Origin of the sequence: Microcoleus sp. B7-D4 (assembly GCF_036705125.1) — a bacterium.
GTDB lineage: Bacteria > Cyanobacteriota > Cyanobacteriia > Cyanobacteriales > Microcoleaceae > Microcoleus.
The window spans coordinates 1-54,995 of record NZ_JAUBTT010000056.1; the positions used below are offsets into that span (position 1 = coordinate 1).

The following is a 54,995-nucleotide window of genomic DNA, read 5'->3' on the forward strand; positions in this document are numbered from 1 at the left end:
GTCAGCTTGAACACCTTAGTTTGTTCGCGCCGCTTGCTGACACCTTGAGCGAGGCTATTTTGTAACTCGAATTCGCCGCGATCGAGCGCAGTGCCGAGTTCGATAAATCGAGGAGTTTCGGGCGTCTGAGCTTGGACATTTTGCTCAGCGATGGAACCCGATCGCATCGTCCGCATCGACAAACCACCGGGAGTTACATAGCGCTCGTAGGGCACTGTATCTTCCCCGAAAGCTTCGTTGTACTCCATGCTGTCCATGATGCTATCGACCAGCGCGTAGAAACCCTTCTTGGCGCAAATGTCAAAGTAAGCGTTCATTTCCTGACGGCCATAGGTAGGGCGTCCCAGGAGTCGGCGGTGAATGTACTCGATCGCCTTACAAACGTAGAGCTTGCTCCAGTACATATTGCGGAACACGTCAGACTTCGCCAACATCCGAATAAACTCGCGCATCGGAATCTCGCCGTTTTCCAGCTTAATTTCCGCTACCTTTTGGCGCTGGCCGTCGAACACATCGCGACCGAACACTTGCAGGTAAGCTGCCCGAATCACCGCTTGTGTGGAACTTTCGGTAAATTTGACACTGGAAGCATTGCTGTAGCTGCTGGAGGCACCGCGGGCAGTTTTCTTGGAAGCAACATAGTTGCTCGGTAACTGGTCTAATTTAAAGACCTTGGGGCCCAGAGAACCAGGAGCAGCACCGCGAGCCGCCGGATTGCTCAACTGATTGTCAATCCCCGCACCTTGACGGATCAGGATACGGCGAGTGTCTTTGCCGAAGGGAGCCGGACGGCTCTTGGGGTTGCGAGTTTCTTTCGGGAAAATCGCGCCGAACTGAATTTCTAAGGGGTCATTGCCAACACCGTAAACGTGCTGGTCTGGCAGAGGCTGGGTGTAGCCGGCAAACAAGGTGATGAACTGAGGAACCTTGCGGAACGGAGCGCTGAAATTGAACAAATCAATTTGCGGGCCCCAGTTGCGACACTCCTGAGCTTCTTGGCCCAAACCGCGCAGGTAAGGCACTGTTTCTTCGCCGAAGTAGTCGGAATATTCTTGCGAATAAACCATCGCGTCTACGAGGGCTGGCAGGCCGCCTTTGCTGACGATCGCAAAATACTTGCTAAATTCCTCCCGCGAGCTCAAACCGCGGCCGAGGAAGTGGCGGGCGGCAAGTTCTACAGCACGGCTGTTGACAAACGGCTCGTAGAATTGCTGACGGTACAGAGGAGATTTACCAAGGCGGCGAATAAACTCTTTCATCGAGATTTCGCCATTTTTGACCTTGGATTCCAAGTCAGAAATGCTTTGGCTGTATGCGCGGGTAATATCGCGCTCAAAAACTTGGCGGTAAGCTGCTTTGATTACTTCTAGCTTTTCGGCCGAAGACAGACCGGTTTTCATGACGAATTTCGATCGGCGCTCGGCTGCGTTGAAGTAGATTTGAGGCAGTTGCAAGCCTTGCTGGTCGTTGCTTTCGCGCTGACGCACCTTGTCTGAAGGTGTGGGAGCTTTGAATTCGGTAATTGCTACGTCGAAATACTGTCCGACGATCGCCGCGGCCTCTGCATTGTTTCGGAAATAGCCCAAAGATGCTGCCTTCATTTCCTGCATTGCCACAATTGTGGCCGCCGAAGAGCAAGCATTTTCGATGATTTCCCGCAATCCGCGCACGTTCACCGAAATAATGTTCGGGTCGCCAGCTACGATCGCGTAGGTGATGTAGCGCAAAAACCAGCTCAAATCCCGCAGAGATTTGGTCATGTTGCCCGGGCCGTAGCGCGAGACATTGATCGGCTGAAATCCTGCTGGGATTGGGCCGCTGTAGCCGCCACCGTTGCCAGAAAATAGATTTCCTAGCCCCAAGAAACCACCGCCACCGCCACCGCCGTTGCCGCCGCCTGCGCGACCTTCAACGTAGGTAACAGTTCCCAGTTTCATGCCTTCAGAGACATTGCCCGATCCGCCGCGAGCCGCGCCTGCTACAGCCATCGCAGGTTCTTGTGGTCTTTCCAAAAATGCCAGCGGGGAACCGCCGGTAAAAATCCGGTTGGCTGCGCGGGATACTATCAGTTCCGAGTTTTGGGTCAGCGTCGCAGAGATATCGATCCGAAGAGCCCCTGAACTGAAATAACTTGCCAGTTCGCTGAGTTCGCCCCGCTGTAGAAAGCGGTCTTGCTGTTCTGCTTGCGAAATTGTTGCGACCGGTACAGTTTGATATAGTTGCGGACGCGCAACCGAGCTTCCACCACTTGCTTTTACAGTCATTAGACTCTTTCGCTCCCTATCTAAATCGTTGCAGCATTTAACCAGACTAACCTTGCCTTCTCATGCAGGTCAAAGTAGGTATTTTTGCTTTGTTTACTTTTTGCCTTTACCTGTCACGAGGTTCGGGCGCGCTTACTTTCTTAGATTAAAATGTTTTGGTTTCATCTTTCTGCCTGCGGGGAAATGTCCGATCCGAAGGCAGGCACGGGGTACTCCCTCCGCTGCACTCCGCCGGCATACCCGTGGAAAAAAAGACTCGGCAGGAGAGTTGCCTTTGGGCGATCGCAGCCAGTGCCGTCAATTAAAGGAAAAGAAAATCAAAAATTTTCTTCTGCCTGTTTCGGGGCTTTTGACTTTCTGCGGAAAGACGCCTCCGCTTTACCCGACAGTTCAGCGGTGGGCTATTGACAGTCCTTGTTTGTTAAAAAGCCTGTCGAGATTTATTGTATAGATTTAAGAGAGCTTATATGAGAAAAAATGATAAGTTTTATTACGCAGAAGCTGTCAACCGATTTTAGATTTTAGATTTTAGATTTTAGATTGAAGAATCGACCCCACCGATAAATCCGGGGGGCGCGGATCAAATTGCTGTCGGTCAGTGGTCAGCGGTCAGTTGTCAGTCCAATCCCGAATCCCCAAGCGCAACAAATGTCACCTATGGATACTACACCAGATATCAGTGCTGCCGTGCGGCGGCTTTACGATACTTTCCCTTTCCCGCCCGATCCTTTGTCAGATGAACCGCCCCCAGGATACAACTGGCGCTGGAGTTGGCCTGATGCTTACAATTTTTGCACTGGCCAAAAGCCGCCAAAACTCGATATTCGGATTTTAGACGCTGGCTGCGGCACTGGTTCGAGTACGGATTATCTGATTCACCTCAATCCAGAAGCTTCGGTGACGGCGATCGACCTGAGTGAAGGTGCTTTGAAGGTAGCACAAGAACGCTGTCGGCGATCCTCTTCGAGGGCTTCGCTAACGGGAGCGCGCGAAGCAGATTTTCGCCACCTCAGCTTGTACGATGCCGCCGAGTTAGAGGGCGAGTTTGATTTGATCAACTGCGTGGGCGTGCTGCACCACTTACCCGATCCGATCCGGGGCATTCAAGCCCTGGCGGCGAAGTTGGCAGAGGGCGGTTTGATGCACATTTTTGTGTATGCTGAGCTCGGACGCTGGGAAATTCAACTCATGCAAAGGGCGATCGCACTTCTCCAAGGCCCGCAAAAAGGTGACTATCCCGATGGTGTGAAAGTCGGTCGTCAAATCTTTGCTTCTTTACCAGAAAACAACCGTCTTGTCAAGTACGAAAAACAGCGTTGGGCCGGAGAAAATCAGCGGGACGAATGTTTTGCTGATATGTACGTTCACCCGCAGGAAATTGACTACAATATTGAGACTTTGTTTGAGTTAATTGACGCTTCGGGATTGGAATTTATCGGTTTCTCAAATCCGGGATATTGGCAGTTAGAAAGACTTTTGGGGAAAGCGCCGGAATTGATAGAAAGAGCTCAGGGTTTGACGGAACGGGAGCTTTATCGATTAATTGAATTGTTGGATACGGAAATCACTCATTACGAGTTTTTCTTGGGCAAAAAGCCTGTTAATAAAATTGATTGGTCGGACGATCAGGCACTTTTGGCTGCAATTCCAGAGTTGAGTGGTTGTATGCACGGTTGGCCTAGTCAACAAGTGTTTGATTGCAACTACCAATTGCTCAATTTGTCAAGTGCGGAATTTGAGTTTTTGCAAGGTTGTGTACCCCCCCCAGACAGGGCGGGCACGGGGGCACCGCCCCTACAAGGTGGTGGGAAGACTGTTGGGGAGATTTTGGCGGATGTGGAGATGGGATTGGATGAAGTGCGATCGATCTTATCAAAACAGCTAATTTTGCTAACACCGAAATTATAGGGCTTTTTGATTATGTGAACGAACCGCGAAGACGCGAAGTGCGCGAAGGAAGAACTGTATCTCTTTCTTCGCGTCCTTCGTGCCTCGCGGTTCATTTAATCTTAAATCTGGCACCATTCTCAATTAGCCTTTTATGAACAGGCAAGATGCCTGTTCCACAAGAAAATTTATCTTTTGTGGAACGGGCATCTTGCCCGTTCTTGAGAATGGTGCAACATCTCAGTTCACTCTTACTCGTTTACTCGCTTTCGGTAAAATCCGAAATGGATTGACACAGGCCCCCGTCTGCGGCTACGCTTTGAAGTTAGAGGTTGCTTTGCTTGTAGAGGAAGTAGCCCGCGTCGCCCAAAAATCTAGTTGCACTGCCCAAAGCTGCTGGTAACAGCAATGGACAGCTAACCGCCAAACTGTACAAGGCAGTCTGGAGGCTAACGGAGTATCTTAACATCCTCTGTAGCCGCCCTGCTATGTGTTGAAATGCGGGGCGGCTGGGTTTTTGGGTTTTTCTAGAAAACCCAAAACCAGGAGAACATATTATGTCACAGGAATTCTTGCCTGACGACAACAAATTTGCACGGCCAAATGACGACTCAGCAGCAGAATCGGAACAGGATGTGGTGTGTGTAACGGTTACAGGTTCGCCCAAGGGTGTCAGGGAAACCATACTCACCTTGTACCGCCTGGGATTTGCACAAGTCGGCGATTGGAGTCAGCTACAACGTGCAGCCAATCCGAAGCAGGTGATGAGTGTGCTGATTCGCCGTCGGAAGCGCAAAGCATAGGTGTTTGCTCGTTCCCAGGCTTGAGCCTGGGAACCAGTTAATTAAGAAGACCAACAAATATCAGGCACGTTACTTTACTAAATCAGGATAAGAGCATATCTTAATTTAGAGGCTGAAACCCCTTTAAAAAAGCTAGGCGGGGAAAGGCACATTTCCCCGCCTAAGCCTTGTAACCATTGGAAAACTGATGTTGTGTTACATGAACACTTTATGTGTTATGTTAACTTTTTTGAATATTTGAGAGGCATTATGGGAGAAGCAAAACGAAGAAAAAAAGCGCGTGGTTTAGGAAAAACGTCTACTACACAACAAATCTCAACATCCTCAAACATTTTTTATAGGACTCTTCACCAAATTTCAGAAATTGAAGATGTTGAGTTTCAACAAGCTCGTGAAAATTTACCATATTTAGCGTTACTGTGGTCTGCTCTGGTTACTTTTCACGATCATATTGACAATTACACATTATTAGGAATTGTAGATTTTTGGCAAAACTACTGGGAAAAAGCAGCATATTTATTAGGTGCAATAGAACTTAGCGAGCATCGACATCTATTATGGGTAAGTAATATAAAAACCATGAGATTAATGATTTTAAAAAAGTTAGAAAAATATTTAAAAAACGATAACCAATATTTTTTAGAACATGGAACCACACCTTTTTCATCTATGGCTGAAACGACAATAGAAGTAGCACTGGCTATGTATCGTCCCACCGATTGTATTATTTACTATGGGAAAAAGTTAGCAGTTTATAAAGGGTACGATAGTATAGACTTACAAGGAGAATTAATGATAGCTGTTAAACACGTTATCGGATGCTGGAGTCTTTATCCTTTCCCACAGACATTGAGTGTTCCTTTTTCTGATTACAAACAAGCTAAATTAGCATTGAAAAATTTTCCTACATCATTGAAAGGTGAGTTAGTGCATTATCATTCTAGTAAACTTGCGAAATTATTGGGATTAACAATTAATGGTAATTACGCCTATTTAATTAAATAACGTCGATCGGACTGCCGCCAATTTTGGAGTCTTATTGGTGGAAAACCCTACTAAATTCGGCAGACATCAAAGCCTGTCTTGCTTTTGCCGCAGATCATGAGAAAACTGATCCGCCTTGGCTACTTTCAACGTCAAGGCTCTTTTTTTATCCCTACTTGCTCAAACCTGAAATCCTAACCTCAACAAACCAGGATTATTTGCAACTATAATTACACTTATCAGTACAAAATATTGCTTTATGGACTACCACGACATCATCACAATTGAACCGGGAAAACGCAGTGGCAAACCATGTATTCGGGGAATGCGAATCACCGTCTACGACATCTTAGAATATCTCGCCGGTGGCATGACGGAAGCAGAAATTCTGGAAGATTTTTCAGAATTAACTTCGGCAGACATCAAAGCCTGCCTTGCTTTTGCCGCAGATCGTGAAAAAAAGTTATTTGTGGCATCCCTGTGAAACTACTGTTGGACGAAAACCTCTCAGACCGAATTCTTCAGAGAATTATCGGTTTGTATCCCGATTCTGCTCATGTCAAGACCCTAGGACTGACAAATACTGATGATGCAGAAATTTGGGAATATGCAAAGGCAAATGATTTTGTGATTGTTTCCAAAGATTCTGACTTTCATCAACGGAGTTTACTTTACGGTCATCCTCCCAAATTTATTTATCTCCGTGTTGGCAATTGCTCAACATCTAAAATTGTTCAAATTATGCGAGATGAAATCGACATCATTAGTCACTTTGGAGATAGAGAAGCAGAGAGTATACTGGTATTGTCCTACCATGAAACCAAAAAAGCAAAGACTGAGGACATATCAACTTAAGGAGTTTACAGGAGTGAATAAAATATCCAGCAAGTTAAGCTAATATAAAATTGTTTATCTCTGCTCAATAATCCACTGAAAATGATGAAAGAAGACACCCTCAAAATCGTTGGTTTTCATGGACATATTTACTTCGACGCTGATAATCGCGATGCCGCAGCGCGTGTACGAGAAGGATTGACTCAGTTTGAGGTGCAGCTTGGGCGTTGGCATGACAAACCCATTGGCCCCCACCCCCAAGCAATGTATCAAGTTGCCTTTTTACCAGACCAATTTGGCAAAGTCGTTCCCTGGTTAATGCTGAATCGTGAGGGACTCAATATTCTCGTTCACCCTGAAACAGGCGACGATGTGGCAGACCACACGAAACATTCTTTGTGGCTAGGAGAGAAACTAGAGTTGAATGTCGAATTCCTGCGACCTAGGACAGGCAATGCCAGCTTATGATCGATCCGCGCGCAAGGCGAGGGCGTTACTCCAGACTGACTTATCGCTGATAATAGATAATTAGCCGCCGATTTGAGACATGGTGCGGCTGTAATTTCCTGTATTTACTAATAATAGTTATAATATCCTTAACAAATGACTGAATAAATGTATGAAAATTAGAGCAATCATCCATCCCGCCGAAGAAGGTGGCTATTGGGCTGAAGTTCCCGCACTTCCTGGGTGCATTACCGAAGGAGATACTATGGAAGAAGTGGTGGCTAATTTAAAAGATGCGATTGAAGGTTGGCTCGATGTTGCTAATAGTCGCGTAGCCTCGATCTTTACCCCACTCTATCCAAGCTGATGCAATCTGTTTTACCCTTCCCCTTTGTTCCGGTTTAATGGGATTTTCACCTGTAATTTCATTCAATGCAGCTAACCAGTAAAGGGAATTTTTTTTCAGTTCCGATAGCAACAGCGGCACGACTTGAGAACCCATATTAATAATTTCCTGATATGCAGGATGCTGAGACATTTGAGCTGTCGAAGACATTCCCCCAACTTCACTCTGCCATTCCGTAGCAAGAGTATAAAATTTGTCAATTACCTCGATCGCAATTTCAGCATTTTGACTGCAAATATCTCGATCGGTATTTGCTGCAGGATTTTCTCGTTGCGCGATCGAGCTTTCAATGTTCATCAAGACTAATTCTTCGATGGATACATTCATCTGGGCAGCAACTTTTTGTAGCTTCAGCATCAGCCGGTCTGAAATGGCGATCGAGATGGTGTTCATCTGACTTACAAAATTGGATGATGTCTTAAGTGTACCAAATAAATTATCGATACAGAGTTGACAAAGATTGATCGCCCATTTTTTCCCAAGTATAGCAGTCGCTAAGGCGCTTTGGTCGTTGGGATCAGGAGCCGGGTAGTTGTAGGTTGGGTTGAGGAACGAAACCCAACTTGTTACCTCCAGAGAGAGTTGGGTTTCGCTTCGCTCTACCCAACCTACGAATAATTAGATTACCCGCCGATTTGAGACATGGTTCGGCTGTAATTTCCTTGAGTAGTTCCCGAATCTCGCTGCTTGAAATTAATCTCCGGTTTAATCTCTAATATCTGCTGCACTCGATCGCGCAATTCAACCGTAGACACCCCATTCCGCAAAGCAGTTTTTAAGTCAATTTGCCCCGTTTCGTTCAGCAGACAAGGCCGCAGCCACCCGTCAGCAGACAAACGCATCCGGTTGCAGCGATCGCAAAAACACTCGGACATTTGGCTGATAAAGCCTAAAGTGCCCTTCGCCCCCGGAATTTGAAACACATCCGCCGGCCCATTTCCGCGCACTCCCGACTCGGCTAACCCGTATTTGTCGCTAATTTGTTGCCGCAATTCTGCCGAAGCTACCCAACCTTTATCGCCAAATAAATCCCCATTGCCGATCGGCATAAACTCAATAAATCGAACGTGCCAATTCCGGTTAATAGTTAATGCAGCCAAATCCAATATTTCGCTGTCATTCACACCGGGAATTACCACAACATTCAGTTTCAGCGGGTCGAATCCTGCTTGATAAGCCGCTTGAATTCCCTCCCAAACCTGCGTCCATCGCGATCGTCCCCGACTGCCTATTATTTTATCAAAAGTCTCCGGTTCCAAGGAATCCAAACTAATATTAATCCGGCGCAAACCAGCATTGTAGAGATTTTCCGCCATTCCCGCCAGCAAAAAGCCATTAGTTGTCATTGACAAATCTCGCGTTTCCGGCATTGAGGCGATCGACCTCACCAATTCCACCACCCCAGGCCGCAGCAGCGGTTCCCCACCCGTCAAGCGAAACTTAGTAAATCCCACGGGTATAAAAACTTCCCGCAGCAGAGTTAGCAATTCCGAGTGAGTTAACAACTGCTGCTGCAATACATAGTCCAACTCGCTACCTTCCGGCATACAGTAGAGACAGCGGAAGTTGCAGCGGTCTATCAAGCTAATCCGAAGGTAGTCTACGGTATCCATGTCAATAGTTTGTAATATTATTTAATTATAAATGCTGACTCGATTTTCTGCAATTATTGATAGAGAGCAATAAACCTGCATCAATTTCTTTTCACCCTATCCCTCCTCTCTTACTCTGCGCCCTCTGCGCCCTCTGCGGTTAATAAAAAAAATCTCATTCACAACTAAAATAAACTTGCTAACTATATGTTTTTTGAATTTGAAGCTGATTTTGTGGAAGCTTTGCGCTGCATCCCCATGCAAGTACGTCTCAAGTTAGATACTTGCGGCATTAAATTAAAGTTGCAGGATTGGAATCATTTCAACCAAGCAGAACGTCAAATGCTTGTAGAGAAACCTTGCTTGACAGAAGCAGAAATTATCGATTACCGAGAAAAGCTAAACCAAGTATTAATTAAACAGACAGGCAAACCGGGAACAGATTTGGCGATTGATGAAAATCCTCCGTGGATGGATGCTGCAACTGTACCGGAGTCGGTTTCGGCAAAAGCGCAAGAGCTCGGCGTGACAATTACTTTGGGACAGTGGGCGAGTTTGCAGCCACTACAGCGATTTGCTTTGATTAAGCTTAGTCGATCGAGCCACGAGAATAAAAACTTTCTCCCCGCTGTTCGAGAGTTTAAGGTTATTGAATGAGATCGAATTTGAATTAACTCTTGTAGCGCGCAGAGGCAGACAAGGGAGAATTACCTCATCGATTCGGGCGATCGGCCTTTCTCACTTCTCACTAAGTGAGATTTGCTTAGTGAGAGAAACGAGAACAATGTGTAATATAGTGCGATCGGGCGGTTGGAGAGGTAGGGTGAGGTCGATCGGACATTTAACGGGTTGAGGTTTCCGAAGCGCCAGACACCAAATTCCGAAAATATGATTAATTTTATTTTAAGTATTGTTACCGCAGCGTGGTATGATTTTTCTGAGTTTGCAAAGCACTCGCCTGCTACCTGCATTAGTTTCTGAGCTTCGTGAACACGCAAAACACACCCACCGAACCCACACCAGCAACCGAGGATATTCCTCAAGCTGGCACTGTCTCGACAGTCTCGACAGTCTCGTCCGAGACTAGCAATCCCATGCAAGACTTTTATCGCCTCCAACAAGAGTTGTTGGCGTACACCCTTGCTTTTACGGCGATTATTTTTATCTCCGTTTGGATTTTTTACTCGCTCAATATTGCCCTGAATTATTTGCTTGGGGCGAGCACAGGTGTGGTTTACTTAAAGATGTTGGCTAGAGACGTTGAACGAATCGGCAGCCAAAATCAACGCATCAGCAAGACAAGGCTCGGTTTGTTTTTCGCGGTGATGATAGTAGGAACACAGTGGAATCAGCTACAGATTTTACCGATATTTTTGGGATTTCTGACTTACAAAGCTGCGCTGATGGTTTACGTGATCCGAAGTGCATTAGCACTAGATTACAGGTAAGTCAGGTAAGAAGAGCAAAACTCAACTCATCGATTTGTATGGGGAAGCCCGTTGAATGGCAATGCTTGACGTTCTAAACACCTTTAATCGTTTCCCCCTCGCCAAATTGGAAGTTGGCCAGCAGTTGTACTGGCAACTCGGCAATCTGAAAGTTCATGGACAGGTTTTTCTAACCTCGTGGTTTGTAATTGCTGTTTTAGTCGTAGTTTCGATTTTAGGAACCAGCAAAATCCAGCGAATTCCCAGCGGAATGCAAAATTTTATGGAGTATGCGCTGGAATTTATTCGGGACTTGGCTAAAAACCAAATTGGGGAAAAAGAATATCGCCCTTGGGTACCGTTTATTGGTACATTATTTCTGTTCATCTTTGTGTCAAACTGGTCTGGTGCTCTAATTCCTTGGAAGCTGATTAAGCTGCCATCAGGCGAATTGGGAGCTCCTACCGCTGACATCAACACGACGGTAGCATTTGCACTGCTGACTTCTCTAGCATATTTTTATGCAGGTCTCAGCAAAAGCGGCTTGGGGTATTTCGCCCACTATGTTGAACCGGTGCCTTTCATGTTGCCGTTCAAAATCATAGAAGATTTCACTAAGCCTCTGTCCCTAAGTTTCCGTTTGTTTGGCAACATTCTTGCGGACGAATTGGTGGTCGGAGTGCTAGTCTTGCTAGTGCCTTTATTTGTTCCTCTGCCAGTGATGGTTCTGGGACTATTTACGAGTGCAATTCAAGCTTTGATTTTTGCTACCTTAGCCGCCGCCTACATAGGTGAAGCTCTAGAAGGCGGTCACGGCGAAGAACACCACGATTAACTAACGATAAACGGCGAAGAATGAAGGAGGAAAAATAAAATTTCTGAACTCAAACTTACTCCCGTTAAATCGGACAATTCTCTAGACTTTCTGTTCTCAATTTTGTACTTTAGATAAGGAAAATCATCATGGACTCAACAGTTGCTGCCGCTTCCGTAATTGCCGCCGCTTTGGCAGTAGGTTTAGCCGCAATCGGCCCTGGCATCGGTCAAGGTAATGCAGCAGGTCAGGCTGTAGAAGGGATTGCCCGTCAGCCGGAAGCAGAAGGTAAAATTCGCGGCACCTTGCTGTTGAGTTTGGCGTTCATGGAAGCGCTCACAATTTACGGTTTGGTCGTAGCCCTAGTGCTGCTGTTTGCCAACCCCTTCGCATAATAATTGGAAATTTTAGATTTGAGGTTTTGGCGATTCTAATCCAAAATCTCAAATCTAAAATCGATTAAGCGAATTAGATGGAAGCCGTCAAAAAATCATGATGCACTGGACAGTATTACTAGCAGTTGAAGAAGCGGCTAAGGAAGGGGGACTGTTTGATATAGATGCTACGCTGCCTCTGATGGCGGTGCAGTTTTTAATTCTAGTCGCAGTCTTGAATGTAATTTTTTACAAGCCGCTCAGCAAGTCAATTGACGATCGCGCCGATTACATTCGCAACACTCAAGTCTCCGCCAAAGAACGCTTGGCAAAAGCTCAGCAACTAGCGCAGCAGTACGAGCAAAAACTGGGAGAAACTCGCAAACAGTCTCAATCAGTAATTGCTGCTGCTCAAGCTGATGCCCAAAAAATTGGGGCAGCAAAAGTAGCTGAGGCTCAACAAGAAGCTCAAGTCGCGCGAGAAAAGGCTGGGCAAGAAATAGAGCAGCAAAAGCAAGAAGCAATGCGCTCACTAGAACAACAAGTAGACGCGCTCAGCGGCCAAATTCTCGAAAAGCTATTAGGGCAGTCGCTGGCCAAATAGCGAGACCGAAGAGTTTTAGATTTTTGATAGAATCTCAAATCTAAAATCGCTTCACCCAATCTGCACGCGCAATTATGGAAGAGTATCATGGGGACTGTTTTATTGCTAGCCACAGAAGCTAGCGGCGAAGGTGGTTTCGGTTTAAATTTCGATATTTTAGAAACCAACCTGATTAACCTGGTCATTATTATTGCAGTGCTGTTTTATTTCGGGCGCGGATTTGTAGGTAAAATCCTGACAGAGAGGCGTTCGGCCATCCAAGAGGCGATTCAAGAAGCAGAAAAACGCCAAAAAGATGCAGCAGCAGCTCTAGCAGAGCAACAGCAAAAACTGACTCAAGCGCAAGCAGAAGCCGAACGAATTCGTGCCGCTGCTGAAGAAACTGCCAAGAAAGCAAAAGAAACAATTCTAGCTCAGGCAGCGCAAGACGTTGAACGCATGAGAGCAACAGCAGGTCAAGAGTTGGAAGCGGAGCGGGAAAGAGCGATCGCCCAACTGCGATCGGCGGTTGTATCTCTGGCATTAGCAAAGGTGGAAAGCCAGCTAAAAACTAGCTTGGACGACGGCGCTCAACACCAATTAATCGATCGCAGCATTGCGTTACTGGGAGGCTAAAACGTGAGTACAGTCAGCACAGAAGTCTTACAGCCTTACGCATCTGCCTTGATGTCACTGGCTCAGTCCAACAATCTCTCAGAGAAGTTCGGCGAAGATATTCGTTCCTTGCTGAGCCTGCTAGAAGGTTCGGAAGATTTGCGTCAATTTTTAGCCAATCCGCTGGTAAAACCGGATGCTAAAAAAGCCGTGATTCAGCAAATAGCGGGTGAAGAAATGAGCCCCTTGATGCACAGCTTTCTGAAGCTATTAGTAGACAAAGGAAGAATTCTTTTTTTAGAAGGGATTGGCAAACAATACTTGGCAAGGCTCCGAGAACTAAACCAAACAGTATTGGCTGAAGTTACATCGGCAGTCCCGCTTTCAGACGCTCAACAGCAGACTGTTCGCGAGAAAGTGCAGGCGATGACCAGCGCTAGAAGCGTAGAAATTGAAACCAAAATAGACGCAGATTTAATCGGCGGTGTGGTAATCAAAGTAGGCTCTCAAGTAATTGATGCCAGCCTGCGGGGACAATTGCGCCGTCTAGGAATTCGCTTGAATTCCTGAGAGTTAATAGCTGATGACTATTAGCTAATTTAATTAGCAGTTAACGGTTGGTAGTTTTGAACAACTGATAACTGACAACTGACAACAAACAACTGACAAAAAACAACTGACATGGCAGCAATCAGACCTGACGAAATTAGCAGCATTATTCGCCAGCAAATTGAGCAGTACGACCAAGACGTAAAAGTCTCTAACGTCGGTACTGTTCTGCAAGTAGGCGACGGCATTGCTCGGATTTATGGCTTGGATAAAGCTATGTCTGGGGAATTGCTAGAATTTGCCGACGGCACCGTGGGCATTGCACTGAACCTCGAACAAGATAACGTGGGTGCAGTGTTGATGGGCCAAGGCCTCGGCATTCAAGAAGGTTCGGCAGTTACTGCTACTGGCAGAATTGCTGAAGTCCCCGTGGGTGAAGCAATGTTGGGACGGGTAGTTGATGCTTTGGCCCGTCCGATTGACGGCAAAGGAGAAATTAAAACTACTGAATCTCGCTTGATTGAATCTCCGGCACCGGGGATTGTTTCTCGCCGTTCAGTTTACGAACCCATGCAAACAGGAATTACCGCTATTGATGCGATGATTCCGGTGGGAAGAGGACAGCGGGAACTGATTATCGGTGACAGACAAACCGGTAAAACTGCGATCGCGATCGACACGATTATTAACCAAAAATCGGAAAACGTGATCTGCGTTTACGTAGCGATCGGTCAAAAAGCTTCTACAGTAGCTAACATCGTCAACGTCCTGCAAGAAAAGGGCGCGATGGACTACACGATCGTAGTAGCAGCCAACGCTAGCGACCCCGCAACACTGCAATACTTGGCTCCCTACACAGGTGCTAGCTTAGCCGAGTATTTCATGTACAAAGGCAAGCACACTTTGGTCATTTACGATGACCTTTCCAAACAAGCACAAGCTTACCGCCAAATGTCTCTGTTGCTGCGCCGTCCTCCCGGTCGCGAAGCTTATCCCGGAGACGTGTTTTACCTGCACTCTCGCTTGCTAGAACGCGCTGCTAAATTGAGCGACGATTTGGGCGAAGGCAGCATGACTGCTTTGCCAATTATCGAAACCCAAGCTGGTGACGTTTCTGCTTACATTCCGACGAACGTAATTTCGATTACCGACGGTCAAATCTTCCTTTCTTCTGACTTGTTTAACGCTGGTTTGCGTCCGGCAGTAAACCCCGGTATTTCGGTATCGCGGGTAGGTTCGGCGGCTCAAACTAAGGCGATGAAAAAAGTAGCCGGTAAGGTGAAATTGGAATTGGCGCAGTTTGAAGAACTGGCAGCATTTTCTCAGTTTGCTTCTGACTTGGATAAAGCTACTCAAAATCAATTGTCGCGCGGTCAGCGCTTGCGGGAACTGTTGAAACAGCCGCAAAGTTCGCCTCTGCCGATGAACGAACAAGTGGCTGTAATCTATGCCGGTATTAACGGCTATATGGATGACATTCCAGTGGAAAAAGTCAGCAAGTTTACTGTTGGTTTGCGCGACTATTTGCGGACTAGCAAGCCGAAGTACGGCGAAATTGTTCAAGGCGGAAAGGCTTTGACTGATGAAGCTGAGAAGCTGCTGAAAGAAGGCATCACTGAATACAAGCAAAGTTTCTTGGTTTCTGCGTAATTAGTCATTAGTCATTAGTGATTAGCGGGTGAAATTGTTAGGGACACGGCTCTTGGAGTGTCCCTAGATTAAGGACACGGCATTGCCCATTGGTGTCAAAAAACACGTTAAGCCCGCAGTCCGACAGGGGTTAAAACCCCTGTCTCAAAGCAAAAGTCCTCTGAAGAGGACTGAAGAAATTATTAGTCCTCTTCAGAGGACTTTCGCTATTAGACAGGGACTTCAGTCCCTGGCGGGATTTCGGCTTAAGTTGACACGAATGGGCAGTGCCGTGTCCCTACGGTGGGTTAAAAAATGCCGTTTCTCGATCGCGCACAAGCTTAAAAATTGATGACTAGGAACTAAGAACTCAGAATAAAAGCTAAGAAAAAAGGAGAAAGTTATGGCAAATCTGAAAACTATTCGCGATCGCATTAAGTCGGTCAAGAACACTAAAAAGATTACAGAAGCAATGCGCTTGGTGGCCGCTGCAAAGGTGCGCCGCGCTCAAGAACAGGTGACTGCTACTCGGCCTTTTGCCGATCGACTGGCAGAGGTATTGTACGGTTTGGCGGAACGCTTGCAGTTTGAAAACCTGGATTTGCCGCTGCTGAAAAAACGCGAAGTGCGATCTGTGGGACTGTTGGTAGTTTCGGGCGATCGGGGTTTGTGCGGCGGCTACAACAGCAACATCATCAGATACGCCGAAAATCGCGCTAAGGAAATCAAAGCTGAAGGCTTAGACTACAAATACGTGTTGGTAGGACGCAAAGCTACTCAGTATTTCCAGCGCCGCGAACAGCCGATTGATGCTACTTACGCTAACTTAGAACAAATTCCCACAGCACCGGAAGCGGCACAAATTGCTGACGAATTGCTTTCGTTGTTCCTGTCGGGAACTGTGGACAGAGTTGAGCTAATTTACACCAAGTTTGTGTCGCTAATTAGTTCGCGTCCGGTAATTCAAACTTTGCTGCCCCTCGACCCCCAAGGTTTGGAAACTCCCGATGATGAAATCTTCCGCTTGACATCGCAAGGCGGACAGTTTCAAGTATCGCGCGAGAAGGTTGCTTCACCTACGAAGAGCTTGCCCAGAGACATGATTTTCGAGCAAGATCCGGCGCAAATTCTGGAGGCTCTTTTGCCCTTGTATTTGAACAACCAATTGCTGCGGGCTTTGCAAGAGTCTGCTGCTAGCGAGTTGGCAGCGCGGATGACGGCGATGAATAATGCTAGTGAGAATGCTAGCGATTTGATCGGTAGTTTGACGCTGACTTATAACAAGGCGCGGCAAGCGGCAATTACTCAGGAAATCCTGGAAGTTTGCGGCGGTGCTGAGGCTTTGAACGGTTAGGTTAGGGTTGACAATTTGTTAATTTTATGGTATGCGTCTGGGGGAACTCAGGCGCTTTTTTTTAGTAAAAATACAAAAAAATTCGACGATCTAAACTTACCTTGAGATATCCCACATTCCGCACGGAGACTGTCACAATCGGTTTTTTCGGGAGTTGGATCGAAAATTAAGTTTTTTTTTTATACAAAGATACCGATCACTCGTGGCAACGATCGGCAGTTTCAGGCGATCGAATAACCAAAATTCGTAGTGTGCCAGTTGGGGGTGCGGAATGTGGGATGTATGGTGGCAATAATTTACCTGTTCATTAGTTGAGAAATATGGATGGTAAGATCGGGAAAAGCAAGGGGTTCAATGGTGCCCGTTCGGAAAGTATTTCGCTGCTGGTAAAAATCGCCTTCCGGGAAGCGAAACACAATTAATTGTCGATCGCGCAGGTTAACAACCCAATATTCTTGAATTTCGGCTGCTGCATAAATCTTGCTTTTTTCCTCTAAGTCTTTAGTCAAACTGGAATCAGCATATTCAATCAGCCAAAAAATGTTTTCTGGATATGGGTGATGTTCCAGATAGATATCGTTGAGAGGTTGAACGACGGCAATATCGGGTTCTGGTTCTGAGTTATTTGGCAGAGTAATCGGTCTGGCTTCGCGAATTTGGGCTCTCGTAGATAATGCGACTCGCAATCGGTTGGCAAATCGATCGCTAAAATAAGTATGCGCCGTTCCTTCGGGTACCATTTCGACTATTACTCCATTTAGTAATTCGACTTTGCGATCGTTTAAAATGCCGGCTTCGATCATTTTATGGTAGTGATCTATTGTCCATTTTGCTGTAGTTAATGTCATCGCGATCGCTCCTTGCTTATATCTCACTATGACTTTTTGCTGAATTAACTTATTTTAGGCGATATACTCAGGTTCTATCGGATTTTTTACGTTCTTCTAACCACCGCTGAAATGACTTCTTACTTTCTCCAGATGGTTTACCGAGAATAATATTTTTGATGCTAATGTCTTCGTCAATATCAGGCCAGTGGATTCCATCATTTCCACCAATAAATCGCCAATTATTGCGTTCCTTTGGTGTGCTATGCAATAGCCTAGGATACCAAGCTAAAGGAACAGAAATAGTACGACCATCGGATAGATCGACTGTTAGCGCGTCGTCTGTAACAACTACGTTTTGTGCTTGGGGGATTTCTAGCAACTCAACCATTAAAAAAGTTATTATTTCAGGATATGTGGCAAGATTACCAAGATTAAAGGAAAGGGAGGAAAAATGGCCAAAAAAATCTGGATTGTCTACAAAACCGAAAGCATGAGTGCTCCCGGCTGGGAACAACGTCAGCTTATGCCGAGGGGCGGTCTCACTAATATACTTTGGGAAAATTGGACTTGGGAAGAAAACCCAGAAATTCCTCAAGTAGGGGACAAAACCCGCGATTATGAAAATTTATCTGACCCCGGTAATGGAGTCACCCACGGGAAAGATGGAGATTGGGTAGTTACTCGCGTTCAGCAGTTTTCTGCTTCTGATACTGAGGAGCGAATTGTGGTGTGTTACTGTTCTTACCAACCTGTTACATCGGATTGGGAAGCGCTACAACAAAGCGTGTCTGTCAATCAGATGCTAGCAACTGTCGAGTAATATTGACTGGATAATTAGTTCGTAAAAGCGATCGCTCACTCCTGCACAATTTCCACCAAGTCTTCAATCATCACATCAAAGGTTCGGGCCAATTTGTGTATGGAAATGAAGTCAATGGTGGACACTCCCGGACAGCGGGCGTAGTGTCTGACGGTGCTGTAAATTACTCCCGATCGCTCTGAAACTTCTTTCAGCGTCCAACCTTTCTCAGCAGCGAATTCTCTGACTTTTAGCCTGACTAAACCCATACTTGACAAATGATGGTGTACCATCATAGGATAGTTTTATCCCAAAAAGCGATCGCCCCAAGGTCTGCACAACTGACGGTCGATCGCCGATTCAAATCCCTTGAAAAAGGATTTATCTATGATATTAGCCTGGTTTCAGCCAAAAGCTACTCTTTGACGACCTCAACCAAATCTTCCACCATCACGTCCAAAGTACGTGCCAACTTCAGCAGACAAGTAAAATCAACCATTGCCATTCCCGGAGAACGTGAATAGGTGGTGAGTCTGCTGTAAATGACTCCCGATCGCTCAGACACCTCTTTGATCGTCCAGCCCTTCTCAGCAGCAAATTCTTTAACCCGCAATCTAATTAAACCCATTGACAAAAAACTAGATTTACTCTGGGATAAAATTTTATCGTAAAGAGTGATCGCTCACTCCTGCACAATCTCATACAAATCTTCGATCAACACATCAAAAGTCCTCGCCAACTTGTGCAAGGCTGTCACGTCAACTGTTGCTAATCCGGGCGATCGGGCATAGGTTCTCAGCGTGCTGTAGACTACGCCCGATCGCTCTGAAACCTCTTTGATCGTCCAGCCTTTCTCAGCAGCAAACTCTCGAACCCGCAATCTAATTAAACCCATAACCTCTTGACAGATGATTGATATAAGTCATACAATTATACTGTAAAAAGCGATCGCCCCTAGGCCTGGAAAACTAAAAGACGATCGCTTATCAAAGTTCAAATCCCATATAAGGGACTGCTCTATCTATCAAATTCCCAAATCAGGAATCTATCTATCCAAATCAGGAATCGATCTATTCAAATCAGGAAACTTATCAACTATGTTAGCAAGCTTTCGACCAAAATCAACCCCCAGACACAGATTGAGCCGGTTTGTGACAAAAGAGGCGATCGCGCGGCTGCTGAAAATCAAGGTAGAACAAATATATCGCTTCGAGTGCTGGGCGCATATCCTGTACGTGCACGCTAAAGGGATGAGTCGGTTTGTGAGTTATGCCGACTTTCCGCCAGTTTTGGGAGTGGAATCGCCCTCTGGTTTAGATTTTGGTTATTGGAAGCGCCGGATAGCGAGTCAGAAAGAGAGACACGCGCCGGATTTTTGGGTGGATTTCTATGCGGATAGATTTCAGAAAGCTGTTTGTGTTTCTGAATTGTTGGAGTGGGGAAATTTGGTGGGGGTGATTAAATTGATGTTGGGGGCGATCGCCCTGGAGTCGCTGCGAAAGGTTTATGCACAGGAAAAATATGTGCTGGAACATTTCTAAATGCTGTCTGAACTCTTGTCCCCCCCTTGTTAAGGGGGGCTAGGGGGGATCTGAGCTCTGTTAAGTCGAATAGCCGTGGAGTCGCTGCGAAAGGTTTACGCACAAGAGAAATCTCTGCTGGAACATTTCTAAATTACTCCTAAACGCAGGGGTGGTTAGAAACCGAGTTTTTTGGCCAGAATGTTGCACGCCCAGCCTTTAGCTAAAGTAAAAAACCCGGTTTCTTTGGTATGCGTAACTCCCATAAACTCCTGTCCCCCCCTGTAGGGGCGGTGCCCCCGTGCCCGCCCGAAAGATGGGGGCTACCACGGGGGGATTGCCCCTACAGGAATTACTCGCGGCAAACATTCAAAAAATTGGTACAAGCTCGGCCGCAACAGTTATAATTTCTCCATGCGCTTCCCCCTCTATCTGAGTTAAGCCCATGAGTAACCTTTCAAATATCCCAGGCGGAGGCGATTTACCCGATCGCTACCGGAATGTAGGAGAACAAATCCAGACATTCTTTGATTTTGCCGAAAACAATCCCGATCGCGCTGTTCCTTTTTTCGTCAATATCTGGGAAACTCAAGCATCACTAACCACGCGGGCTCTAGCGCTACAAGGCTTAGGCGTGGCTGCAAAACACTATCACGTTAAAGAGGCTTTAGCAGACTGGGATGTGCTTAGAGATATCGCGAAGGAAGTCAAGGGGAAGGGGGAAGTTAGCAACGATTTGACTCGGTGGGCGGCGGCTTCGGCGTTGGAGGCGATCGGATATTCTCGACAGAGTTTACAACATCGAGAAGGGGGCGGTTTTACTGAGCCTTTAGATCGCATTCGCCGGGAAATTCGCGATCGCAAATTAGCAGAAATTAAGAGAATTGAGCGCCTAAACACCAGAGGGGAAAAAACCGCAGACTATGAAAGGCATCTTGAATTTTGGCTGTACGGGCCGGCTGATGAATTATTAAATGATAATGATAGCTCTCGGAATTATCAGGACATAGTAGGGGATGTCATTTGCCAGTTACATGGCCGAGGGGTGTATTTGGGATTGATGTCACCCAATAGCATTGTACAGGGGGCGGCGCTGCGGCAAGCTGGGTTAATTTTTAAAGAATCTGCTGAGATTGAAGACGATCTTTATGGGCTTTTGGAAGAGTTTTTGCATGACTCCAACCATAAAATATCATTGAGAATTAATGCAGCGGAGATTATCAATACAGCAAGGGATTTAACCAGAAGGCTTAAAACTTTAAGTAAATTGTTGTTGGAAGAAACAGAATTACGCAAAACAGCAGTTAGGCTTTTAAATCCTGATAAACAAGAGTTAGCGAGAGTTGAATCAGACGCTTATACGGTATTAGAGACGCTTAATTTTGAGTATAGAGTAGAGAAACTTGATCCAAAAGATTTAACAATTGCTCAAATGGAGGCTATAATTTCATCCGCTAATCAGTTAAATAGTGAGATTACACAAAAATTTATAAGTTCTATAGCAGCAGCAGAATCCTTAGCGCGTCAATATAGACAATCAGCATTAGTAGTGAAAAATTTCCTACAAAGCAAGCAGGATGAATACAAGGCTGATATAGAAAATTGGATTAAAAAATTAAGAACTCAAATATCGGATACATCGGGATTGCAAGACAAATTTAAATCCGCTCAGTTACTACTTAATGAAACATTTTCGGCAATTGCTAATATAGATTGTAATCTCTATAAAAAACTCAGAGAATCACCTAATTTGGAAGCGATAGAGAGTAAGGATTATCAAAGCTACAACAGAGGTAAAAAACTACTATCTGAGTTGGAATTACTAAAAAATAAGTTAGTTGAGGAATTGAATAGCGAATCCCGTGAACTACTTAGCCAAAGTAAAGAAATGGGAGGTGAAAAGGCATACGCATTGATGGGGTGGGGTTTGGGAATTATTGCATTAGGATTTTTTATAATCACCCCTATATGGAAAAATTCTCAAAGTCCAGGTTCTCGTTCCAACCGCTATACGACAACAGCATGGTACGCTACTGGTTTTCCTAAGAATGCCTGTGGTAGTTCTTCAAGTCCTAACAATTGTTGGTACCCTGTTTTTATTAAATACAGTGATGACAACTGGAAAAGTCTTATATCCAAATACTGCCGTGATCTTGAACGGGCACATAGTCCAGAAACAGCTAGGGAACAGGGCCAAATACAAGTAGCTTCTTTTGGTAATTATAACGAGGCTCAAGGGTTTGCTAACTATATGCAAGGTCAGTTTGGTAGTGGTAGGGTTGGAGAAAAGAAGTGTTATTAAAATAGATTGTTTAGAATAATCAGGAGGAATTTTTATCTATGGAATGGCTTTATCTTTTGGGTACTGTTTTAACCAGCCTGGGTATTGGTAGATTGATCATTGCCTTTCAATTCAAGAACCGAGCAGACACAATCCAACGTATTTCCGACAACCTATCTAATAACTGGAAATAAATGCTAGACCGAAAAAATCCTATATGTTATAAACTTTACCCTCAACGGACTCATCAGGAAACCAGCCCAACCGAACTCCATAAAAACCTCCTACAAACCCAACAACAGCTAATAAGCTCAATTAGCCACCTCGGTACTAACCTAACAATTTCCCTCCGCTACATCTATGACCCCAATCAATCCCCCAAACTCAAAACCTACCTCCTAATCAATCACCCCCACAACACCCACACCGAAGAACATTCCGAACAAATCCTCAGCCTCCTCACCAAAGGCAAATTAAGCCAATTCTTCACCCTCACGCCTCAACCAAACCTTACCCCCCTCCAAAACTTAGACTGGGTGCAAGTGATTGGCGAAATTCTCAAACATGAAGAATTCATCGCACCCCAAAATTACTACCTACCTCACCTTTTCGAGGCAAATCAAACCAATGATATGTCAGCAGTCTGCGATGTCATCCACCGCTTAGACAGCAGACTCATTTTAGAAATCACCCTGCAAACCTATCACAACCCCACTCAAAAATCCTTGTGGGTAAATGCCATCAACCAAATGCTCGCTCAATTGGATAAAGTCAACGCCAACACCAGCGGAATCAAAGACAACATTCTCTCAGTCACATCAGCACTTTACCAAAAATACCAACAGTCTTATCCCAACAGCGACCTATTCCAATATAGCATCAAAGCCCTAGCCGAAAATCGTGCCGATGCTTTTCCCGTCCTCGACACCTTAATCAATCACGCCATCGAAGAAACCGCTTACGGGAAACGATGCCGAATCATCCAAATTAGCAAAAATAAACCAGGATTTTCCGAAAGCTTGGAAGCCACAAAAAACGTAAATATTTCAAGTGCTATTGAATGGGAAGGCTGGCAGAAAAACAACAGTCAAATGTCAATTGTAAATGCAATCCAGCCTGAAAAAAAAGGCTTAGGAAAATTTGGCAATTCTGTCAGTCTTCCCGAGAAACCATCATTGTACCATCAAAGTCAGCCACCCCTGATAGGTGGCATCACCTCAGACCAAAATCCCAATCTACCGCAACTATATAATGCTGTTTCAGATGGTTCAGGTTTAGCGAAGTTGTCATCAACTCCGTCCCCATCTCGAATGGTTGATTTAAAGCCATTGCATCGGCTGGCGACAGTTCAAGAAATTAGCGGGTTTTTCCGCATTGGTATTCCACCAGTCAATAAAATGTCATTAGAAGAAACAGTAAAAATGTTCCCAGAAATTTTACCCATTGAGGAGGTAATCAAAAATTATGGTGATTTAATTAATGAAGATACATATATAGTCGGAGTTGATGAAAGTGGAGATCCTTGTCTTTCTAATTTTGAAGATATTGCCCATCGGCTGGTAGCTGGCGTACCAAAATCTGGCAAAACTAACTTTATCAATTCGATCATATATCAGTTTTTGTATGCCAGTTACAAAATCAAAGCTGAACGAGAAATTTATATTGCTGACTTTAAGGAAGGCTTAGATTATCATCGTATCGTCAGACGTTATTCAAATGTTAAACTCGTAACAGAATTTGAAGATTTTGCCTCTCTCCTGAATAGCCTTGTCCAAAAATATAAGCAACGGCTTAATGAGATGATTACCCAAGATGTTGAAAGTTTAGCTCAATTGAGAGCTAAGTGTAACACCCAAGATCATAGAATTATATTGTTCATTGATGAAGCAGCATCAATTGTCAACGCAGAAAGGTCTATCAAAGGTAATATCTATAGAGATTTAGAAACCTTAGTTTTGAAGTCTCGCGTTGCCGATATTAATATCTTCTACTGCACTCAACAACCTGCCGATACGAACGTAACTCCCAGTCAAATCTTATATAATCTTGACGAGCGCATTGTTTTTCGCGTCCAATCTAATATTAGCACCAGACTACTAGATGACGATCGCGCAGCTAGTTTACCCGTTAATCCCAAAGGAAGGGCAATCTATCGAGGGTTAGATGCAGAACCCAAACTAATTGCTACTCCTCACGTCCCCAAAGATATCTGGGCTAAAGATAGCTTGTTTAACTAAAAAATTTGTATTAACATAACATAACAAGTGTAGTGAGGTAAGTTATGGACGATTTAGTGGGTCAAGTAGAAGACTTCCAAAAAACAATGAACCAAATGGTTGAGCTAATAGATGACGCTAAATCACAAGCAGGGCAGCTACCAGAGGCCAGTATAGCTGAAGCACGAGCTAAAGTTCAGCAGATTTATGAAATTTGTGATGAAGCAATTAAAACGTTAAAAGTAGCCACCGGACAAGCGGAGGACATCATGAAAACTGTAGGAGGCTAATGGGAATCAACGAAGAGTGCGATGTGCTTCAGTCAATGCTCAGTCAAGTTCTTGATAGCTTGGCTGAGGTGCAAACTCGTGCTAAATATTTACCGGATTGCGATATATATGAGCTAAAGCGAGAGATTTCTGACATTCTGGAAATCTGCTGTGAGGAAATGAGCCGCATGAAGTTAACTCAAAATCAAATAGAGTTAATTCAGGAGATGATTGGAGTACAATCGTTCTTACCTTCAATCAGTTCTCCAACAACTAAATTGGCTAATACGGCTGTTAATGATACTTCTATTCAAGATGCGATGGCGCAAACAGAGATTTTTTTGACAACGGCCCTTAAATCAGGTGTACCTGTATGGTTAGCCCTCGAACTCGCTAACCTTCCGGGTGATTCTTGGATGTTGTATGAAAATCCCAACGCGACAGAAAGACTCACTGATTTAACCCAAAATCCCGCCAGTGACTATTATCAAAAAAAACCGAATACGCAACTACAAGGCGATCAAGGAGAATTAGTCTTATTGAAAATGCTGTTAGACTCTGATGATACAGAAAATCTCCTGTCAAGTTTACAAATCAAACCTAAACTTAATTTTAAAAATGGCAAAGATTACTGTAAACCAGATTTTTATCTAACATCTCACCGTTTAATTTGTGATGCAAAAGCCTATAAACCTAGTTCCATTAATGGCATTAACGCAGCAGCCAAGAAATATGTTAACTATCTTCAGGAAAATGGAGGAGGTGAAGTCAAATTTTATGTACCTAGAGATACTTATGCTAAATGTCAGCACCAAATAAATCGACTTCAATCTCAAGAAAACGGGGTCAATGTTACCATCCATCCTATGACCATTGATTATGAACATATACTTTGGAAAAAAGAATTAATTTATACTTATCTTAAGTCTTTGCTAAAGTTTAAGTAACTCCTTCTATGAGCAATAATTCTTCAGGCAATATTCCCAGTGGAGTTGATGTCAATAATCTATCTCAAATCAACTCTCAGCAACGGACACACATTCTCGATAGTGACACCACAGGAGGCGGTCACGGCCCTGGTAGAGGAATTTCTGGTAAAAGTGAATTTCCCGCGCGCTGGAGCGACCAGCAGATAATGAATTATATTTCGGAGGTGATTCAAGACCCTAATTCTATCTGGTTCCAGCAAAATGGAAAGGCGGGTGCTAAATACACTAAGACAGGAAATCCAGTGAAATGGCAGATTGATGGAACTAGAGATGGTGTTAACATAAGGGTAATTGTAGAACCAGATGGCAGAGGTGTCATCACAGCTTTTCCGACTAATATATCGCCCAACCCGTAATAATTAAGGAGATAGACTCATGTTTGACTATAAAATTGTGGTAAAGAAACTTAATGAAGTCCTTGCCCAACTTAAGGAAGTTTTTTCGGGCGCTCAAATAGAATTCCTTCAATCTTACATCAATGCTGGCGAGTGGAATTTGGCGTTAGAGACTTTGTGCGATATTCTCCTTGAAGAAGAAATTTCCATTGATTTAAAGGCTTATGAACTATTGCAAGAAGTGGGAAATATTTTGAACATGGAACGAGAAACTTGGGAGATGTTAAAAGTGCAGGTAACTCCTGTATAATTCGGCTCATTTCAGCCCGTGGCGATATCTATGACATCACTTTTACTGAGTTTCAATAAAGGAGGTTTTTATGTCTCGCACACTAGATATTTTTGTAGACTTTCCACAGGACATCGAACATTTAATCAAAGAATTAGAGTTTATATTGGCTCTGAAATTAGAGCTGGTTTCTGATGGCATTGACCACTGGTATGAGTTTCGTAACTCAACAATCACTCTTACAGTAGGAAAGCATGATTTTGAAAATGATAAAGAGCTCAACTTTGAAGAATACCCTTACAACCTATCAATCAGAGCGCTGAAAATCTCGAATGAACTTGATAGAAAAAAGTGGCGAGATGAGTTTGCTAGTTATGTTCTCCACAAGTTGAAAACTACCGAAAGGTATCGTTTAATGCTGGTGGATGACTTACAAGTGAAGTTAGAGGAGTTTGCGCCATTGGTGAAGGTTTGATCGAACATCATACAGGCAAGTTCTGAAACCGATTTGTAAAAACGAGGAAATGACTATGGTCACTGCTACTGCTGTACAAGATAATTTTACTTTAGAAGAGTTCATCACCGAGCCGCCCGACAACATGGAATTGGTAGACGGCAAACTTGTGGAGAAAAATGGCATGACACTAAAGACGGGTAAAATTCAGTTAAGCCTGGGGGATGCTTGGAAAAATTACAAAGATTCTAGCGGACAAGGTGGAGAGGCTTATGTCGAGGTTCCTTGCCGTACCAACCGACAAATTCGCCGCCCCGATGTCGCTTATCTTACACCAGAATTAGTTGCACAATTTGGCAATCTTGCCACTTTACCCCAAAGTTTTCCCTTAATTGCCGAAATAGTTTCACCCACCGATATTGCTGAAGATGTCTTTCTCAAAGCACAGGAATATTTAGAATCTAGCTGTCAGGAAGTTTGGCTAGTTTTTCCCGAAAGTCATTTAGTATTTGTGATGACTCAAAATCAAATATTGACATTTAGATCCGGCGATACCGCGAGCACCCAACAAATCCTGATCGGTTTTAGCATCGATGTCGATCTATTGCTAGCTTAAACTAAATTCTACAACCTTTCATTTAGCAGCACGCCACACAAAACTCTCCTCTACCCGTTGCACCAGTTCTGAAATCAAATTGCTACAATATGTTTAAGAATCCTCAGTCCGCCTTCGCGGACTTCGTTTTTAGAGCATCGGAATTCTATTCGGTGGTATTTAATGAATATCCCACCCTTATCGGAGCAAACCGCCATGTCAGACGACTTTTCCTTAGACGAGCTTTTAAATAGAAGTTACTACGCCTTCAAAGACGCAGAAAACCAAGTGGGACAGTGCAATGTTTTAGTTATCGGCAAAACCGGTGTCGGCAAAAGTACCCTGATAAATTCCGTTTTTCGCCAACGCTTAGCAGAAACCGGAGTCGGCCGCCCCATAACTCAAGGCATCCGCCAATATACAAAACCGAATTGCCCAATTACAGTCTACGATACTCCCGGACTCGAACTCAACGCCGAACAAGTTAAAGTTATTCAATTAAACGTTGCTAAACTGATTGAAGACCAAAGACTCCTGCACCCAAAAGAACACATTCACGTCATCTGGTACTGCATCAATCACAGCGCCAATAGAATAGAATCTGTGGAGGAAAGCTGGCTAAAAGAAATGGAAGTCAAAGACGTACCAGTTCTTTTAGTGCTGACTCAGACGACATCTAAAAAGCCGGGGGAATTTTTCAAGCAACTCGAACACATGAATTTGCCCGTCAGTCAAATTATCCCCGTCATGGCTGAACCGGAAGAAATAGATGAGGATTATACAGTAAAATCTCACGGTTTAGATAAGTTGGTAGATGCAACTTTTCAACTGCTGCCCGAAGTAGCTAAAAAAGCTTTTGTAAAAGAACAAATTGCTAATATTGCGCTCAAATCCGATATGGCATTTAAGTATCTCAGTGCTTATGTGGCAGGTTCTGCAATTGTCGGCGCGACTCCTGTACCGTTTGCTGATGCGCCGATTTTGATGACGATGCAAACAGCAATGATTGCTAATATTACTGTAATTTTTGGAATGCCCTTTGATAAGGGGTTTATTTCGGCGATGCTGTCTGCTATTAGCGGCGCTGGCGGGGTTACTGCTATCGGCAGAAGTATTGTTACTAATTTGATTAAAATGATTCCTGGTGCGGGTACAGTTGTCGGCGGTGCTATCTCCGGTGCAACGGCAGCAACTCTCACCCTTGCCCTCGGTTTGGCTTACATTGAAGTGCTTAAAGCTTACATGAAAGCTCAAGTTAATGGCGAACAACTTTCTTTGCAACAGTTAACCAAGATGTTTGTGGAAATGTACAAGGAGTATGCTAGTTCTGGGCGTAAAACTTTGAAGGATGAGCAACCGAATCAACCTAAACCTCCCAATCAAATTAATATTGAGTAAATTGGGCATGGGGCATGGGGCATAGGGCTGGGGCATAGGGCATAGGTTATTTTTTTACTCCAACTGAGATATTTCACCATTCTCAATAAGCCTTTTATGAACAGGCAAGATGCCTGTTCTTCCACAAAGATATTGATTTTCTTGTGGAACAGGCATCTTGCCTGTTGCTGAAAATGGTGCAATATCTCAGTTCCAATTCCCAATTCCCAATTACCAATTACCAATTACCAATTCCCAATTACCAATTGATTGCTACAATATGAGTGAATTCTGCAAAAGAGAGTAAATGGCTATGGCAATGGCTGCCGTTTTATCAGAAAATATTTCTCTAGAAGACTTTATGGCTAATCCCCCCGACGATATGGAATGGGTGGACGGGCAAATCGCGGAGAAAAATGGCATGACAGTAAAACACAGTCTCATCCAATCTAGACTAGATCGTTATTGGGGAAATTACAAAGATTCTAGCGGACAAGGAGGCGAAGTTTATGTCGAAGTTCCTTGTCGTACTGACAGGCGAGTGCGCCGTCCTGATGTAGCTTATCTGACTCCTGAACTTGTTGCTCAATTTGGCGATGTTCCTACTTTGCCTCAAAGTCCGCCGTTAATTGCTGAAATAGTTTCTCCTACTGATAGTGCGGAAGAGATTTTTCTTAAAGCACAAGAGTATTTAGATTCGGGTTGTCTGGAAGTTTGGATAGTTTTTCCAGAAAGTCGCTGGATATTGATCGTGACTAAAACTCAAAAGTTAACCTTTAACCAGGGTTCTACCGTCAGCACTCAGTTAGTGCTGGCGGGTTTTAGTGTTGCTGTTGACGAGTTGTTGGCTTGAAGGCAAAAATTAGTTAGGTATAAGTGCTTTCTGGCAGAGTTCGCCCGTGACGATCGTTATAATTTGTGAAAAAGTCATTGACAAAATGCCACTCGCTCGCCCAGCCATTTAATAAAAAAAATTATCAATAAAAAATGCAGTTGTAAAATTGCACAAAAGCACAAACAGCGGTAAAATACTGATTGCTTTGTTTCCAAATCTAGCGTAAATTCCAATTGGGGAATTAAAACCAATAATTGAAATATGTCTAAGACTTACACTGTTGAATTGATCCACCAAGGCTCTACCTATACCGTAGAAGTACCCGAAGATAAACAAATTCTCCGCGCCGCCAACGCCGCCGGCATTGAGTTGCCGAGTTCTTGCAATGCGGGGGTTTGTACTACTTGCGCTGCTAAAATTATTGAGGGTCAAGTCGATCAAGTTGATGGCATGGGCGTTAGTCCCGAACTTCAAGCAGAAGGTTATGTGTTGCTGTGTGTTGCTTATCCCCGATCGAACTTGAAGATAGAAACCGAAAAAGAAGACATTGTGTACGATCGCCAATTCGGTAAATCCTAGGGCTAAGCTAAAATTGAGCTAAGTACCGATCACAGTAAAATCACTATGGATCGCCCGATGACTACCCATTTCATTTCCGCAGAAGTTGACCTCCACGATACCGCCGAAGAATTGCACTCGGCGATTGAAATTGAACTGCAAAAGCACGGCGAACCCCTGCGGTGGGCAGTCACAGACGTGGATGTCGATCGGCAAAAGGCTGTGGTAGAAGGCTACGTGCTCGTGGAAGCATCCCCCGCAACACCGTGAACCCCCGCCCTTTAACAGTGGTTTTGATAGTCCCCACAGGCGTTGGAGCCTCGATTGGTGGGTTTGCAGGAGATGCGCTCCCCGTGGCTAGGGCGATCGCCCAAATTTCAGACACCTTGATCACTCACCCCAACGTCCTCAACGGCGCTCAACTTTATTGGCCGATACCTAACGCTCTCTACGTTGAAGGTTACGCCCTTGACAAATTTGCTGCCGGATGCTGGGGTCTGCAACCGGTACATCAAAATCGCATCGGCTTAATCCTCGATGCCGGCATTGAACCAGACTTGCAGTTGCGGCACTTGCAAGCGGCTGATGCAGCGAGAGCTACATTGGGTTTGAATATAACTGATTGTGTTTTAACCGATCGCCCTCTGCAAGTAGAATTGCGTATTTCTGAATCAGGGGCATCCTGGGGGACGATCGGCAATCCCGACAGTTTATTGCGCGCTGCAGAAAAATTAATCACACAAGCAAGAGTAGAGGCGATCGCAGTTGTGGCCAGATTTCCCGACGATGAAGGCAGCCTCGCCCTCGAAAACTACCGCCGCGGCAAAGGAGTTGACCCCCTCGCCGGCGCGGAAGCTGTCATCAGCCACCTCGTCGTCAAAACGTTTAAAATCCCTTGCGCCCACGCCCCCGCGTTGTCTCCGCTTCCCCTCGATCCGCACCTGTCGCCGCGATCGGCTGCTGAGGAAATCGGCTATACTTTCCTACCTTGCGTCCTTGCCGGCCTCAGCAAAGCTCCCCAATTTGTCACTCCTACTGTGGGACAGGCATCTTGCCTGTCCCAGCTATTGGGCGGGCAAGATGCCCACCCGCAGGTATTGGGCGGGCAAGATGCCCAACCCCTACTCCCCACAAGAGAGAACTTCGCAAACAGGCGAGATTTCGAGTCTCAGGGTTTGTGGGCCGATCGAGTCGATGCGGTGGTGATACCCGCCACAGCCTGCGGCGGCAGTGCTATTCTGAGTTTGAGTGGGCGATCGTCCGTACAAATCATCGCTGTCGGCGACAACAAAACCCAGATGCAGGCGACTCCAGAAAAACTCGGAATCAAAGCTTTGCAGGTAAACTCATATTTAGAGGCGATCGGAGTTTTGGTCGCTTTGCGATCGGGCATCAGTCCAGCTTCCTTGGGTGCAGACATCTCCTCCCTGCGTTGTTTATCTGACTAATACCAATTTAATGTGAAGTTGCACATATCTCGATCCCCCTAAATCCCCCTGATTGTTGGGGAGTAGGGGTTGACTTTGATCCGGCTCTTGTCCCCCCCTTAGTAGGGGCGGTGCGACCCCTACTCCCCGTGCCCGCCCTTGGCTAGGGGGGATCGGATTCTACGGGGCCTCATAAAAAATTGGTATAAACCCAACAAATCTCAAATCTCAAACCTCAAATCTAAAAGTGATTAAGTGGCAGAAAAACTTCCCGGAAATCCTGAAATTGAACCCTTGACGCGCACCCAAGTTTTAGTAGCAATGGGCGTGACAGCAATTATGTTGCTGGCGGTAGCTAAATTGTGGTTGCTATTTGCATCGGTATCGCTTTTGCCAGTCAAATTGATAGGAATCGATTTGCTCCAAGGATGTGCGCTCGGACTGGCAATTACAGGCGGTAGTGCGATCGTTTATCACCTCTGGCCGGGTTATCGCCGGAGTGCTGATGTTTACTTGGAAGTAGTGCTCAAACCTTTGTTTTGGCCGGATTTGATTTGGCTGGGACTGCTGCCGGGACTTAGCGAAGAATTGCTATTTCGAGGCGTGATGCTGTCTGCTTTGGGATTGAATGTTACCAGTTTAGTTTTATCGAGTTTTTGTTTCGGCATTCTGCACTTGGGAGCCCTGGATCAGTGGCCTTATGCTGTTTGGGCAACGGCTGTCGGATTGCTGTTGGGTTACAGCGTTTTAGCGACTGGGAATTTGTTAGTGCCAATTACGGCTCATATCTGCACGAATTTGATTTCTAGCTGTGTTTGGAAGTGGGAACACGATCTGGTGAAGCGTTAGCTCGATCGCACGCTCAATATCGAGACCGGGGCGGGTTTAATGAATCTCTCGCCGGATTGGAGACATGGGTGAACCCGCCCCTACGGTAATTATGTTTATTTAACGTGATACCGAGTCAATAAACGTAAATTTTGTAGGGGCGGGTTCACCCGTATCTCTGCTTAATAACCAAGGTATTTTTAAACCCGCCCCCACCCAGCGACAGGATTTTATTAGGGTCACACTTAACGGACACGAGACTTGAAAACTTTGTTAAGGCAGTGTGTAGCTGCTCGATCGCACAATCAACTCACCTTGACTGGGGTTACGACTGAAAATAAAAGCTCCTTCTTGAGTTTCGCCCGTTGACAAAAAATCTATTTGTTGATCGCCGGATTCTACAACTTCGCCATTTACGCGCAATTCGGCAATAATTTGCACTGATTCGGCTGTTTCACCGCCCGTGTTTGTCACTGTAAACGGTACGTAAAATTGCCCTTGATTTTCGCGAATTGGTGTGTTCCGAGTGACAGAAATAATCGGAGGTTCCTGCTTTTTAGTCACCCAGTTGTAGATTACGAGTCCGGTGAGGGTAAAAAGGATCAAGCAGGCGATCGCAAATGTCGCCCATTCAGCAAAAGTTCTTTCTTGCGGCTGTTCTTTGTTATTACTTTCACTCATACCGCCAACCTCCCCGCCGCGCCGCCAACAGCCGCCGGCAATCCCAATACTAACGTATAGTTCAACCAAATCGACCACGGGTCGTCAAAACTGAGTTTGTGGAAGAAAAACATCATAAATGCAGAAGCCGCCAGCGACACTAAATAGGCCATGACAGTTTCGCTGAGGGGACGCTGAAAAATCCCTTGCTGCTGCTGCCGTTTTGCTTGATAAGTAAAGCCTGCTACAAATACAATACCGTAGGAAATTAGCAGCGAAGCGGCGATAATTGCTAATTGCCAAGGCGGCGAAATACCTGCAGCTAGCATGGGAATTTCGTCAGTTGGGGCGATGTTGAAAGCAATGATCATCGCGCCGATTAAAGTAGCGCCGATATCTGCTACAGTTGGATTGATGCTAGGTTCCTTTTCGCTGTCTGAGCTTTGATAGCGATCGCCACTCAAGAAACCGCTTGCCAGGGCAACTCCCAAGGCAAACGGCAGGCCTTCAAATATGATTTTCCCCAAAGTTTCTTGCAGCGGAGTTTCCGGCGTAATTTCCCTGAGCAAAAATAGGACAAAAGCCGCGCAGACAATGCCGATGGCGATCGCTTCTACGGTATCGATTGCAGCATCTAGCCAGCGGATGTCCTTAGTTTTGCGAAAACCTTCAGTGCGAGTCAGCAAGAAAACGACGATAAAAGTCGTTGCGATCGCGATCGACATTTCCGCTGGTTCAGTATGCGAACCGATCCACCAAACCTCCATCGTATAAAGCAGCGGAATTCCGAATAAAAAGCCGCCAGATGCACCTCTAATGATGTCGTTTAGTTCATTTGACCACTGATTTTTGTGTCTTTTTGATTTCTTCATTTTTTAGTGAAAACGCACCTCAAAAATTTGGCAAGTAAATATTTTTTTAAACCTGCTAAAATAGAATACCATATTTGTTGTATTCTTTCTCTAACTTGCGTCCAGTCGCTAGCGGTTAAAATTCCCAATCAACGATTGATAAAACGCTTTTCTATTGTGTTCACCTTATGCAGCCGAACCACTGACGAACGCAAGAAACCTGCCTGCTCCCATTCTACAATCTCAACATCAAAAACAGTCCTATTTGTTTGACTTGTCACTCGTGCAACAACAATATCTTCATCTCCTGCATCCAAAAGTACCAGCACAGGACGGAGTTTTGATGTTGTTACATCGGCAAAAGGTAGTGCCAGTAAGAGAACTTCTCCTGATTGATAATTTGGCATATTTCAAATATTGTCGTAGATAGCATCTTCCTCGCTGTAGCCAGCCAATAATTGCTCAGCAGCAAGGATCTGCCAAGCAGCGTTTTCCTCTTCTTCATCTTCTTCTGTGTCAGTTGATCCTTTTACCCGAACAATAACTCTGACTTCTTGGTTAGCTGCAAAGTGTTTTAAGATGCGATCGGGAAATAAATTCTATTTTCCCTTCATCTGTGACTTTTGCTAAAAATTCGTAGGGTTTCCTGGTAGGTTTTAATCTCTATTAACCTAATTTTATTAAGGCAGTTATAGTGCGAGTTTAATCTCAGAGTAATCTCCCAAAGCTTCGTTGACTACAATCAGTTTTCCTTGACTATCTGCCCCTAATTGTTGATTGGCATTGAGTAATTCAATTCCATAAATAGTACCGTCGGGGGCAATGTCCACATTCATTTGATCGCTAACCTGGATAGTGTTTACCTGTGCGGTTTTTTCTTTCAGGTATATATAAGCTACGTTGTATCTTGGATCGTAAGTCAGTTTCACGGGAACCTCCTGCTCAAAAGAATTTGACAATTACAGTGATAATTATCCAGTCTTCGCTTTCTGGGGCTGCGATCGCCTCCACTTTCTTCATAGCATAAACTTTTCCCTGCCACTCAGCATTGAAGGAAAAGTTGCGCCTAAATCCGGTTCTGCCAAATTGAGCCGGAAAAGTTGTGCCACTTTCAACAGTAGCAATTACTTCTGCCTCAGTTGCACCTCGCTCAATCAATCGTGCTTGAGCATGGGGATGTAATCTAACGCTCACGTTGCTATTACCTCCTTTTTGCCTCTTTATTTTTGCACTAACTTAATTCACCACAGCCGCGCATAAGCATCAAAATAAAGGCATGAGTGTCCAACAACAACCTCATTCCATATACTCCTTAAACTCTTCTAGCGGTTCGTCAAAATCATCGGACATCCCAACCATTCCTTTGGCACTTCCTGCTTGCCGATTGGGTTTAGCTTGTTTGGGAATTCCTACCAATTTTACAACAGGCTGGTTATCTTGAGTAATCGCCACTTATTCCCCTCTCATCGCCGCTGCGATTAATTCCAGAAGCTTTTCTTTTGCCTCAATAATGTCTACTTGATACATAATTCGTGCCTCCGCATACAGTTGGAAATTTGAGATTTGAGATTTGCCGTGACTAATGAAGCTTGCGATCCTGTATTTTCATCCAATGAAAGACCAGATTTGTTTGACTCTATCTCGCACTTGCACCAAATCATCAGGGGTTAATATTCCCAGTCTCCTTTCAACTAAACTTTTTTGTAATGTGTTCAGTTTATGTAAGCGAACCGCTGAAGGTCGCTTTAATCCTGCTTTTTGCCATTCCTGAATTTCGACATCAAAGGTTGTATGAGGGATTTGACTGGTTATCTTGGCAACAATCATATCTTCATCTCCTGTGTCCAACAGTACCAAACCAGGACGGTGTTTAGTTTCGGCTGTACCCGCAAATAAGAATGCGACTATAACTAATTCTCCAAACTGATAATTAGTCATTGCTCAATCCTCAGCGTAAATTGCATCTTCTTCGCTGCAATCCGCAAAGAATTGTTCGGCGGCAAGACGCTGCCAATCTGTTTTTTCCTCTACTTCATCGGCTTCTGAGTTTGTTTGTTCATTCACCAGAATTATCACTCTTACATCTTGGTTGACTGCCAAGTATTTTAAAATGTCATCGGTCAAGTTAATTTTGCCTTCCGATGTAACTTTTGCGGGAAATTCGTAGGCTTTCATCATGTGAATTTTAGATTTGTGTTTACCCAGTTATTGCTACTTTAACATAATCTCAATTAGACAAATCATCCTCCAAATCAACAGACTGTAATTCCATATCACCAGACTGCAACTGAGCGGGAGTAGCCGGAATCGCCGCAATTATTGCATCGATTACCTTAGCCACCGGAATAATCTCCATCCCCAACTCCGGCACCGGTTGATTCTTAGGAATAATCGCCCTTTTGAAACCCAATTTCGCCGCTTCTCTCAGCCGCAACTCTAATTGGGAAACCGGCCGCACCTGTCCTCCCAAACCCACTTCCCCAAGCAAGACAGTGCGTGCATCAACCACCCGATCGCGAAAACTGGCCACAACGGCGATCGCAACTGCCAAATCCGCGGCCGGTTCGTCCACCTTCAACCCGCCCACCGTCGCCAAAATCACATCTAATTTAGATAAAGGAATCCCCACCCTTTTCTCCAAAACAGCTAAAATTTGCTGCAATCTAGCATTGTCCACACCAGTAGTAGTGCGGCGCGGCGAACCGAAACTTGCAGGGCTAACTAACGCCTGAATTTCCACTAAAATCGGTCGAGTTCCTTCGCAAGTAACCGTCGTCGAAGTACCGGGAGAAAATTCATCTCTATTCCCTAAAAACAACTCCGACGGGTTATCTACTTCTCGCAAACCGTTGGCTACCATTTCAAAAACACCGATTTCGTGAGTCGCGCCAAAACGGTTTTTCATCGATCGCAAAAGTCGATGAGAAGCAAAGCGATCGCCCTCAAAATACAGTACAGTATCTACCAAATGTTCCAAAACCCTCGGCCCCGCCAAAGCTCCATCTTTCGTAACGTGACCGACAATAAATAAAGTAATATTTTCTCTTTTCGCAACCTGCATCAAAGCAGATGTACATTCCCGCACCTGAGCCACCGAACCCGGAGCCGATGTTAAACTAGCAAAATAAATAGTTTGGATGCTGTCAATCACCGCCACATTCGGTTTCAGCGCTTCCAACTCCCGCAAAACAACTTCTAAATCCGTCTCTGGAAGCAAGTAGAAATTCTCCGCTGAATTGTCCTCGGAATCCCTTTTAGCTTCCCCGTTACTGCCAGATTTATGCCCGCCGTTGCTTGACAAATCAACCGGATTAGCCACGCCCAAACGCTGCGATCGCAACTTCACCTGCTGGCCGGACTCCTCCGCACTGACATACAGTATCCGATCCTTGCGGGCCAACATATTCGCCACCTGCAACAGCAGCGTCGATTTCCCGATTCCCGGTTCCCCCCCAATCAACACCAGCGATCCCGGAACAATCCCGCCTCCCAAAACTCGATCGAGCTCCCCGTAACCAGAAGGCCAGCGAGACTGAGTTTGGTCGGAAATCTGCGATAATCTGAAAGATACCCTGGGTTGACCCTTCGACTTATCAGGGGGCGAACCGCCCACTGTCTTAGTTGTCACCCCAGTTAAACCCACTCGCGACACAGCAGCAGTAGGTTGTTCTAACTGCTCGTCAAAAGAATCCCACTTCTGACAGCTAGGACATCTGCCAAAATATTGTGGTGAATCATAGCCGCATTCCCGACAAATATATTGTATTCGAGGCTTAGGCATTGTTTTATGATAAATAGTCACCCTAACATTTAGAAAAGTCTGAGTTAAAGCAATTATCAAGCTTTCAGACCGATCGCCGCCCATGATTCAATTTGTGTCTTCTATGATAGGGTACAAAAAATTAACATTATCTGAAATGTAACTTAAGGAGTGCTCGGTAACTTGGAAAACCATAAAGAAAAAATTCTGGTAGTCGATGACGAAGCCAGTATCCGTCGCATTCTGGAGACTCGCCTTTCCATGATTGGCTACGATGTCGTCACCGCTGCTGACGGCGAAGAAGCTCTCGAAACATTTCGCAACACCGAACCCGACTTAGTGGTTTTGGACGTGATGATGCCGAAGCTAGACGGTTACGGCGTCTGTCAGGAGTTGCGTAAAGAGTCAGACGTGCCTATCATCATGCTAACTGCTTTGGGAGACGTAGCCGATCGCATCACCGGTTTAGAATTGGGCGCCGACGATTACGTCGTCAAACCTTTCTCTCCCAAAGAACTCGAAGCCCGCATCCGTTCGGTACTGCGGAGGGTTGACAAAAACGGCGCATCGGGCATTCCCAGCTCTGGAGTCATCCACGTCACCAATATCAGGATTGACACCAACAAGCGCCAAGTTTACAAAGGCGACGAACGAATTCGCCTCACGGGCATGGAATTCAGCCTGTTAGAACTGCTTGTCAGCCGTTCTGGAGAGCCTTTTTCGCGATCGGAAATTTTGCAGGAAGTCTGGGGATACACGCCAGAACGCCACGTAGACACCCGCGTAGTGGACGTTCACATCTCGCGGCTGAGGGCAAAGTTGGAAGACGACCCCAGCAATCCCGAATTAATTCTCACCGCCCGCGGCACCGGCTATCTCTTCCAGCGAATTGTCGAAATAGGAGAAGTAGGATAAAGTCAGTTGGCAGTTGGCAGTTGGCAGTTGGCAGTTGGCATTAGTTAAATTACCAACTACCAATTACCAATGACTAATGACTAATGACTAATGACTAATGACTAATGACTAATGACTAAATCTGATCCCAATAAAGTTTTGCGCCAATTGCCCTTAGTTGCAGGAGGGTTAGCAGGTACGCTGCTAATGGTAAACCGGTTGCTGACAGAGCAAATTACAGATTCTCAAGCTCGATCGGACGCTTTGGGAGTAATTATCAGCGCTTTGCTGATTTTAACAGGTTTGCTGTGGCAGCAGGTGCAAGCGCGATCGCCCGATTCCGTAAAACTTATCGGCGAAGAAGGTTTTGAATTTGCGCCGGATTTGCCGGAGGCTGTGAAAATAGAATTAGCTTGGGCGTCGCGTTTGCTGTTGACAAATACCGCCACAAGGTCGATCGTAATTGTGTATCAGGGAAAAGTTCTATTGCGGCGCGGTATTTTAGGCATCAATCCCGAAGTCAAACCAGGGCCGATATTGCAGCGAGTGCTCGACAAAAATAAACCAGTTTATTTAGTAAATCTTAATATTTACCCCGGCAAAATTGAATTTGACTATTTGCCAGAAAATACTCAAGGAGTCATCTGTCAGCCGATCGGCATCCAAGGCGTTTTAATCTTAGGTGCTAACGCGCCCCGCAGCTACACAAAACAAGATGAAAACTGGGTTGAAGGCATTGCCGACAAACTAGAAAATACCATCAATCGATTTTAGATTTTAGATTTTAGATTTTAGATTGTGGATTGTGGATTGTGGATTGTGGATTTTAAATTGTGGATTTTAAATTGTGGATTTTAGATTAGGGATTGTGGATTAGGGATTGTGGATTAGGGATTGTGGATTGCACAATGCCAGCCCGCGTCTTGGTGCGATCGTCTTCGAGGGCTGCGCTAACGACGGATTTGCCTCATTCTCGGTGTTGGCTATCGGCAATAAACAAGATTTATTACCGATATCTTTTGAAAAGAAGAAGATCCAGCGCTGCCCCCAACGAAATTTCCAGGGTTTGAGGGTCTTCTTAACCACCAAGACGCGGGCTGCGTGTACAGGGCGCATCTTAGTCCTCAACAAGACTCTCCGGGTGCGCTAGGCGCACCTTAGTAGCTCAAAACTCGCAACTCAAAACTCAAAACTACTAGCGAGCCCAGTCAGTACCGCGCCACAGCGTAAAAAACAAAACACTAGAAATCAGCGCGCCCAGCAGCCACTTAACAGCATTTTTAAATAACCCCAAGCGCTGACTTTGCTGAACCGCAGCACTTTGCGTCTGTAACCGTTCCTTAGCCGGAGTAATTCTCGAAAGAATTTGCTCTTTCAATTGCTGTGGGTTTTGCGTATCCGCTTGTACCCCCAAACGAGTAAGTTCCCCCGCCAAATTCCTTAAATCTTCAGGACTACCCTTATTCAGCCGTTCTTCCACCTGCTGCAACTGAGCTAATTGTTGATTTGCTTGAGTAGTAATTTGCTGGTTGTTTTGGTTGTTGACGTAGATAGTGCCAAAAATTCCCAAAGGTAGCATCAACAGAAAAACCAGGGCTAGCAGCAGACAAACCCAAGACAAAACCTTCAAAAAAAGGTCTTCCAAACCTCGGCGATCGTACCCTTCGCCAAAAAATATCAGCGCCATTGCCAGTAAAGGAACTGGCACCCGTTCCACTACAGCCCCAATGGTTTGCAATTCCCAGAGGCGATTGCCAAAATTGGCTGGTATAAGAGTTGCGATCGTATCTAATACAGACAAAATTAATAGACCGTAGCCAATCCAACGCAGTCTGTAGATAGAAAAACCTTGTTCGCCTTGTAAGTCATTCATAAAATAATCAGAGTTGTTGTTAAGAAAAATCTCTCTTGACCCCGCTCAAGAACGGATACAATCCCCCGACAACAGTCGTGGAGAGTCTAAAATTTTAGACTCTTGTTCAAGCTTCCAGATTCACCTGTGCAGTAAATCTAAAAGCTAAAAGCTAAAAGCTAAAATCGACTGAATCGAGTCAAGGTTCGGGGAATCGCGGCTGCCACCACTCATACCAAGAAACCCAAGCATTCTCTAGAATTTTTTGGGCATCTTCTGGAGTTGTTTTATCCAAAGGCACAGACATCTGAGTCCACAAACAGCGCCGGTCTTGAATATTTCCCCTACCCAACAACCAAAACAGAATACGGTTTGGCTGCCAATCGCGAGTATTTCGATTATATCTAAACTGTTGGGAAGTTACTGTAGCACTGCCACGAGGATTGATACACGAACTCAAATACAGTCGATTTTGCTGTTGCAAAATTGCGTGAAACCCCGCGCCTTGAGTGTTTACTAATGCTAGTTTACCAGGAGACGACTTGAGAATAGTATGTCCCTTCATCATACCTTCCACATCTCCAATGGTGTTTACCGCATACCGCATCTCTATTTCTAGATACCTGCTATTTTTTTGATATTCATATTTCCTGGCAGCTTTGAATCCTGAATTGTCCCTAATTTCCAGAGGCACGCTCTTGTTTAGTTTCCAATCGGCTAAAGGCACCGACTCGGGAAACTCAAACGGGGTTGCCACATTCTTGCCGTCCGATGGATAGAAAACCAATTTTCCGGCAACCAACAAAACGCCTCCCAAAGTAACAGCCAACAGGGAAAGCCTAAGTGGTTTCCAAGAGGTAATAGCCATTAGCAATTCTGTCCTTCCTTATTTGGGGGTTGGTCTTTCAAAATTGCAAACCAGCAGAATAACCCGAAAATAAATACAGCAATCATCGAAAATATTACCGAACCATTTCCTTCGTGCCAGTATTTAAATGCTGCGGGTTGAGATAGCGATACCAGCACTGCCAGGAGACCAACGCGGGCGGCATTCACTACAAATGCAGTAATTATTGCCACGAATGGCAATACCATTTTCTGACCCGTAGTGGTAGGAAACATCAGTAAGAAAACCAGAGCTAGTCCTAACAATTGTAGCATCCCATTCACCCCGGAACAGCCGTGATTCACTTCCACGCTTCCCTTTTCCAGGATTAGAAAAACCCCTTTTTGCACCACTTCAAATCCTACATAGTGCAGGAGGAAAGCTGAAAATTTAGCGGTTAATAGGGGGACATCAACGAATACTCCGATCAATCCGGGAGGAATAGCTGTATAGCCAAGAATTAGAAGTTCCTGCCAATATTGTTTCAGTCCTTTTGTGCCGGAAGCCAGCAATGCGAGACTAATTGCCGACAAAAAAGGCGTTGCTCTGATAAAAAAGTCGTATCCAGATATCGACGAACTTTTGAGCAATATTAAAGCAATTAACGATGTCCCAAATAAGGTGGCGAAAATGCCACTTTCAAAAGTTAAGGATTCGTGCCTTTCCCAAATGAGAAATGCTACGACTCCCCAAAACAGTAACATTGTACCGAACAGGTCAGTGTCGTTTGTTCTGGAAGTCAGAGTTAGGTGTATGGCAATCAAACCGGAGGCGATGCCTAACAGCCAGTATTTAGGTTCTTGGATGTGCTTGAGCGAGTTTATTTCGGTCATTGCTGCTTTTTGTTTTGACTAAAAGCTTCTAAAATGCTTAATCCTGTAACTCTATTAAAATTATCAGCTACAAACACTTAAATTTATGCGTTTGGGATGATTTTTCACTAAATCTTCACAAAGATTGACAAGAGTAAATATGTGTGATAAGTACCTTCACCCAATTAATTCTGAAGTTAGGAGCAAAGACCAAAGAAAACAGGTTTTTTAACTCTGATCGATCGCACTTAACGAAAGATTTTCCTTTCTCTAACCCGGTTTCTGCGCCGGGAGTTTAAATGTAAAGCTTGAAGGCAAGACAGAAACCTTTCTGGACGCACTCTTGAGCGGGAAAACCAGTTTTTTACGGGTTCTGGTTTGTGGTAGCCCGTGCGTCCAGGAGTAGATTAGTTAGAATAGACTTTCCGGTAGTAAGTTTGATATTCCTCCGAAAGCAGGGGTTCCCACCACTCCCGATGGGCTAAGTACCATTCTACAGTCTGTCGCAAACCTTCTTCAACTGTTACTGAGGGAGTCCAACCTAACTCTGTTTGAATTTTGGTGGCATCAATAGCATAACGCCGATCGTGCCCGGCTCTGTCTTTGACAAATGCGATCAATTGTTCGCAAGGACGGGCGGGTAAATCAGAAGCTAATTCGTCCATTAGCTGACACAGCATTTTTACTAAATCGAGATTTTTTACCTCGTTGTTGCCGCCAACATTGTAGGTTTCCCCAGGCTGACCACGGTGAATAACGGCATCTAAAGCGCGGCAGTGGTCGAGAACGTAGAGCCAATCTCGCACGTTTTGACCGTCGCCGTATACTGGCAGCGGTTTGCCCAATAACATATTGATGCACATTAATGGAATGAGCTTTTCTGGGAAGTGATAGGGGCCGTAATTGTTTGAACAGTTGGTGATAATTGTCGGGACGCCGTAGGTGTGGAAATAGGCGCGGGCGAGGTGGTCGCTGCCAGCTTTGGAGGCTGAGTAGGGACTGTTGGGCGAGTAGGCCGTTGTTTCTGTGAAGGCTGGGTCATCGGGGCCGAGACTGCCGTAAACTTCGTCGGTAGAAACGTGGAGGAAGCGCATTTGTGCTTTGAGAGATGCCTCATCAATTGCTTCAAAATGCTTGCGGAAGGCTTCTAACAGTGTAAAGGTTCCGACAACGTTTGTTTGAACAAAGGCTGCGGGCCCGATAATTGACCTGTCAACGTGGGATTCTGCGGCAAAGTGCGCGACTGTGGTGATGTTTTCTTCTTTGAGCAAGGTATCGACTAAGGTACGATCGCAAATATCCCCCTGTACAAACCGAAAATTTTCGCCTCCTTCCAAAGTTGCCAGGGTTTGTCGGTTTCCGGCGTAGGTTAAAGCATCGAGTACGACTACTCGATCGCCCGGATAGCTGCTGCACCAGTGATGCACAAAATTCGAGCCGATAAATCCAGCCCCGCCCGTCACCAACAATCGGCGCGCGGAGCGCTCAATGCCTTGATTCGCGTTGTCTGTCATAAAAATAAGAGTTATTCCAATAACTAAGCCTTTACAAAAGTAGCCTTAAAAGTAGTTTGTCACCAAGTGTTTGCCGCTCTGTAATTAAAATTTCTACTGTCTCACCTCAGATTTTCTAATGTGGGCGCGATCGAACTCTTGGATCACCTGACTGGAAACTCTACCCCTATCTTAGTCCAAACGCTTACATATTAAGCATTGCAGATTTTTAAGCGGGCAATTTTAAATTTGAATTGCGTGAGGCTATAGCTGACTTTTGCGATCGATCCGCGATATGGGCGGCGCGCAGAGTTGATAGATTTGTAAAGAGCTGTTACCATTAATTTTTTAATTATCCTTTACAATCTCCCAAGCATCATGAAGAAGTTTCAAGTGTTAGCTGGCATTGCTTCCGTCGTCGCGATCGCAAGCAGCATCGCCATAGGTGACGCCGCATCTGCTTTCCCCTGTTCCTACAGCAAATCTGGCGCGTCTAAATCTGGTTCTGCGACAACCCTCCTAGGTTCCGGCGGCTCGGAGCGCATTAATCCGTGGAAATCCTACAAAACAGCAGCTCTCGGTTTCCTAGGTTTGGCTGGAGTTTTGGGTGGCGGTGCGGCCTACATGAGCTACCGTGCCGGCAAGCGCGCTTCTGCTGCTTGCGCTGCGATGACCGATAATTTTGAAGTTTTTGAAGAGCCGATCGCTCCGATCGCAGATGCAGGTGTTTCTGGACACATGGAAGTTCCTGCCTTGCTCGATTTGGCGGCGGCGGGTGCTGTAGCTGAGTCAGCAAATGCGGTTGCAGTCGTTCGCGAACACCCAGAAGCTCCAGGCGGCGAGCTGGATTTGCCGGTTTCGCCAGTTGCTGAGTTGAGTTCTGAAATTGCGATCGAACAAGTCCAAAGCGCGAGCCTCAAATAGTTATCTCAAACCAAAGTATTCGCTTAGCGCACCTCCAATCTTGCAAGATTGGAGGTTTTTTGATTTGAAATTATCTACCATACAATTTCTGGTCATTGCGATCGCGAAGCACTGCAAACAATAGACAGATGAATCGAGCGCACACAATATCATATTCCGGCTAAGCAAACGAGCGCTGAATTAATATCAATTAAAAAAACTCTTGCTACCATCATCAATCTCATACCAATTATTAAAAGTCGCCGCTCTCCGTCAGGACAAGGCTGTGCGGTTTTCCTACTGTATTTGAACTGTATTTGATCCGATTGAAAACTGCTATAAAATTAGATGAGTCAAAGCGAGACAGTAGGCGGCCGAGGCGATCGCTAAAAATACTCTTCAGATCAATCTGAGGGTAGACGGCAAGAGTTCAAATCCCCTGCTATGGTTGGAAATATAGCCCTACAGATTACAACTCTAGGTTATTATGAATGCTTGGCGCGATCGATTCAATCAATTTACAGGTCAAACTAGATTGGCAGTTTGCCGCGTGTTCGTTCACCTAACAGGCGAAGATGTTGCACCGCTGTTAGGAGTTCTCAACCGCACCGCCAGACAAGCAATTGATGCCGATGGCGACATAGCAGTTTTAGGAGAAGGTATGGTAGAAATTTGCAATCACCTGTTGCAGTACGACAACTACTGGCAATCAGCCGCCAATGAAGGCGATGTTTTTTGGAATGAAGGCGAAGCGGGCGATTATGTGGATGAACTTTTCATTGATTCAGCCGATCGCTATCTCAGCGAGCCTCAATACAGTACATCTGTTTACGATAAAAATTCCCCCTTGTCTTTGCCCGTAACTAGAAATGTGGTGGTGATGCTCACAGTTGCTTATGAAGGCGAAGTTCCTGCCCTAGAAACTGACCTTGCTGACATCAGCGCGCTGAAAGTCGGTTTAAAAGCACTGATTAATTTACATTACCAAGAAAGGCTCCGAGCTGTGCAAGTTCACTTTTCTCCCGCACAGTTGGGAGACGAACTTACCAACGACCAAGTGTTGGTCAATTTCCCAGAACTTATTCCCCTTTAAGGAAGGAGTAATTAGTTATTAGTTATTAGTTATTAGTTATTTGCGGTGCCCAGAGCGGAGTCGAAGGGTTATTTGCTACCAATGCGCGATGCCCGATGCCCGATGCCCAATTCCCAATTCCCAATTCCCAATTACTATTTATGATGCTGCGAAAACTGACAATTTATTTAATGGCTTTAACTTTTTTATGGACCGCAACAGGCTGCGGTTCACCTCGCACACAAACTTCTACAAATCCTGCGGGAAATCCGAATATTAACACAGTGCGTCCTGCACCAAATAATAACTTGAGTCAAGGTCAATATCCTGTACAGCAAGCTACTTACGACGATGCTGATGGCGAATACAGTTTGATGTTGCTGAATACTCCCCCCGGCAGTCCCCCAGTTTACCGCACTAGGGATTTGCAAATGGCTCGCTTAACAAATGAAGAAATATCGGCAGGCAAGAAAAGTTATCTAAATGTGGATAACAATCAAGCGGTTTTGCATTTGACAGAAGATTTTAAAATTGAGTACGTTCACAACGTTACCGAAACAGTTCCTAATCCTCAAACAGGTCAGCCACAAACCGTAGTAGTGCGGCAGCAATCTGGCTTCTGGGCACCGTTTGCTGGGGCTATAGCCGGTCAGGCGATCGGCAGTTTGTTATTTAGACCGCAATATTATATGCCGCCAGTCTATCAGCCGGGAATTATGACAGGATATGGCGGGTATGGAAATACTTACAACCAAGCTGTTCAGCAGTATCAAACTCGGTATCGAACTCCGCCTCCGGTTGTGAGAAACCGTCAAGTTTTAAGGACGACAGGCCGCTTGCGATCGCCCACATACAACCAGCCAGTAAGACCCTCAGTACGTCCAAATGGCAATCGATCGACCGGTTCGGGTTACGGTGGCAGCACTTTGAGGCGATCGCGGCAGCCGCGTCAAAATCAAAACAAGCGGCAGCCAAGTTTTGGTAGTGGGAGGAATTCTCGTCAACCGAGTCGGAGTCGCTCTTTTGGCGGCAGAAGGCGTTAAGAATATCATGTTTCAAACTCAGGCAAAATGTATCCTGGCCTTAAATCATTGCGAATTCGAGAATTCCACTCTGGATTTATCGTCAGCAATTTAGGCCAAGGCTGTAAATCATTTGCCCTCAATTCCTGATGATAAAATCGGACGATCTATTTGAAGAATTTCAACCGCAAAGGATGCAAAGTAAGAGATATCGCTATTATTTATGAGATGTGCCTGTACGTTTCAACTGCCACTCATGCGCCCTTCTTCTTGCAGCCTCTATACCACTTTTAGATAGAAGTTCACCACGCCAGGGTTTCAGTGCTTCTGGATTTACCACAACCCACCTTTCATCAGCCCCATACCCCTCTTTTTTTATAGCTTTCTTCGCATTGAGCGATCCAATATGACCATTTACGGACGGTTCACCGCGCTTTTGCAGCGCTAACCCTCGCTTAATTTGATCGGGTTTAATTTTTGGCCAAATCTCTAAACATCGCTTAAGCATCAAATCCGTAGTGTAGTGCAGCCAAGGAGATTTACCAGAAGCCAAACCACAATCAAATTCATAATAATATTGAATACCCAGTTCAAACTTCTTGACAGAGCTTCCAAAACGAGCAAAACAAGACTCTATCAACTTATCTAAGATAGAAAATTCATACCGATCGATAGTTTGGTCAAATCTCTGCCATTCATTATTTTTAATGTAAAGGCAGCGAAAAATATATAGTGTCTCAATAATTTTTGCAGTAGGTTGTTCCTCCCTTAAACGTTCTGAAATTTCTAATTGAGACCTATATATATTAGGCATCTTGTCAGAGGTTTCCTTGTTTAGATTATCGTACCAATAACCTTCACGGAATCTATAGTAAATCCATTCGAGTTTAATCTTGACTTCCTTGAGCGTGGGCGGACAATTGCTCGTAATTGAGTACGAGGGCAAATCCAAACTTTGAGTGAGACCAATCGAGATTGGACTTGGTATTTGCAGCTTTGCCAAGCCACCAAATAACGTCAACTCCTGCATATAAGTAATCCTCTGTTCGTTTTTCAAGTTCTTCAACTGTTATTGAAGCTAGTTGGCACTCGTGAGCGACTATCCACCCGTTAGGAAACTTTGCTACAACATCAGCAATCCGCCTTACTTCAGGAATAGGAAACTCATATTCTATTTGGGCAAGGCTGTACTCTGGCAGTTCTGCCTTGAGAGTTTTTGCTATCAACTCTTTCCCTGCAAGATGTTCAGGACTTTCTGGATGGCTTTGGTAATCGCTTGTGCATTCTGCTTTGTGGGCAAAATGAGGTTTTTTGATCATCCCTTGCTTAATAATCATCGGACTACCACAAAGCTGACATACTAAGTCACCTGCTTTCAGTTCAGCACGAGGATTTTTCAATTTTGTAATGTCTACTCGTTCGTTAGTGCTTGCGATTTTGGCAATTAAGGGCATGGTCACACCTGTAGTTAAACGATAGACAGAGAGCCTATTAAACAGTTTAAAGCCCTTCGATATACAATGGCTATACTTAAATAGAGCATCTGTCCTTTCACCATCGGATAGCTGACATGACCCAAAGCCTCAACCCCACAACCTTACCCCCCGCCTTTCCCGATCACACCCAACTACCTGACTCCGACGGCACGTTTGTGAAAAACTTCCAAGAACATCCCCAGAGTATCCTACTCACCGACTCCCTGGAAACTACACTGCAAACCCTTCACCCCGACGGACAATATGCTATAGGGCAAGATTGTGGCATTTACTGGCGCGAAACCGACCCTCCAGAAAAGGGAGCCGAAGCACCTGACTGGTTCTACGTTCCCAACGTTCCGCCCCTAATAGATGGGGAAATTCGCCGCTCTTACGTGATTTGGCGCGAGTATATTGTGCCATTGATTGCGATCGAATTTGCTAGTGGTAATGGCTCTGAAGAACGAAACAATACTCCCTTATCTCGCTTACCAGAAGGTGTCAACCAGAAACCCGGAAAGTTTTGGGTATACGAGCAGATTATTCACATTCCTTACTATGCGATATACATCATTAAAACGAGCGAATTGGAAGTCTATAACTGGGTGAATACTCGTTATCGCCGTTTGCAACCGAACGATCGCGGACATTATCCGATCGACATGATGGGAGTAGAGTTAGGTGTGTGGGAAGGTAGCTATCAAAATCAGCATCAGCGATGGTTGCGTTGGTGGGATAATCAGGGGAATTTGTTGTTAACTGGTAGCGAACAAGCTAGACTCGAACGCCTCCATACCGAACAGGAACGCCAAAGGGCCGATCGCGCAGAACAAACCCAACGGGATGCTATTCCCCAACTGTTGGCAATGGGTTTAACTGTAGAGCAAGTGGCTCAGGCGCTGTCGCTGTCGGTGGAAGATGTACAGAGATTGGGCTGACAGTTAACTTTCATGATTCAGAAGCCAAATCTCTTTTCTCGAATTGCTGGCATTTCTACGATCGTCCTTTGTGCAGTCGGCGGATTGTTGTACGTCAAAAAACCCGTACAATCTATTCCCGGAAAACCAGCACCAGAGGAAATTGTACTAGATGCCGAAGTGCGATCGCTCCCCGGAAAACTCGACAATATCCCCCTCTTCAACAGCAACAGTCCCGAATGGGTCAATCGATTTTAGATTTTAGATTTTAGATTTTAGATTGACTTGCGCGAGATAAATGCTCTTTCTTGAGGATTTTCGATTTTCGATTTGGGATTGATTCCACGGATAAATCACGTGGCGGGTACCACCTTTGAAATTCGCTTGTCAAAAAAGAAGGCATTTTGCTCTCAACCTTTCCCCCAGACGGCAAAAAAGTCCCCGCAGCTCACCTTAACTTCGCCTTTCAAGGGCAATTTAACCTGTTTGCTCACCACTTTTCTCACACTCCCGCAAATCTACGCACTTTGTATATCGCAGCTTTGCTCTACAATCCCAGATCCGAACCCGTGACGGTGGAAGTGTTACAGGCAGCCAGTTACCTGATGGAACCAGACGCACCGTTCAAACAAAAACCAGCACTAAGTGAGAGTCCCAACGGCGAAGTATATTCCGGCCCTGGGATTCGCGCTGTCGATAACGTTTTGCGGGGAATGCGGCAGCCGGATTTTCCCGCAAAACTGCTCATTGCACCGGGAGAAACCGCATTGTTGATGAATCGCCCTATTCCCGTGCGGGGTCTGGAAAAGCCGATAAATGGTCGTTCTACCTTTGTGCGGCTCAAAAGTAGCGGCAAGGTTTATCAAAAATTTGGGTTTAAAACCCTGTCCTTCTAGGACAGCTTTAATTTCTTAAAACTTTTTTAAAAAAGTCCCGTAAGTTCCGATATCTGGGGTATATAGCCTTTCTCAGTAACATGAGGTACCCGACGTGCATAGGGCATAGGCCTCCGTGGGCATAGGGCATACCTCACCACGCTTGAGAACCGCTATAGTATAAAAGTCAAGGTCAAATTCGCAATGCCCTCGTGAAACAGGACATGAGACACACTTTTAGGCATAAACCGGGGGACGCAGAGCAGCGAAAACTCTTTAAACAGCTAGAGGCTGAATTCAGTAAGCCTTAAACCAGTCAAAACAAACTATTTGTAGGATTGTTAAGTAGGGTAGGGCATACCCAAACTCTAGATAAGTATTCTAGTACGCTTTTGGAGACAGACCCGCTGGGGTGGCTGCTTGCTCAGGCTCGTTAATTGGTAGGATTCTACGGTTGAAAAGTCGGAGTATTGCCTTTCATGACGCAACACTTAAAGGTTAGTCGCTGAATTAAGAATCCCTGCACCTTTAGGTCGGGGAGTGTCAAGCCGCTACTTTGGCAATGTATGCACCTCAAAATGCTGATGGGGGCGAGCGCGCGCCAACTCTGGAAGAATGGCAGCAATTGCTGAATAATGGCGGTTTGGCAGGCCCCCGCGACAAAACCCCGACTCCCCCCGACGCGACTTCGGGAAGCCTGATTTACGGCCGCGTGGCGGGGGTACAGGCAGGTTCGGGATGGGAAGCGGAATTAGTCGATCGCGATGCTAAAAATCTGGCAATTCCCCAGACTGGAAAAGCGATATCCTATGCGATCTCTACGTTGCGCGGGGGCACTTTGGGAACCCAACAAGTGCAAGCCGGAAAAATGCTGGCGCGCTATCCCGACACTGCTTACGAAGCCCACGGCAATTACGGCGTACACTACAATCTGATTTTGCCGCTGCATAACACTGCCCAAAAACCGCAAACGGTAGCGGTGAGTTTGGAAACGCCTTTAAAAGAAGATCGACTCTCAAAAAATGGATTGCGATTTCGCCAACCTCCCCTAGATTTTCCCTATTTTCGAGGTACTGTGCGGCTGCGCTACCAAGATGATGGAGGTTACGATGTAACTCGCTACGTGCATTTGTGGCACCGTTTCGGTCAAGTTGTGGAACCGATGGTAAAGTTGAGGTTAGCTGCGACAGAAACGCGATCGGTAAAAGTTGATTTTATTTATCCTCCCGATTCCACGCCGCCGCAAGTATTGACAGTGAGAACTTTGGAATAGTTGATTTATTTATTTCAGTCACTACCAGACCCAAAAAATATGTGATTTAATTTCTACATTAGTATGTAGGTGACAATATGTCTTCTTCACAACCCCCGTCAGGGGAAAGAAACCCTCTAGGATTGGATGAATTGATTGCTATCTTGGTTGCCTTCGGCACGATGGGAGCAATTTTATTTTGGGTAACAGGTAAAAATCCCGATCGATTGAATGCCAGAAATTGGCAATTTCCAGCCGTTTTCTCTCAGCCTGCGGTTACGCCCGCGACTCCGGGAATATTAACGCCAGAATCGCCAAATTCGGATTTGCGATCGCCCGCTGCAACCCCCGTTCCGTCAAAACCGGATGTCGCACCTGTTGCACCTTTAGGGCGGATTTTACCGGCAACTCCTCCGGTGGGTGTAATCGTTGTTCCTCCCAAGCCAATTGCGCGATCGACTCCCAATCCAGCAATTACCAAACCGAAAGCTGATAAACCCAAAGTTGGGCTCGTTAGATTCTCCGATGTTCCAGACAAATATTGGGCGCGTCCGTTCATTGTAGCTTTAGTCGATCGCAAAATCTTTGCTGATTCCACCGACAACAAATTTCGTCCCGACGAACCGATGACGCGAGCCGAACTAGCGCGCTTGATTCAGCGAATGTCCGACGACAAAGAACCGATCCGAAAACCAATTGATTTTAAAGACGTAAAAGACAAGAGTCCTGTCGCTCCCGCGATCGACCACACCGTCGAAGCTGGATATCTTAAAGGATACCCAAACAATGAGTTCCGTCCCGACAAAAATATTCCCCGTGTGGAAGTCATCACAGCTTTAGCGAGCGGTTTAAACCTGAAACAGTCAGCGAAAGCAAGCAAAACTTTACAGATTTATACAGACAGGAAAAAAGTGCCGAAATGGGCAGTTAACAAAGTAGCAGCAGCCACGGAAGCTGGCATTGTTGTCAATCACCCGAAGCGCGCACTTTTGCAGCCTAATAGAACAGCAACTCGCGCTGAAGTAGCAGCCATGATTTACCAAGCTATGGCCAAAAAAGGCCAAGTACCTGCTAAGTCTTCTGAGTATGTGGTGAAGCCTGTAAAGTTGTCCAAGTAATATATTAGGGGCGTTGCTCAGAGCAACGCCCCACAATAACATTTAATCGCTCTTGTTTGTAGTCAGGACTGAAGCTCTAACTACGAAGCTGCTAAATTAATCTTGAAACACCATAATACTGCCCGAATAGCAAGCTACCCAAACCTGATTAGTTTCCGGATCGTAAGTAATCCCGATCGGGCTTGAATTAACCTTCACTGTTTGCAGCACTTTCATATCGCTCGTCCTAACTTTGCTAACAGTATTCGAGAAATAGTTGACCACATAAAGCAGTTTTCCCTGATCGGAAATCGTCATGCTGCGAGGTGCTTTTCCTGTCGAAACTTTGTCCACCACTTTACCAGTTTTTAGGTCAATTTTTGCCACATTTCCTTCACCATTCAAAGTGGCATAAAGATACTTTCCGTTGGGATCGATCGTCAAATGACGCGGCGCATTGCCAATATTTCTCAGCCATTCTACCGAAAAGTCTATGAGATTAACTTTCGCAATATTGGAAGAACCCATGATGGCAACATAGGCATTTTTTGAGTCGGGAGTGACAACAATACCCCGAGGATATGCACCCAGTTTCACGCGCTCGATTTCGATATTTTTATTGATATCAACTACGCTCAAATCCCAACTGCACCAATTGCTCGCGAGGGCGAAGCGATTGTCAGGCGAAACAGCATTGAATTTCGGCACTGCACCTACAGGAATTACCTTTTCTATTTTCAAAGTTTGGGTATTGATGCGGTACAGAAAACTTTGGTCGTGTTTTGCTGCTGGAGAGCACCTGTCGGTTCCCGGATTGCTAAACCCCGAACCGTACATTTTGTAGTTGGAGACGTAGGCATATTTGCCATCGGTTGAAAAAGCAGCTTCTACGGGAGAGCCTTTATAATTGCCTTTGAATCTAGAAAAGCCGAACTTCGACAAGTTTACTGTATCGGGAATAGTCTTGACTAAATTAAAGTTCCTGTCGTAAACTGTGATTGTGTGGCGGTACATCATGTTTTGAGCAAAAAACAAGCCATCTCCCGAATAAACTATTGATTTGGGCGAGATGTTGCCGTAAATTGTTTTTTTCAAGGTCATTTTTCCTTGAGTGTTGTCGGGAGGATTTACTAGCCTTTGGGGTTGCGATCCAGTTTCTTGCTCCTCGGAATTTTCTGTTTTAAATGGTGGCAAAGAAGGTTCTTGAAATAGAGGTTCTTGGGGCTGAGTTTTAGTTGTATCTTCGAGTTCGTTTGGGTTTTCTGTGGCGGTAGGAGATGGCGAAGATCGATCGACATTTGGCGCTATTTTTTCCGCAGCTTCACTACTCGCCTCTTCCGGCTTGCCTTTCAGCGCTGACAAGGTTTTAGGGCCGACAATTCCGTCAACTTTCAGGTTGTTCTCTGCTTGAAACTTTTTCACAGCAGCCTGGGTGAGAGAACCGTAAAATCCTGTAGCCTTACCGCGAAAATATCCTGCTGCTTGCAGAGTTTGCTGGAGATTGGCAACTTCCGGGCCTGAATCACCTTTTTTGATGGCGAGTGCGGGATTGACTAAATTGAAAATTGTGAGAGCGATCGTAAAGAAAAGTAAAGGAGCAGAGGCTAAATTCCGGTGCATTTTTGAGTTTGTCGATCGAGTTTGACTCGCAGCCGTTTCCCAAGTTTCAGCTAAATGTAGGTAGGCCAGTCCGTCCATAGTTTTTACCGGGTATTTTTGGTGCTATGATACACCAGTTAATACCATTTTAGATTTTAGATTTTAGATTTTAGATGGCGAATGACTGATGCAATATGGGTTTGCAGCTTGCTGACCGTTGCATTCTTTTTTTAAAGTTGTATAACATTGATTAAAGGAAAAATCTGATTATAATCAAACTTAGGGTAAAATATCCTAGCAGTTTTTAGAGCAGTTTTTAATGGTGTAAGCAAGTAGGAGCGATCGACAATGTGGAGTGGGGAACAAACAACCGCAGAATCAACGACAAAAGAATCCCGCCAGACTTTGCTGTGGGACGATAACGGGGGACTTTGCCAGCGGGCTTGGGTAGAAATCGATTTAGCAGCTTTAACTCACAATGTAAAACAGCTTAAAAAACTCTTATCTCCCGATACAGAACTGATGGCCGTTGTGAAAGCGGATGCTTACGGGCATGGTGCTGTTGCAGTCAGTCAAACAGCATTGCAAGCAGGTGCTAGTTGGCTGGGAGTCGCGACAATTCCCGAAGGAATAGAATTGCGAGAAGCTGGGATAGAAGCGCCGATTTTGCTGTTGGGGGCAACCCATACAGCCCAACAGGTAAAGGCGATCGCCCAATGGCACTTGCAGCCCACTATTTGTACTGCCAAACAAGCCCTAATTTTTTCGGAAGTTCTCGCTGGTCTTAACCAATCTTTGCCAGTTCACGCTAAGTTAGATACGGGAATGTCTCGCTTGGGTACGCCCTGGCAGGAAGCAACAGAATTTGTGCAATTAGTCAATCGGTTGCCCAATTTAAAATTAGCCAGCATTTACTCTCACTTGGCGACTGCAGACAGTCCCGACCCCACAGTTATGAGAGAGCAGCACCAGCGGTTTAAACAGGCGATCGAGCAAATTAAAATAGCAGGAATTAACCCCCCTCGCCTCCACTTGGCAAACTCTGCTGCCGCCCTCGCTGACCCGGATTTGCACTACGATTTAGTGCGAGTCGGTTTAGCTACCTACGGTCTTTATCCAGCTCCTCACTTACAGTCGAGATCCAATTTGAAGCCCGCAATGCAGGTAAAAGCTAGGGTAACGCAGGTGAAAACAATTGAAGCAGGAACCGGCGTCAGTTACGGCTATCAATTTATAGCTCAGCGTCAGACACAGATTGCCGTAATTGGTATCGGCTATGCAGATGGTATTCCGCGCAATCTTTCTAATAAAATGCAGGTTTTAGTCAGGGGTAAGTTCGTGCGGCAAGTGGGAGCCGTGACGATGGATCAATTAATGCTGGATGTAACTGATATTCCCGATTTAGAAGTTG

At 45.2% G+C, this 54,995-nt stretch carries 68 protein-coding genes and 1 pseudogene (1 of these 69 running past the window's edge); 44 read left to right on the forward strand and 25 right to left on the reverse strand.

What is annotated here, in order from left to right:
- A partial coding sequence (locus QUB12_RS21930; protein WP_333308400.1) for a phycobilisome rod-core linker polypeptide occupies positions 1-2,264 on the reverse strand: 2,264 nt, incomplete at its 3' end.
- 150 nt (positions 2,265-2,414) lie between these two features.
- On the opposite strand from QUB12_RS21930, the gene QUB12_RS21935 reads away from it, so the two are divergent.
- Positions 2,415-2,672: a hypothetical protein gene (locus QUB12_RS21935; protein ID WP_333308401.1), complete on the forward strand. Its 258-nt coding sequence runs from the start codon at positions 2,415-2,417 to the stop codon at positions 2,670-2,672.
- A gap of 249 nt (positions 2,673-2,921) precedes the next feature.
- Complete coding sequence (locus QUB12_RS21940) at positions 2,922-4,172, forward strand: class I SAM-dependent methyltransferase (protein ID WP_333308402.1); 1,251 nt, start codon at positions 2,922-2,924, stop codon at positions 4,170-4,172.
- 304 nt (positions 4,173-4,476) lie between these two features.
- Here QUB12_RS21940 and QUB12_RS21945 read toward each other — a convergent pair whose 3' ends face one another.
- Positions 4,477-4,620 (reverse strand): hypothetical protein, encoded by a 144-nt coding sequence (locus tag QUB12_RS21945; RefSeq protein ID WP_333141694.1) that lies wholly within the window; start codon positions 4,618-4,620, stop codon positions 4,477-4,479.
- Between the two features lie 88 nt (positions 4,621-4,708).
- Between QUB12_RS21945 and QUB12_RS21950 the strand changes: the two genes are divergently transcribed.
- The 6 genes from QUB12_RS21950 (at position 4,709) to QUB12_RS21975 (ending at position 7,586) form a co-directional block, all read left to right on the forward strand.
- Positions 4,709-4,954, forward strand: a complete 246-nt coding sequence (locus QUB12_RS21950; RefSeq protein ID WP_333141692.1) for a hypothetical protein — start codon at positions 4,709-4,711, stop codon at positions 4,952-4,954.
- Positions 4,955-5,203: 249 nt separating this feature from the next.
- Positions 5,204-5,959, forward strand: a complete 756-nt coding sequence (locus QUB12_RS21955; RefSeq protein ID WP_333308404.1) for a hypothetical protein — start codon at positions 5,204-5,206, stop codon at positions 5,957-5,959.
- Between the two features lie 238 nt (positions 5,960-6,197).
- Positions 6,198-6,422, forward strand: coding sequence for a DUF433 domain-containing protein (locus QUB12_RS21960; RefSeq protein ID WP_106332354.1), 225 nt, complete (start codon positions 6,198-6,200; stop codon positions 6,420-6,422).
- Positions 6,419-6,793, forward strand: a complete 375-nt coding sequence (locus QUB12_RS21965; RefSeq protein ID WP_333148274.1) for a DUF5615 family PIN-like protein — start codon at positions 6,419-6,421, stop codon at positions 6,791-6,793. The genes QUB12_RS21960 and QUB12_RS21965 overlap by 4 nt, the downstream gene beginning before the upstream one ends.
- A gap of 81 nt (positions 6,794-6,874) precedes the next feature.
- The gene (locus QUB12_RS21970; protein ID WP_333301270.1) at positions 6,875-7,240 is read left to right on the forward strand and encodes a DOPA 4,5-dioxygenase family protein; all 366 of its coding nucleotides are present in this window, start codon (positions 6,875-6,877) and stop codon (positions 7,238-7,240) included.
- Between the two features lie 151 nt (positions 7,241-7,391).
- On the forward strand, positions 7,392-7,586 hold the full coding sequence (locus QUB12_RS21975; RefSeq protein WP_333148269.1) for a type II toxin-antitoxin system HicB family antitoxin: 195 nt from the start codon (positions 7,392-7,394) through the stop codon (positions 7,584-7,586).
- Here the strand turns inward: QUB12_RS21975 and QUB12_RS21980 are convergent.
- Together QUB12_RS21980 and moaA are read right to left on the reverse strand one after the other, a co-directional pair.
- A complete protein-coding gene (locus tag QUB12_RS21980) occupies positions 7,506-8,018 on the reverse strand; it encodes a hypothetical protein (RefSeq protein ID WP_333148268.1) in 513 nt (170 codons plus the stop codon). The genes QUB12_RS21975 and QUB12_RS21980 overlap by 81 nt on opposite strands.
- 230 nt (positions 8,019-8,248) lie before the next feature.
- Complete coding sequence (gene moaA, locus QUB12_RS21985) at positions 8,249-9,238, reverse strand: GTP 3',8-cyclase MoaA (RefSeq protein ID WP_333148266.1); 990 nt, start codon at positions 9,236-9,238, stop codon at positions 8,249-8,251.
- 186 nt (positions 9,239-9,424) lie between these two features.
- Here moaA and QUB12_RS21990 point away from each other — a divergent pair, with 186 nt between their 5' ends.
- From QUB12_RS21990 to QUB12_RS22030, 9 genes are all read left to right on the forward strand, one after another.
- A complete protein-coding gene (locus QUB12_RS21990; RefSeq protein ID WP_333308406.1) occupies positions 9,425-9,874 on the forward strand; it encodes a nitrate reductase associated protein in 450 nt (149 codons plus the stop codon).
- A 329-nt stretch (positions 9,875-10,203) separates the two neighbouring features.
- Positions 10,204-10,665: an ATP synthase subunit I gene (locus tag QUB12_RS21995; RefSeq protein WP_333236690.1), complete on the forward strand. Its 462-nt coding sequence runs from the start codon at positions 10,204-10,206 to the stop codon at positions 10,663-10,665.
- A gap of 55 nt (positions 10,666-10,720) precedes the next feature.
- Positions 10,721-11,479, forward strand: a complete 759-nt coding sequence (atpB, locus tag QUB12_RS22000; protein WP_242717111.1) for a F0F1 ATP synthase subunit A — start codon at positions 10,721-10,723, stop codon at positions 11,477-11,479.
- A 128-nt stretch (positions 11,480-11,607) separates the two neighbouring features.
- Positions 11,608-11,853, forward strand: coding sequence for an ATP synthase F0 subunit C (gene atpE, locus QUB12_RS22005; protein WP_242717122.1), 246 nt, complete (start codon positions 11,608-11,610; stop codon positions 11,851-11,853).
- Between the two features lie 97 nt (positions 11,854-11,950).
- Complete coding sequence (locus QUB12_RS22010; RefSeq protein WP_333054530.1) at positions 11,951-12,436, forward strand: F0F1 ATP synthase subunit B'; 486 nt, start codon at positions 11,951-11,953, stop codon at positions 12,434-12,436.
- Positions 12,437-12,523: 87 nt separating this feature from the next.
- Positions 12,524-13,051 carry a F0F1 ATP synthase subunit B gene (locus QUB12_RS22015; protein WP_333145057.1) on the forward strand — a complete coding sequence of 176 codons (528 nt, stop codon included), beginning with the start codon at positions 12,524-12,526 and terminating at the stop codon, positions 13,049-13,051.
- Between the two features lie 3 nt (positions 13,052-13,054).
- Complete coding sequence (atpH, locus tag QUB12_RS22020; protein ID WP_333102795.1) at positions 13,055-13,600, forward strand: ATP synthase F1 subunit delta; 546 nt, start codon at positions 13,055-13,057, stop codon at positions 13,598-13,600.
- Between the two features lie 111 nt (positions 13,601-13,711).
- Positions 13,712-15,229: a F0F1 ATP synthase subunit alpha gene (gene atpA / locus QUB12_RS22025; RefSeq protein WP_333037344.1), complete on the forward strand. Its 1,518-nt coding sequence runs from the start codon at positions 13,712-13,714 to the stop codon at positions 15,227-15,229.
- Between the two features lie 382 nt (positions 15,230-15,611).
- Complete coding sequence (locus QUB12_RS22030) at positions 15,612-16,562, forward strand: F0F1 ATP synthase subunit gamma (RefSeq protein WP_006631110.1); 951 nt, start codon at positions 15,612-15,614, stop codon at positions 16,560-16,562.
- Positions 16,563-16,858: 296 nt separating this feature from the next.
- On the opposite strand, the gene QUB12_RS22035 is transcribed toward QUB12_RS22030, so the two are convergent.
- Together QUB12_RS22035 and QUB12_RS22040 are read right to left on the reverse strand one after the other, a co-directional pair.
- Entirely contained in the window at positions 16,859-17,437 is a 579-nt protein-coding gene (locus QUB12_RS22035; protein WP_333283876.1) for a Uma2 family endonuclease, read from the reverse strand.
- 40 nt (positions 17,438-17,477) lie between these two features.
- Positions 17,478-17,780: a DUF2442 domain-containing protein gene (locus QUB12_RS22040; RefSeq protein WP_333145054.1), complete on the reverse strand. Its 303-nt coding sequence runs from the start codon at positions 17,778-17,780 to the stop codon at positions 17,478-17,480.
- A 63-nt stretch (positions 17,781-17,843) separates the two neighbouring features.
- Between QUB12_RS22040 and QUB12_RS22045 the strand changes: the two genes are divergently transcribed.
- On the forward strand, positions 17,844-18,212 hold the full coding sequence (locus QUB12_RS22045; protein ID WP_333145053.1) for a hypothetical protein: 369 nt from the start codon (positions 17,844-17,846) through the stop codon (positions 18,210-18,212).
- A 35-nt stretch (positions 18,213-18,247) separates the two neighbouring features.
- Here the strand turns inward: QUB12_RS22045 and QUB12_RS22050 are convergent, their stop codons facing one another.
- The 3 genes from QUB12_RS22050 to QUB12_RS22060 form a co-directional block, all read right to left on the reverse strand.
- Positions 18,248-18,460: a helix-turn-helix domain-containing protein gene (locus QUB12_RS22050; RefSeq protein ID WP_106149042.1), complete on the reverse strand. Its 213-nt coding sequence runs from the start codon at positions 18,458-18,460 to the stop codon at positions 18,248-18,250.
- Positions 18,461-18,606: 146 nt separating this feature from the next.
- A complete protein-coding gene (locus tag QUB12_RS22055; protein ID WP_333145052.1) occupies positions 18,607-18,819 on the reverse strand; it encodes a helix-turn-helix transcriptional regulator in 213 nt (70 codons plus the stop codon).
- A gap of 54 nt (positions 18,820-18,873) precedes the next feature.
- Positions 18,874-19,086, reverse strand: coding sequence for a helix-turn-helix transcriptional regulator (locus QUB12_RS22060; protein WP_333102803.1), 213 nt, complete (start codon positions 19,084-19,086; stop codon positions 18,874-18,876).
- A 202-nt stretch (positions 19,087-19,288) separates the two neighbouring features.
- Between QUB12_RS22060 and QUB12_RS22065 the strand changes: the two genes are divergently transcribed.
- The 15 genes from QUB12_RS22065 (at position 19,289) to QUB12_RS22135 (ending at position 32,185) form a co-directional block, all read left to right on the forward strand.
- Positions 19,289-19,732 (forward strand): hypothetical protein, encoded by a 444-nt coding sequence (locus QUB12_RS22065; RefSeq protein ID WP_333145050.1) that lies wholly within the window; start codon positions 19,289-19,291, stop codon positions 19,730-19,732.
- Positions 19,733-20,345: 613 nt separating this feature from the next.
- Positions 20,346-22,013: a hypothetical protein gene (locus QUB12_RS22070; protein WP_333308408.1), complete on the forward strand. Its 1,668-nt coding sequence runs from the start codon at positions 20,346-20,348 to the stop codon at positions 22,011-22,013.
- 173 nt (positions 22,014-22,186) lie between these two features.
- Positions 22,187-24,229, forward strand: a complete 2,043-nt coding sequence (locus QUB12_RS22075) for an FtsK/SpoIIIE domain-containing protein (RefSeq protein WP_333308409.1) — start codon at positions 22,187-22,189, stop codon at positions 24,227-24,229.
- 44 nt (positions 24,230-24,273) lie between these two features.
- Positions 24,274-24,498 carry a hypothetical protein gene (locus QUB12_RS22080; protein ID WP_333145047.1) on the forward strand — a complete coding sequence of 75 codons (225 nt, stop codon included), beginning with the start codon at positions 24,274-24,276 and terminating at the stop codon, positions 24,496-24,498.
- The gene (locus QUB12_RS22085) at positions 24,498-25,424 is read left to right on the forward strand and encodes a hypothetical protein (RefSeq protein ID WP_333145046.1); all 927 of its coding nucleotides are present in this window, start codon (positions 24,498-24,500) and stop codon (positions 25,422-25,424) included. Before QUB12_RS22080 ends, QUB12_RS22085 begins: the two co-directional genes overlap by 1 nt.
- An 8-nt stretch (positions 25,425-25,432) precedes the next feature.
- Positions 25,433-25,822 carry an EndoU domain-containing protein gene (locus QUB12_RS22090; protein ID WP_333145045.1) on the forward strand — a complete coding sequence of 130 codons (390 nt, stop codon included), beginning with the start codon at positions 25,433-25,435 and terminating at the stop codon, positions 25,820-25,822.
- Between the two features lie 19 nt (positions 25,823-25,841).
- The gene (locus QUB12_RS22095; protein ID WP_333145044.1) at positions 25,842-26,111 is read left to right on the forward strand and encodes a MafI family immunity protein; all 270 of its coding nucleotides are present in this window, start codon (positions 25,842-25,844) and stop codon (positions 26,109-26,111) included.
- A 70-nt stretch (positions 26,112-26,181) separates the two neighbouring features.
- The gene (locus QUB12_RS22100) at positions 26,182-26,565 is read left to right on the forward strand and encodes a hypothetical protein (RefSeq protein ID WP_333145043.1); all 384 of its coding nucleotides are present in this window, start codon (positions 26,182-26,184) and stop codon (positions 26,563-26,565) included.
- Positions 26,566-26,620: 55 nt separating this feature from the next.
- Positions 26,621-27,160 carry a Uma2 family endonuclease gene (locus QUB12_RS22105; RefSeq protein ID WP_333145042.1) on the forward strand — a complete coding sequence of 180 codons (540 nt, stop codon included), beginning with the start codon at positions 26,621-26,623 and terminating at the stop codon, positions 27,158-27,160.
- 195 nt (positions 27,161-27,355) lie between these two features.
- Positions 27,356-28,537: a GTPase gene (locus tag QUB12_RS22110; protein ID WP_333300984.1), complete on the forward strand. Its 1,182-nt coding sequence runs from the start codon at positions 27,356-27,358 to the stop codon at positions 28,535-28,537.
- A 286-nt stretch (positions 28,538-28,823) separates the two neighbouring features.
- Positions 28,824-29,369, forward strand: coding sequence for a Uma2 family endonuclease (locus QUB12_RS22115; protein WP_333145038.1), 546 nt, complete (start codon positions 28,824-28,826; stop codon positions 29,367-29,369).
- Between the two features lie 243 nt (positions 29,370-29,612).
- Complete coding sequence (locus QUB12_RS22120) at positions 29,613-29,930, forward strand: 2Fe-2S iron-sulfur cluster-binding protein (protein ID WP_333054544.1); 318 nt, start codon at positions 29,613-29,615, stop codon at positions 29,928-29,930.
- A 57-nt stretch (positions 29,931-29,987) separates the two neighbouring features.
- A complete protein-coding gene (locus QUB12_RS22125; protein WP_333102814.1) occupies positions 29,988-30,179 on the forward strand; it encodes a hypothetical protein in 192 nt (63 codons plus the stop codon).
- Complete coding sequence (locus QUB12_RS22130; RefSeq protein WP_333308412.1) at positions 30,176-31,357, forward strand: DUF3326 domain-containing protein; 1,182 nt, start codon at positions 30,176-30,178, stop codon at positions 31,355-31,357. The genes QUB12_RS22125 and QUB12_RS22130 overlap by 4 nt, the downstream gene beginning before the upstream one ends.
- Before the next feature lie 234 nt (positions 31,358-31,591).
- On the forward strand, positions 31,592-32,185 hold the full coding sequence (locus tag QUB12_RS22135; protein ID WP_333145034.1) for a CPBP family intramembrane glutamic endopeptidase: 594 nt from the start codon (positions 31,592-31,594) through the stop codon (positions 32,183-32,185).
- A 252-nt stretch (positions 32,186-32,437) separates the two neighbouring features.
- Here QUB12_RS22135 and QUB12_RS22140 read toward each other — a convergent pair whose 3' ends face one another.
- The 9 genes from QUB12_RS22140 to radA all read right to left on the reverse strand — a co-directional run bounded on the left by QUB12_RS22140 (position 32,438) and on the right by radA (position 37,456).
- Entirely contained in the window at positions 32,438-32,845 is a 408-nt protein-coding gene (locus QUB12_RS22140) for a TIGR02588 family protein (RefSeq protein ID WP_333145032.1), read from the reverse strand.
- Positions 32,842-33,696 carry a TIGR02587 family membrane protein gene (locus QUB12_RS22145; protein ID WP_333145030.1) on the reverse strand — a complete coding sequence of 285 codons (855 nt, stop codon included), beginning with the start codon at positions 33,694-33,696 and terminating at the stop codon, positions 32,842-32,844. Before QUB12_RS22145 ends, QUB12_RS22140 begins: the two co-directional genes overlap by 4 nt.
- Positions 33,697-33,824: 128 nt before the next feature.
- Positions 33,825-34,082, reverse strand: coding sequence for a type II toxin-antitoxin system PemK/MazF family toxin (locus tag QUB12_RS22150; RefSeq protein WP_333145029.1), 258 nt, complete (start codon positions 34,080-34,082; stop codon positions 33,825-33,827).
- 282 nt (positions 34,083-34,364) lie between these two features.
- The gene (locus QUB12_RS22155; protein ID WP_333145028.1) at positions 34,365-34,604 is read right to left on the reverse strand and encodes a DUF2283 domain-containing protein; all 240 of its coding nucleotides are present in this window, start codon (positions 34,602-34,604) and stop codon (positions 34,365-34,367) included.
- 13 nt (positions 34,605-34,617) lie between these two features.
- The gene (locus QUB12_RS22160; protein ID WP_333145027.1) at positions 34,618-34,869 is read right to left on the reverse strand and encodes a DUF4258 domain-containing protein; all 252 of its coding nucleotides are present in this window, start codon (positions 34,867-34,869) and stop codon (positions 34,618-34,620) included.
- 102 nt (positions 34,870-34,971) lie between these two features.
- A complete protein-coding gene (locus QUB12_RS22165; protein WP_333145026.1) occupies positions 34,972-35,127 on the reverse strand; it encodes a DUF2281 domain-containing protein in 156 nt (51 codons plus the stop codon).
- A gap of 153 nt (positions 35,128-35,280) precedes the next feature.
- Positions 35,281-35,613: a type II toxin-antitoxin system PemK/MazF family toxin gene (locus QUB12_RS22170; protein ID WP_333308414.1), complete on the reverse strand. Its 333-nt coding sequence runs from the start codon at positions 35,611-35,613 to the stop codon at positions 35,281-35,283.
- A 3-nt stretch (positions 35,614-35,616) separates the two neighbouring features.
- A complete protein-coding gene (locus QUB12_RS22175) occupies positions 35,617-35,853 on the reverse strand; it encodes a hypothetical protein (RefSeq protein ID WP_333145024.1) in 237 nt (78 codons plus the stop codon).
- Between the two features lie 49 nt (positions 35,854-35,902).
- Entirely contained in the window at positions 35,903-37,456 is a 1,554-nt protein-coding gene (gene radA, locus QUB12_RS22180; protein WP_333308416.1) for a DNA repair protein RadA, read from the reverse strand.
- A 162-nt stretch (positions 37,457-37,618) separates the two neighbouring features.
- Between radA and rpaB the strand changes: the two genes are divergently transcribed.
- Positions 37,619-38,350, forward strand: a complete 732-nt coding sequence (gene rpaB / locus QUB12_RS22185) for a response regulator transcription factor RpaB (protein ID WP_071587789.1) — start codon at positions 37,619-37,621, stop codon at positions 38,348-38,350.
- 111 nt (positions 38,351-38,461) lie between these two features.
- On the forward strand, positions 38,462-39,103 hold the full coding sequence (locus QUB12_RS22190) for a cofactor assembly of complex C subunit B (RefSeq protein ID WP_333145021.1): 642 nt from the start codon (positions 38,462-38,464) through the stop codon (positions 39,101-39,103).
- 421 nt (positions 39,104-39,524) lie between these two features.
- Here the strand turns inward: QUB12_RS22190 and hpsJ-A are convergent, their stop codons facing one another.
- The 4 genes from hpsJ-A to rfbB all read right to left on the reverse strand — a co-directional run bounded on the left by hpsJ-A (position 39,525) and on the right by rfbB (position 43,393).
- Positions 39,525-40,202: an HpsJ-like protein, cyanoexosortase A-associated gene (gene hpsJ-A, locus QUB12_RS22195; protein ID WP_333145020.1), complete on the reverse strand. Its 678-nt coding sequence runs from the start codon at positions 40,200-40,202 to the stop codon at positions 39,525-39,527.
- A 178-nt stretch (positions 40,203-40,380) separates the two neighbouring features.
- A complete protein-coding gene (locus tag QUB12_RS22200) occupies positions 40,381-41,049 on the reverse strand; it encodes a cyanoexosortase A system-associated protein (RefSeq protein ID WP_333145019.1) in 669 nt (222 codons plus the stop codon).
- A complete protein-coding gene (crtA, locus tag QUB12_RS22205; RefSeq protein WP_333145017.1) occupies positions 41,049-41,900 on the reverse strand; it encodes a cyanoexosortase A in 852 nt (283 codons plus the stop codon). The genes QUB12_RS22200 and crtA overlap by 1 nt, the downstream gene beginning before the upstream one ends.
- A gap of 386 nt (positions 41,901-42,286) precedes the next feature.
- Positions 42,287-43,393, reverse strand: coding sequence for a dTDP-glucose 4,6-dehydratase (gene rfbB, locus QUB12_RS22210; RefSeq protein WP_333145016.1), 1,107 nt, complete (start codon positions 43,391-43,393; stop codon positions 42,287-42,289).
- Between the two features lie 357 nt (positions 43,394-43,750).
- Here rfbB and QUB12_RS22215 point away from each other — a divergent pair, with 357 nt between their 5' ends.
- The 3 genes from QUB12_RS22215 to QUB12_RS22225 all read left to right on the forward strand — a co-directional run bounded on the left by QUB12_RS22215 (position 43,751) and on the right by QUB12_RS22225 (position 46,390).
- Positions 43,751-44,296 carry a hypothetical protein gene (locus QUB12_RS22215; RefSeq protein WP_333145014.1) on the forward strand — a complete coding sequence of 182 codons (546 nt, stop codon included), beginning with the start codon at positions 43,751-43,753 and terminating at the stop codon, positions 44,294-44,296.
- Between the two features lie 466 nt (positions 44,297-44,762).
- Positions 44,763-45,368 (forward strand): DUF1517 domain-containing protein, encoded by a 606-nt coding sequence (locus tag QUB12_RS22220; RefSeq protein WP_333308418.1) that lies wholly within the window; start codon positions 44,763-44,765, stop codon positions 45,366-45,368.
- A gap of 140 nt (positions 45,369-45,508) precedes the next feature.
- Positions 45,509-46,390: a hypothetical protein gene (locus QUB12_RS22225; protein ID WP_333308420.1), complete on the forward strand. Its 882-nt coding sequence runs from the start codon at positions 45,509-45,511 to the stop codon at positions 46,388-46,390.
- 196 nt (positions 46,391-46,586) lie between these two features.
- Here the strand turns inward: QUB12_RS22225 and QUB12_RS22230 are convergent, their stop codons facing one another.
- Together QUB12_RS22230 and QUB12_RS22235 are read right to left on the reverse strand one after the other, a co-directional pair.
- Entirely contained in the window at positions 46,587-47,183 is a 597-nt protein-coding gene (locus QUB12_RS22230; RefSeq protein ID WP_333145011.1) for a hypothetical protein, read from the reverse strand.
- 73 nt (positions 47,184-47,256) lie between these two features.
- A complete protein-coding gene (locus tag QUB12_RS22235) occupies positions 47,257-47,823 on the reverse strand; it encodes a competence protein CoiA family protein (RefSeq protein WP_333148076.1) in 567 nt (188 codons plus the stop codon).
- Between the two features lie 116 nt (positions 47,824-47,939).
- Between QUB12_RS22235 and QUB12_RS22240 the strand changes: the two genes are divergently transcribed.
- The 5 genes and pseudogenes from QUB12_RS22240 (at position 47,940) to QUB12_RS22260 (ending at position 52,006) form a co-directional block, all read left to right on the forward strand.
- A complete protein-coding gene (locus QUB12_RS22240; RefSeq protein ID WP_333148078.1) occupies positions 47,940-48,782 on the forward strand; it encodes a Uma2 family endonuclease in 843 nt (280 codons plus the stop codon).
- Positions 48,783-48,794: 12 nt separating this feature from the next.
- Entirely contained in the window at positions 48,795-49,019 is a 225-nt protein-coding gene (locus QUB12_RS22245) for a DUF3370 family protein (protein WP_333148080.1), read from the forward strand.
- 146 nt (positions 49,020-49,165) lie between these two features.
- On the forward strand, positions 49,166-49,657 hold the full coding sequence (locus QUB12_RS22250; protein WP_445252102.1) for a DUF3370 family protein: 492 nt from the start codon (positions 49,166-49,168) through the stop codon (positions 49,655-49,657).
- 526 nt (positions 49,658-50,183) lie between these two features.
- Positions 50,184-50,909 (forward strand): annotated as a pseudogene (locus tag QUB12_RS22255) (DUF3370 family protein); the annotation flags it as partial.
- Between the two features lie 77 nt (positions 50,910-50,986).
- Entirely contained in the window at positions 50,987-52,006 is a 1,020-nt protein-coding gene (locus QUB12_RS22260) for an S-layer homology domain-containing protein (protein ID WP_333148082.1), read from the forward strand.
- A gap of 96 nt (positions 52,007-52,102) precedes the next feature.
- Here QUB12_RS22260 and QUB12_RS22265 read toward each other — a convergent pair whose 3' ends face one another.
- Positions 52,103-53,683 (reverse strand): peptidoglycan-binding protein, encoded by a 1,581-nt coding sequence (locus QUB12_RS22265; protein ID WP_333148084.1) that lies wholly within the window; start codon positions 53,681-53,683, stop codon positions 52,103-52,105.
- 249 nt (positions 53,684-53,932) lie between these two features.
- Here QUB12_RS22265 and alr point away from each other — a divergent pair, with 249 nt between their 5' ends.
- A protein-coding gene (alr, locus tag QUB12_RS22270) for an alanine racemase (RefSeq protein ID WP_333148086.1) crosses the window boundary here: on the forward strand, positions 53,933-54,995 show its 5' portion. 140 nt of this gene lie beyond the right edge of the window; 1,063 of the gene's 1,203 nt are visible here — the first part of the coding sequence; the start codon lies at positions 53,933-53,935; the stop codon falls past the right edge of the window.

Excerpts from the sequence above, each read along its gene's own strand:
- QUB12_RS21935 (WP_333308401.1), top strand. The coding sequence starts at position 2,415 with ATGTTTTGGTTTCATCTTTCTGCCTGCGGGGAAATGTCCGATCCGAAG.
- QUB12_RS21940 (WP_333308402.1), top strand. The coding sequence starts at position 2,922 with ATGGATACTACACCAGATATCAGTGCTGCCGTGCGGCGGCTTTACGAT.
- QUB12_RS21945 (WP_333141694.1), bottom strand. The coding sequence starts at position 4,620 with ATGTTAAGATACTCCGTTAGCCTCCAGACTGCCTTGTACAGTTTGGCG.
- QUB12_RS21950 (WP_333141692.1), top strand. The coding sequence starts at position 4,709 with ATGTCACAGGAATTCTTGCCTGACGACAACAAATTTGCACGGCCAAAT.
- QUB12_RS21955 (WP_333308404.1), top strand. The coding sequence starts at position 5,204 with ATGGGAGAAGCAAAACGAAGAAAAAAAGCGCGTGGTTTAGGAAAAACG.
- QUB12_RS21960 (WP_106332354.1), top strand. The coding sequence starts at position 6,198 with ATGGACTACCACGACATCATCACAATTGAACCGGGAAAACGCAGTGGC.
- QUB12_RS21970 (WP_333301270.1), top strand. The coding sequence starts at position 6,875 with ATGATGAAAGAAGACACCCTCAAAATCGTTGGTTTTCATGGACATATT.
- QUB12_RS21975 (WP_333148269.1), top strand. The coding sequence starts at position 7,392 with ATGAAAATTAGAGCAATCATCCATCCCGCCGAAGAAGGTGGCTATTGG.
- QUB12_RS21980 (WP_333148268.1), bottom strand. The coding sequence starts at position 8,018 with ATGAACACCATCTCGATCGCCATTTCAGACCGGCTGATGCTGAAGCTA.
- moaA (WP_333148266.1), bottom strand. The coding sequence starts at position 9,238 with ATGGATACCGTAGACTACCTTCGGATTAGCTTGATAGACCGCTGCAAC.
- QUB12_RS21990 (WP_333308406.1), top strand. The coding sequence starts at position 9,425 with ATGTTTTTTGAATTTGAAGCTGATTTTGTGGAAGCTTTGCGCTGCATC.
- atpB (WP_242717111.1), top strand. The coding sequence starts at position 10,721 with ATGGCAATGCTTGACGTTCTAAACACCTTTAATCGTTTCCCCCTCGCC.
- atpE (WP_242717122.1), top strand. The coding sequence starts at position 11,608 with ATGGACTCAACAGTTGCTGCCGCTTCCGTAATTGCCGCCGCTTTGGCA.
- QUB12_RS22010 (WP_333054530.1), top strand. The coding sequence starts at position 11,951 with ATGATGCACTGGACAGTATTACTAGCAGTTGAAGAAGCGGCTAAGGAA.
- QUB12_RS22015 (WP_333145057.1), top strand. The coding sequence starts at position 12,524 with ATGGGGACTGTTTTATTGCTAGCCACAGAAGCTAGCGGCGAAGGTGGT.
- atpA (WP_333037344.1), top strand. The coding sequence starts at position 13,712 with ATGGCAGCAATCAGACCTGACGAAATTAGCAGCATTATTCGCCAGCAA.
- QUB12_RS22030 (WP_006631110.1), top strand. The coding sequence starts at position 15,612 with ATGGCAAATCTGAAAACTATTCGCGATCGCATTAAGTCGGTCAAGAAC.
- QUB12_RS22040 (WP_333145054.1), bottom strand. The coding sequence starts at position 17,780 with ATGGTTGAGTTGCTAGAAATCCCCCAAGCACAAAACGTAGTTGTTACA.
- QUB12_RS22045 (WP_333145053.1), top strand. The coding sequence starts at position 17,844 with ATGGCCAAAAAAATCTGGATTGTCTACAAAACCGAAAGCATGAGTGCT.
- QUB12_RS22050 (WP_106149042.1), bottom strand. The coding sequence starts at position 18,460 with ATGGGTTTAGTCAGGCTAAAAGTCAGAGAATTCGCTGCTGAGAAAGGT.
- QUB12_RS22055 (WP_333145052.1), bottom strand. The coding sequence starts at position 18,819 with ATGGGTTTAATTAGATTGCGGGTTAAAGAATTTGCTGCTGAGAAGGGC.
- QUB12_RS22060 (WP_333102803.1), bottom strand. The coding sequence starts at position 19,086 with ATGGGTTTAATTAGATTGCGGGTTCGAGAGTTTGCTGCTGAGAAAGGC.
- QUB12_RS22065 (WP_333145050.1), top strand. The coding sequence starts at position 19,289 with ATGTTAGCAAGCTTTCGACCAAAATCAACCCCCAGACACAGATTGAGC.
- QUB12_RS22075 (WP_333308409.1), top strand. The coding sequence starts at position 22,187 with ATGCTAGACCGAAAAAATCCTATATGTTATAAACTTTACCCTCAACGG.
- QUB12_RS22080 (WP_333145047.1), top strand. The coding sequence starts at position 24,274 with ATGGACGATTTAGTGGGTCAAGTAGAAGACTTCCAAAAAACAATGAAC.
- QUB12_RS22085 (WP_333145046.1), top strand. The coding sequence starts at position 24,498 with ATGGGAATCAACGAAGAGTGCGATGTGCTTCAGTCAATGCTCAGTCAA.
- QUB12_RS22090 (WP_333145045.1), top strand. The coding sequence starts at position 25,433 with ATGAGCAATAATTCTTCAGGCAATATTCCCAGTGGAGTTGATGTCAAT.
- QUB12_RS22095 (WP_333145044.1), top strand. The coding sequence starts at position 25,842 with ATGTTTGACTATAAAATTGTGGTAAAGAAACTTAATGAAGTCCTTGCC.
- QUB12_RS22100 (WP_333145043.1), top strand. The coding sequence starts at position 26,182 with ATGTCTCGCACACTAGATATTTTTGTAGACTTTCCACAGGACATCGAA.
- QUB12_RS22105 (WP_333145042.1), top strand. The coding sequence starts at position 26,621 with ATGGTCACTGCTACTGCTGTACAAGATAATTTTACTTTAGAAGAGTTC.
- QUB12_RS22110 (WP_333300984.1), top strand. The coding sequence starts at position 27,356 with ATGTCAGACGACTTTTCCTTAGACGAGCTTTTAAATAGAAGTTACTAC.
- QUB12_RS22115 (WP_333145038.1), top strand. The coding sequence starts at position 28,824 with ATGGCTATGGCAATGGCTGCCGTTTTATCAGAAAATATTTCTCTAGAA.
- QUB12_RS22120 (WP_333054544.1), top strand. The coding sequence starts at position 29,613 with ATGTCTAAGACTTACACTGTTGAATTGATCCACCAAGGCTCTACCTAT.
- QUB12_RS22125 (WP_333102814.1), top strand. The coding sequence starts at position 29,988 with ATGACTACCCATTTCATTTCCGCAGAAGTTGACCTCCACGATACCGCC.
- QUB12_RS22140 (WP_333145032.1), bottom strand. The coding sequence starts at position 32,845 with ATGAGTGAAAGTAATAACAAAGAACAGCCGCAAGAAAGAACTTTTGCT.
- QUB12_RS22145 (WP_333145030.1), bottom strand. The coding sequence starts at position 33,696 with ATGAAGAAATCAAAAAGACACAAAAATCAGTGGTCAAATGAACTAAAC.
- QUB12_RS22150 (WP_333145029.1), bottom strand. The coding sequence starts at position 34,082 with ATGCCAAATTATCAATCAGGAGAAGTTCTCTTACTGGCACTACCTTTT.
- QUB12_RS22170 (WP_333308414.1), bottom strand. The coding sequence starts at position 35,613 with ATGACTAATTATCAGTTTGGAGAATTAGTTATAGTCGCATTCTTATTT.
- QUB12_RS22175 (WP_333145024.1), bottom strand. The coding sequence starts at position 35,853 with ATGATGAAAGCCTACGAATTTCCCGCAAAAGTTACATCGGAAGGCAAA.
- radA (WP_333308416.1), bottom strand. The coding sequence starts at position 37,456 with ATGCCTAAGCCTCGAATACAATATATTTGTCGGGAATGCGGCTATGAT.
- QUB12_RS22190 (WP_333145021.1), top strand. The coding sequence starts at position 38,462 with ATGACTAAATCTGATCCCAATAAAGTTTTGCGCCAATTGCCCTTAGTT.
- hpsJ-A (WP_333145020.1), bottom strand. The coding sequence starts at position 40,202 with ATGAATGACTTACAAGGCGAACAAGGTTTTTCTATCTACAGACTGCGT.
- QUB12_RS22200 (WP_333145019.1), bottom strand. The coding sequence starts at position 41,049 with ATGGCTATTACCTCTTGGAAACCACTTAGGCTTTCCCTGTTGGCTGTT.
- crtA (WP_333145017.1), bottom strand. The coding sequence starts at position 41,900 with ATGACCGAAATAAACTCGCTCAAGCACATCCAAGAACCTAAATACTGG.
- rfbB (WP_333145016.1), bottom strand. The coding sequence starts at position 43,393 with ATGACAGACAACGCGAATCAAGGCATTGAGCGCTCCGCGCGCCGATTG.
- QUB12_RS22215 (WP_333145014.1), top strand. The coding sequence starts at position 43,751 with ATGAAGAAGTTTCAAGTGTTAGCTGGCATTGCTTCCGTCGTCGCGATC.
- QUB12_RS22220 (WP_333308418.1), top strand. The coding sequence starts at position 44,763 with ATGAATGCTTGGCGCGATCGATTCAATCAATTTACAGGTCAAACTAGA.
- QUB12_RS22225 (WP_333308420.1), top strand. The coding sequence starts at position 45,509 with ATGATGCTGCGAAAACTGACAATTTATTTAATGGCTTTAACTTTTTTA.
- QUB12_RS22230 (WP_333145011.1), bottom strand. The coding sequence starts at position 47,183 with ATGCCTAATATATATAGGTCTCAATTAGAAATTTCAGAACGTTTAAGG.
- QUB12_RS22235 (WP_333148076.1), bottom strand. The coding sequence starts at position 47,823 with ATGCCCTTAATTGCCAAAATCGCAAGCACTAACGAACGAGTAGACATT.
- QUB12_RS22240 (WP_333148078.1), top strand. The coding sequence starts at position 47,940 with ATGACCCAAAGCCTCAACCCCACAACCTTACCCCCCGCCTTTCCCGAT.
- QUB12_RS22245 (WP_333148080.1), top strand. The coding sequence starts at position 48,795 with ATGATTCAGAAGCCAAATCTCTTTTCTCGAATTGCTGGCATTTCTACG.
- QUB12_RS22260 (WP_333148082.1), top strand. The coding sequence starts at position 50,987 with ATGTCTTCTTCACAACCCCCGTCAGGGGAAAGAAACCCTCTAGGATTG.
- QUB12_RS22265 (WP_333148084.1), bottom strand. The coding sequence starts at position 53,683 with ATGGACGGACTGGCCTACCTACATTTAGCTGAAACTTGGGAAACGGCT.